Genomic DNA, 53,606 nt, shown 5'->3' with positions numbered 1-53,606 from the left:
GTGGTGATGTGGAACGGGCGCTTGGAGAGGTCGGCGCTCAGCACGATGTCGGCGACGAACTCCGTGCCCACATGCTCGGCCTGGGCCTTCATCTGGTCCATCAGCCACGGGCCCTGGATGACGTCGGCGAAGCCGGGATAGTTCTCGACATCGGTCGTGATGGTCAGTTGGCCGCCGGGCTGGATGCCGGCGATCAGCACGGGCTTCAGCAGCGCGCGAGCGGCATAGATGGCGGCGGTATAGCCGGCGGGGCCTGAGCCAATGATCAGGCAGCGGGTGTGGCGAGGTTCGAGCGTGGACATGGCGGCAGATATAGTATCGATTCCGTCCGCGCGCGATGGCGCGGCGAGCGGTTTGGGGCGTGCTTTTCGTCGCTGGGGTTTGGCGCTATATTGCGGGCATGGACCCGCTGTTGGAACGCATCACGATCGATCCGGGCAAGCTCGGCGGCCGACCCTGCCTGCGCGGGATGCGGATAGGCGTGCAGGACGTTCTGGAAATGCTGGCGGCGGGCATGACCGCGGCCGAGATCTTGACGGAATATCCGTATCTGGAAGCCGATGACATAACGGCCGCGCTGGCCTACATGACCGACCGCTAGCCTAGCGCGTAGTAACGCCTCATCGGCTTGGGTGGCTTTTGGCCTTTGCTCGCGGCGTGCGCGATCCAATCAATGATGGCTTCTTGCGCGTTGCTAAAAGCCTCCGCCTCGGTCTCGCCGTCAGACATGCAACCGGGCAGTTCAGGGACCACCGCCAAGAACCCGCCGCCATCTTCCAAGGAGAGCGGCTCAATGTTGATCCTGTAGTCGCTACTAGACATCATTCGCGGGCCCCTTGGGCCCCTCAATATAGGCCACAAAAGCCCGAATGTACACGGGCTTGATCGGGCGGCGCGCGGGAACGCATGGGCCTCCAAAGCCCGATGGATGCGATACAGTGTAGTGCGACCCTCCGCCCGACGGTGGCTTACAGATCAGGCCAAAGTGACGGCAGACCACCTCGATGTCGGCGATGCGCCAGTCTCCCTTTGGGTTACGCTTCATCTTCTCAAAGAGCTTTTGCGCTTGTGACAAAGGGCGCCCCAGGGGTTCGGTCAACCTGATCACATAGAGGTTCACTGAACAATTCCTCTTTGTTCCGGAAGCGGTATTGACGCCTCGTCCACGATTTCACGGTTAATCTACAGAAACCCGTACACAGAGCCTGCGCCCATGACCGCCCCCTTCATCGAGATCGCCGGCCGCAGGATCGGCGCCGACCACGCGCCCTATCTGATCTGTGAGCTGTCCGGCAACCACAACGGCTCCCTCGACCGCGCCTTGGCCATGGTCGACGCCGCCGCCGACACCGGCTGCGACGCCATCAAGCTGCAGACCTACACCGCAGACACCATCACGCTGGATGTCGACCGCCCCGAGTTCAAGATCCACGGCGGCCTGTGGGACGGGCGCAGCCTGCATGAGCTCTACCAGGAGGCCCAGACCCCCTATGAATGGCACGCGGCCCTGTTCGAGCGCGCCCGCCAGCGGGGCGTGACCCTGTTCTCCAGTCCGTTCGACGAGACCGCCGTCGATTTGCTAGCCGGGCTCGACGCCCCCGCCTACAAGATCGCCTCGTTCGAGGCCGTCGACCTGCCGCTGATCCGCTACGCCGCCAAGCAGGGCAAGCCGTTGATCATCTCGACCGGCATGGCCAATCTCGCGGAAATGCAGACCGCTCTCGACACCGCCCTGGACGCTGGCGCGGCGGGGGTGCTGCTGCTGCACTGCGTCTCCAGCTATCCGGCCCGCTTCGAAGACGCGAACTTGCGGACCATCATCGACATGGCCCAGCGCTTTGGTTGCCCGATAGGCCTGTCGGACCATACGCCGGGCACGGCGGCCTCGGTGGCGGCGGTTAGCCTCGGCGCCTGCGCCATCGAGAAGCACTTTACCCTGGCCCGGTCGGACGGCGGCCCCGACGCCGCCTTCAGCCTGGAGCCGGCCGAGTTTCGCGCCCTGGTCGATGACACCGCCAACGCCTGGAAGGCGCTGGGCGGGGTCAATTACGACCTGCTGGGCTCCGAACGGGGCAATCGTCAATTCCGCCGCTCGCTCTACGTGACCGCAGACGTCGCGGCCGGCGAGATGCTGACCAAGGCCAATGTCCGCTCGGTGCGGCCCGGCGAGGGCCTGCCCCCGGCCGACTATGAGGCGGTGCTAGGCAGGCCGGCGACGAGGACCCTCAAGCGGGGCGAGCCGTTGGCATGGGACATGGTTGGCTAGAGCATTTTTCGAGCGAAGTGGTTCCGGTTCGCGTGAAGAAAAATGCGTCAAAACAAAAGATCAGAGCTCACGGCCTGACGCAGTCAGGTCGGGAAATGCCCTAGAGCTTTCCCTGTCCGATCAAGGCCAGGAAACGCTCGGCCACCCTGGCCGCGCCGCGTCCGTCGCAGACCGCCGCGCTGGCCGCCGACAGCGCGTCGCGCAGGACGGGCTCGTCGATCAGCCGACCCAGCGCGGCGGAGAACGTCGCGTCGAAGTCCAGCGCGGCCGCTTCTAGGCCCATGATCGCGCCGGCCTCGGCCAGGGCCCGCGCCGCCGGCCGTTGGTTGTCGGCCAGGATCAGCGACAGGGTCGGCAGGGCCAGCACGCAGCGCTCCCAGGTGCTGGACCCACTGGCCCCGACGGCCAGGTCGGCCTCCAGGGTCAGGCGCGGCATGTCCTGGGTGTCGACGTGAAGGACCAGGCGCGGCTCGGCCTGGGCCCGTTCGCGCAGACGCGGCAGGCTGGGGGCGGCGGCGCCCACCACCACGTCCAGCGCAGCGGCGCCGGTCGCGGGCAGCATCAGCTCCACGACCCGGCCAGTGATCCCGCCGACATCGGTCAGGCCCAGCGACACCAGAATCCGGCGCACCGGCAGGGCCTTGGCCCGCCGCGCCAAGGCTTCCTTGCGTAGGGCGGCGAAGGCGGGGCGGACGGGGGCGTAGTGCGGCCCCAGCAGCAGCTCGGCGCGGCGCGGGACCAAGCCGTCATAGTCCTCGGCGCGGCGAGCGGGGCCTGAGTCCAGCACGAGGTCGGCGGCCAGCAAGCGGTCGGCCAGGTCATCGATGACGAGGGTGGGGCGGCCACCTCCATTCCCCTCGTCCCGACCTTCGCCGGGATGAGGGGAGTTCTGAGGGGCGTCGGAGATGCGACGATGGTCGTCGGCCGACAGGCCGTAGTGGTCGATGACGATCGCGTCGTAGTTTCGCGCGATGTCCGCCGCACACGTCACCAACGCGGGCTCGGTGATTTCATAGGTCTCGACATGCGAGACCTCGCCGCCGAAAGCGTCGAGCATCGCCTTGCCCGCCGGGTTCACGATGAAGAGACACCTCGCCCCCTCAGCCTCCAGCGCGCGCGCCAGGGTCAGGCTCCGCATCACGTGACCGCCGCCGACCGTCGGCCCGGCGTCGACCACGAAGAGGATGCTCGGCGCGCTCATAGCCGCCGGGCCCCACCGAACGTCGCCAGGTCTTCCCGACTGGCGAGGAAGGCCCGGACGTCGGCCGAGGTGAAGGCGCGATTGCTCGGATAAAGCGCGTCATAGACAGCCGCCACGAAGGCGTAGTCGGCCGGTCCCTCGACCGCCCAGCGCACCGCGCCCTGATCCGGCTCCGCCAGCAGGGCCATCGAGCTCCAGCGGTCGGGCGTGGGGGGCGCCTCGCTCGCGCGGGGCAGGGCCGTCGCGCCTTCGCCCGCCATCCGGCGCAGGCCGGCGGCGGTGATCACCTCCACGCCCTGGCCGACGGGGTAGGCCGCGCCGGGCGAGCGGTTACTGGTGTGGTCGGCATGCGAGGTCAGGTGAAGGTCGATGGCGGCGTCGATGATCTCGGGATCGATCAGGGGCGCGCCGTCCTCCAGCAGCACCACGTGATCGGCGGGGTAGGCGCTCAACGCCCCGGCCAGTCGGGCCAACTGGTCGTTGGCCGGGCCGCGATGCACGAGGGTCGCCTCGCGGCGCACGGCGGTCTCGATCGCGTCATCTTCGGCGGAAAGCGTGGTGACCACCACCAGAGTGTCGATCCGCCGGGCCCGCGCCGCCCGCTCGATCTGCCGGGCGATCATCGGCGCCCGGGCCAACGGCATCAGGACACCGCCCGGCAGGGTCGCTGAACCCATGCGGGCCTGGAGGATGGCGAGAATCAGCGGGGGCCGAACTTGCTCACGGCCCAGGCGGCGAACAAGGTGAGGGCGGCAGCGGCCGCAAAGATCAGAATGACTTGGATAGACGGATCCATTCAGTCCTCCACACGGGCCAAAACATAGTGCAGAAAGCCTTGCAAAACCAGAAAAAAGGCCAGGGCTCCAACCACCAGACCCATGTTCAAGCGACCCGAGGTGAGGGGCTGAACGACCGCAGAAATCACCAAAGCGACGGCCAAGGCGTTCAGCGTGGTCGCGATGGCCTTTCGCCGCTCGTTTCTGCCGGCCTTGCCGAAGCTCGGGACTGAATGCCGTTCGCTGCCCATGGCGGCGAACATAGCAAGAACAATCCTGCCGCGCAATAGGCCTGCCAACTCGCCCTATGCGTCGGACGCCGCTTTCACTCCGCGCCCATTCATTCGCGCCACGACCTCAGCCGCCGCCCGTCCCGTCTCATCGACGGGGTCGTAGGTCCAGCCGTGGAAGGCCCCGCCATAGGGCCGGGCCGCGCCCTGGCGCTCGAGTTCCTGGTGGAACAGCCGGAATTTCAGGCTGTGGCCGTCCATCTTCAGGATGAACACCGGCTTGCCCGTCGAGGCCGCCTCGGTGGCCATGTTGGTCGAGTCCTCGGTGACCAGGATATAGTCGGCCGCCGCCAGGAAGGCGAAATAGGGGTTCTCGCCCTGGCCGTTCCAGATCATTCCCGGCAGATGCCGCAGGCGGGCCTCCAGCAGGGCGCGGGCCGGCTCGGGCGTACGGCGCGAGAAGGTCATCAGCAGCGACCCGCCCTCCTGCTCCAGCGGCAGCTGGATCTGGTGAGCCATCTCGGCCGCGCGTTCGACGCTCAGGTCGAAGGCCCGCGACTTGCCGCCCAGCAGCACCGCGACGCGCGGATGGGGCAGGGCGTCGATCTGGTCCTTGAATCTTTCGTATTCGCTGTCCAGCCGCTGGCTGGTGACCCGATGCGGCGAGCCGGTGATGGCCAGCACATTGTCGCCCGCGAGGCGATCGTGCTTGGGCGGGATCACCAGGTCGAACATGTTGGCCGGCACGCGCGGATCCTGAATCTGCACGACATAGGTCTTGCCGGCCGACCAGCGCTTGGCGCGGATCGACAGCGGCAGGGTGGCGCGGCCGGCGGCGATCCACAGGTCGGGCCAGGGGGCGACGATCTCGCTCTCGGGGGTCAGCCAGCGACGCGGCAGCCAGTTGGCCCACCAGGGCAGGCGGCCGATCCGGCCATTCCAGCCGACGCGCTTGACCACGATGACAGCGGGCGTCTGGCGCGCCACGGCCTCGGCCAGCCCCACGGCCTGGGCCTCAATGCCGGCCCGGCCGTCCGAGATCGCCCAGATGACGATCGGCGGCTTGGCGGGGACTTCGGGCGCGACCGGCGCGGCGACCAGCTTGGGCGAGGCCTTGCGGCGTGGCTTGGCTTGGCTGTCCGCTGTCGAGGCGGCAACCTTCATGGGCTGGGCTTCAACCTCCACCGACCCCGGACGGGAGCGCGGTTGGGCCTTGGCGCGAGGCTTGAGGGGCGGGGGCGACAGGCCGGCGTCGGCCGGCGAGCCCGCCTTCGGCTTGCGCGCGGCCTTCGGCTTGGCCGTGAGGTCTGGCTTGTTGTTTTCAACCACGTCGGCGATCCCGGCCATAGCGAAGCGACACGCCAACGCAATCAAGCGTCAGCGTGTCGAAGGACATGACCCTGGAATGGGGCTTAAGCTAGACCCACTCGACCTTGAGGATCTCGTAGGCCTTCACGCCGCCGGGCGTATAGACCTCGACCACCTCGCCGACTTCCTTGCCGATCATGGCGCGCGACAGCGGCGAGCTCAGCGAGATGCGGCCTGACTTCACGTCGGCTTCATGCTCGCCGACGATCTGGTAGCGGGCCTCTTCCTCGGTGTCCTCGTCGACGACGCTGACCGTCGCGCCAAACTTGACCTGCTTGCCCGACAGTTTCGACACGTCGATGATCTGGGCCCGCGCGATCTTGTCCTCGATCTCGGCGATGCGGCCCTCGATCCAGCCCTGACGTTCCTTCGCCGCGTGATATTCCGCGTTTTCCGACAAGTCGCCATGTTCGCGCGCCTCGGAAATCGCGGCGATCACCGCCGGCCGTTCGATCGTCTTCAAACGCTTCAGTTCTTCGTCGAGGGTTTGGTAACCCCCGGCGGTCATCGGCACTTTTTCCATTGCGGATTTTAGCTCGGTTCGCCCTAGGGGAGGAAGTCCGTCCCGGACGCTGGCGCGCACGACCGGGGGCTGAGAGGATAAGAGGCACGTTTCCGTAACGCAAGAGGCGGTGGTCAAGCTCTACGAAGCGTAATCGTAGGGCCCGCCCCGTTCGAGCGCCGTGCGATAAGCCGGACGGGCATGGATTTGTTCCAGAAAAGCTTTGACCCTCGGGCGCGAGGCCGCGCCGGCCCGAGCCACGGCGGCTTCCAGGGGGAAGCTCATGGCCACGTCGGCGGCGGTGAAGGCCTGGCCGGCGAACCATTCGCTCTTGGACAGCTCGGCGTCCCAGTAGTCGATGTGGGTCTTCAGTTGCGGGTCGATGAAGCCGCTCTGGGCCTTGGCGGCAACGGCCTTGACCAAGCCTCTCAGCAGGCCGGGCGCGCGAGCGGGCAGGGCGGTGAACACCAGCTTCAGCAGCAGCGGCGTCATGGCCGAACCCTCGGCATAGTGCAGCCAGTAGGTATAGCGCAGGCGCTCGGGCGTGCCGGCCGGCGGGATCAACCGGCCCTGGCCGTAGGTGTCGATGATGTATTCGACGATCGCGCCGGTCTCGGCGATGGTCTTGTCGCCGTCGGTGATCACCGGCGACTTGCCTAGTGGATGGATGGCCAGCAACTCGGGGGGCGCCAGCATGGTCTGGGCGTTGCGCTCATACCGCTTCACCTCATAAGGCAGGCCCAATTCCTCCAGCAGCCACAAAACCCGTTGGCTACGGGAATTGTTCAGGTGGTGGACGGTGATCATGGGCTCTGCTTTCGCTGACGCTGCTGGCGTCAGCAAACCGCCGTACCTCCAGTCAGTCAAGCCAGGTCAAAGCGGCGGCGCCCAGTCTGAGCCGCGCACGACGCCGATCATGCCGAGATAGGCGGTGGCCGGGGCCTTGGGATCGTCGGGGACGAAGTTCTGGCCCACCGTGGTCTGGACGCGCGCGAAGTCCGGACCGGAGGCGTAGGGTGAGCCCGGTGCGGCGAGATTGAACACGGTCAGGCTATTGGGTGTGGTGGCCGCGCGCAGGTCGGCCGAGCCGTCCATCTTGATCATCGGGCCGTCGGTGTTGAACTGGGTCATCCGCATCATCTTCACGCCCTCCGGTGTTGGCGCGGGAATGAGCACGGTGCTGTCGAGCAGGACCAGGGCGATGCCGACCATCGACTGGGCGGCCGGCAGCTTGGACTGGCGCACCCGGGTGGCGAAGGGCGCATTGCCGTTCACCGAGGACTGCAGCACGTGGAACACGCCCCACAGTCCATAGGCCGGCCGGTCGCCCAGGGCGCCCGAGGTCACGAGATGTTCGTAGCCGGCGAAGATGATGCTCTCGCGGTTCCCGGCGGCCCGCTGGGTCAGGCCGACCCGCAGCGCGGCGCGGGTGATCGGGTCGCCGCCGTTGGACGCGGCCAGCCAGGTCAGGGCCAGGTCCGCCTTGGCCTTTTCGGTGGGAGCGGCCTCCAGCGCCTTGGCGTCGGGCGCCGCGCCGGCTGCGGTCAGCCAGTCGATCAGCAGCGGCCAGTACTGGATGGCGTCGATCCCCCAGAAGCGGATCCGCTTGCCGGCCGGCAGGGCCTGGTTCAGCGCGCGAACTTTCCGGACCTTGTCCTTGAACAGCGTGTTGCCCCACTGGGCGGCGTGGTCCCAATGGGCGAACACGCGGTCCAGGTCGGCCTCGTCGCCGGTGGTCAGGTAGCGGTTGAAGCGCTCGGCCTGGACCGGATCGATCTCGGCCAGATAGTCGCGCAGGCCGACCCTGCGATTGAGCTCGGTGAGGAGTTGCAGGTCCAGCGCCTGGGGCGCTGCCGAGCCGTGGCTCTCGCCCACCAGGAACAGGCGGGCACGATAGGCCGCGTTGGGCAGGCGAAGGGTGAAGGGGCCGGTGACCGGCCCCGAGACGACCACGTGGGCTTTCAGATAGTTGACCTTGGCCGGATCGACCACCTCGACGAGCGCCTCGGCCGGCAGGGCCGGCGGTATCTGGGCGCGGGCCGCGATGGGGACGAGAGAGAGGATCAGGGCGGTGATGAAATGCCGCATGGGCCTTACACGCATGGACGTGGCGGGTCGTTCAACGGTCGGCGCGCTTGATCGTCAGCAGGATGATCAGGGTGACCCCTTGCAGGAAGAGGATCAGCGCCAGCCAGGCGCCGAATGGCTGCTTTTTTGTCTTGTGGCGGAACACCGGCCGGGCCGGCAGGGCGCCGGGCCGCCGACCAGGGCCACCAGGGCCATCAGGGCGTGCTCCGGCATGCGCGATCGTCCGTCGATGCCGCCAGGTAGCGTCTTCCGCGCGGGTCTCACTCCCCGCGCTGCTCCCGCTTCGTCGCCCGGTAGGTCTGCTGCAGGGCCGCCAGGCGGCGGCGCTCGGTGTCCTTGATCACGCGGTCGGCCTTGTCCTCCACCGCTGCGAGTTCCAGGCCCAGCTTCTGGAAGTGGGCCCAGCGGGCGGGGTCGAGCGCGCCGCTGGCCAATGCGTCACGCACCGCGCAGCCCGGCTCCCGCACGTGGCCGCAGTTCCTGAAACGGCAATTTCCCGCCAGACTCTCGATGTCCTCGAAGACCATGCTGAGGCCCTCATCGGCGTCGATCAAGCCCACCTCGCGGATGCCGGGGGTGTCGAGGATCAAACCGCCGCCCGGCAGCACGACCAACTGGCGATGGCTGGTGGTGTGGCGACCCTGGTCGTCGGACTCGCGGATTTCCTGGGTCGCCATCCGGTCCTCGCCCAGAAAGGCGTTGACCAGGGTGGACTTGCCGACCCCGGACGAGCCGATGAGCACGCAGGTCTCGCCCGGCGCCACCTGGGCCAGGAGTGCGTCGAGGCCCAGGCCTTGCCGGGCCGACACCGTCAGCACCTGGCAGCCCGCCGCCAGGGCTGCGACCTGCGCGGCCTGGCCCTGCGGGTCGTCGGAGAGATCGGACTTGGTCAGCACCACCACGGGCCGCGCGCCGCTTTGCCAAGCGGCGGCGAGGTAGCGCTCGATCCGCCGGGGATTGAGGTCGGCGTTCAGCGAGGTGACGACGAAGGCGACGTCGATATTGGCGGCGATGACCTGCAGCGTCTGAACGCTATCGGCCGCTCGTCGGACGAAAACGGTGCGGCGCGGCAGGATGGCGTGGATCGTGGCGGTGCGCTCGGCCAGGTTCGGCGACAGCGCCACCCAGTCTCCGACGGCGGGATGCCCCAGCTCCCGCGCCTCGTGCAGCAGGCGGCCGGACGGCTTGGCGCGAAGCTCGCCCTCATCGGTCGCCACCCCATAGCCGTCACGTTGCTGGACGACGACACGTCCGGGGACATGCCCCTCGCTCGCGTGCGGTTCAAAGGCCCGCCGCAGGGGATCGGACCAGCCATAGTGCTCGATCAAGGCGAGGGGCCTTTCCAGTGATGAGGCAGTCTAGCACCGACGGGGACGTGTTGGGGACACACACTCATCCCACGACTTTGGCCGGGCCCGCAAAAGCCATGGCGTGAGCGTGCGTCCCCGTCCGTGGCGCAGTCGTTTCTGGCCTCACATTCGCGCCGGTCGCCCTTGAGCTTGTCAGCGTCCAGGGGAGCATCCGGTCGCGGACATGCCCATGGGCATATCCGCGCCTCCACCCAGGCGCTGTGGATAACTTCTACTGGTAGCTCTGCAGCGGGCGCACTTCCAGCGTCTCGGCGGGGGCCGACGAGATCGCCTGGGCCGCCGCCAGGGCGCCGGCCGAGGTGGTGTAATAGGGCACCTTCATCATCAGGGCCGTGCGGCGGATCTCGAAACTGTCTTCCAGGGCCTGCTTGCCCTCGGTGGTGTTGAACACCAGCTGCACGCCGCTGTTCTTCATCACGTCGACGATGTGCGGACGGCCTTCCAGCACCTTCTTGACCAGCTCGACCTCGATGCCCTGTTCGGCCAGATAGCCGCGTGTGCCGACCGTGGAGAGCACCTTGAAGCCCGCCGCCTGCAGCAGGCGCACCGGCTCGACGATCCACGGGCGGTCGCTTTCCTTGACCGAGACAAAGGCCGTGCCAGAGGTCGGCAGGCTGACGCCGCCGCCCAGCTGGCTCTTGGCGAAGGCGCGGGCGAAGGCCGGGGCCAGGCTGTCCTCGCCCTCGCGGATCCAGTCCAGCCCCATGACCTCGCCGGTCGAGCGCATTTCCGGGCCCAGGATGGTGTCGACCCCGGCGAAGCGGGCGAACGGGAAGACCGCTTCCTTGACGGCGATATGGTCGTACGGCTTGTCGACCAAACCAAAGCTGGCCAGCGTCTCGCCGGCCATGATCTTGGCGGCGATGGCGGCCACCGGCTGGCCGATGGTCTTGGCCACGAACGGCACGGTGCGCGAGGCGCGCGGGTTCACTTCCAGCACATAGATGCGGGGTTCGGCCGAGTGCGGCTCCTCGATGGCGAACTGCACGTTCATCAGGCCGCGCACATTGAGGGCCAGGGCCATCTTCACGGTCTGGCGCTTCAGCTCTTCCACCGTAGCGGCGCTCAGCGAGAAGGGCGGCATCGAGCAGGCGCTGTCGCCGGAATGGACGCCGGCTTCCTCGATATGCTCCAGCACGCCGGCCACGAACACGTCGGTCCCGTCGCACAGGGCGTCGACGTCCACCTCGGTGGCGCGGCTCAGATAGTGGTCCAGCAGGATTGGGTGCTCGAACGAGATCTCGCCGGTATTGGCGATGTAGCGTTCCAGGTGCTCGTGGTCGCGGATGATCTCCATGCCCCGGCCGCCCAGCACGTAGGAGGGGCGCATGACGAACGGGAAGCCGATCTGGTCGCCGGCGCTGCGGGCCTCGTCCCAGGTGCGGGCGATGGCGTTTTCGGGCTGGGCGATGTCCAGGCCGTTCAGCAGTTGCTGGAAGCGCTCGCGGTCCTCGGCCAGGTCAATGGCGTCGGGGCTGGTGCCCAGGATCGGAATGCCGGCGTCCTGCAGGGCCTGGGCCAGCTTCAGCGGTGTCTGGCCGCCAAACTGGACGATGACGCCGGCCAGCGTGCCGTTGGACTTCTCGACATCCAGCAGTTCCAGCACGTCCTCGGCCGTCAGCGGCTCGAAATACAGGCGGTCGGAGGTGTCGTAGTCGGTCGAGACGGTCTCGGGGTTGCAGTTGACCATGATCGACTCGACGCCAATCTGGTCCAAAGCAAACGCGGCGTGGCAGCAGCAATAGTCGAACTCGATGCCCTGGCCGATGCGGTTGGGACCGCCGCCCAGGATCACCGCCTTCTTGCGATCGGTGGGCGCGCTCTCGCACTCGGGAACCTGGCCCAAGGCGCCGGTCTCGTAGGTCGAATACATATAGGGCGTGGTGGCCGCGAACTCGCCGGCGCAGCTGTCGATGCGCTTATAGACCGGGCGGACGTTCAGGGCATGGCGGGCGGCGCGGACGGCGGTCTCGGTCGAGCCGGCCAGCTTGGCCAGGCGGGCGTCGGAAAAGCCTTGGGCCTTCAGGGCGCGGAAGGCGTGGGCTTCGGTCGGCAGGCCGCCGGCACGAATCCAGCCCTCCTGGCGGATCAGCTCGGCGATCTGGCGCAGGAACCACGGTTCGTAGGAACAGGCGGCGTTGACCTCTTCCACGCTCAAACCGTGGCGGAAGGCCTGGGCGATAACGCGCAGGCGATCGGGCGTGGGGGTGCCCAGGGCACGGATCACCGCAGCCCGCCCGGTGTCGGGATCGTCGGCGCCGGCGATGTCAATCTCGTCGAAGCCGTTGAGGCCCGTTTCGAGCCCGCGCAGGGCCTTCTGGACACTTTCCTTGAAGGTCCGGCCAATGGCCATCACCTCGCCGACCGACTTCATGGCGGTGGTCAGCAGGGGCTCCGAACCGGGATACTTCTCGAAGGCGAAGCGCGGGATCTTGGTGACAACATAGTCGATCGACGGCTCGAACGAGGCCGGGGTCGCGCCGCCGGTGATGTCGTTCATCAGCTCGTCGAGCGTGTAGCCCACGGCCAGGCGGGCGGCGACCTTGGCGATCGGGAAGCCAGTGGCCTTGGAGGCGAGCGCGGACGAGCGCGACACCCTTGGGTTCATCTCGATCACCAGCATCCGGCCATCGGCCGGATTGACCGCGAACTGCACGTTGGAGCCGCCGGTCTCGACGCCGATCTCGCGCAGCACGGCGATGCTGGCGGCCCGCATCCACTGATATTCCTTGTCGGTCAGGGTCAGGGCCGGGGCGACGGTGATCGAGTCGCCGGTGTGGACGCCCATCGGGTCGATGTTCTCGATCGAGCAGACGATGATGCAGTTGTCCGCCTTGTCGCGGACCACCTCCATCTCGTACTCCTTCCAGCCGAGCACGCTCTCTTCGATCAGCACCTCGGTGGTCGGCGACAGGTCCAGGCCTCGCAGCACGATCTCCTCGAATTCCTCGAGATTATAGGCGATGCCGCCGCCGGTGCCGGCCAGGGTGTAGCTGGGGCGGATGATGGCCGGCAGGCCCACGAACTCCAGGCCGATCCGGGCCTCGTCCATGTTGTGGGCGGCCTTGGACTTGGGGCTTTCCAGGCCCAGCTTGTCCATGGCGTCGCGGAACTTCTGGCGGTCCTCGGCCTTGTCGATGACCTCGGCCTTGGCGCCGATCATCTCGACGCCGTACTTGGCCAGGGCGCCACTGGCCTCGAGGGCCAGGGCGGTGTTCAGCGCCGTCTGGCCGCCCATGGTGGGCAGCAGGGCGTCTGGCCGCTCCTTGGCGATGATCTTCTCGACCATGTCCGGGGTGATCGGCTCGATATAGGTCGCGTCGGCCACGTCGGGATCGGTCATGATCGTGGCGGGGTTCGAGTTGACCAGGATGATCCGGTAGCCCTCGGCCCGCAGCGCCTTGCACGCCTGGACGCCCGAATAGTCGAACTCGCACGCCTGGCCGATGACGATCGGGCCCGCGCCGATGATCAGGATAGAGGAGATGTCTGTGCGTTTGGGCATGGGAAAAACTCGCGCGTAGACACGGTCGCGCACATCCGCGCGCCCGCTGCCGACCATCTTGCAGGTTAAGCCGCCCGTTTAGAGACGGAGTCGGGTCGGCGCAACCCCGAACCGGGATGACAGGTTTTGGATCGCGCCCCGTCCTTCTTCCCGCTAAACCCGCGCCATGTTGCGCCTTTCCGAACTAAAACTGCCGCTGGGCCATGATCCGCTGGCCCTGGGGCCGGCGATCGAAGCGCGGCTGGACCTGGCGCCCGGCGACTTGCTGGACTTCGCCATCGCCAAGCGGTCGCACGACGCGCGTCGCAAGGCGGCGATCCTGATGATCTATTCGGTCGACGTGACCTTGCGTGACGAGGCCGCCGTGCTGGCCCGGTTAGCCGGCGACTCCCACGTGCGGCCGACGCCCGACACCGAATACCGCTTCACGGCCCAGGCGCCGGAGGGCTTCAACGGCCCGCGTCCAGTGGTGATCGGGGCGGGGCCCTGCGGCCTGTTCGCAGGGCTGATCCTGGCCCAGATGGGCTTTCGGCCAATCATCCTTGATCGCGGCAAGGCGGTGCGCGAGCGGACCAAGGACACCTGGGCCCTGTGGCGGCGGGGCGAGCTGGACCCGGAGTCCAATGTCCAGTTCGGCGAGGGCGGGGCGGGCACCTTCTCGGACGGCAAGCTCTATAGCCAGATCAAGGATCGCCGCCACCTGGGTCGCAAGGTGCTGGAGGAATTCGTCAAGGCCGGCGCGCCCGAGGAAATCCTCACCGAGGCTCATCCCCACATCGGCACCTTTCGCTTGGTGACCATGGTGGAGTCCATGCGCCAGACCATCGAGGCCCTGGGCGGCGAATACCGCTGGGGCAGTCGGGTTGACGGCTTCGACGTCGAGACCGCCGCCGACGGCTCGCGCAGGCTGAAGGGCCTGCAGCTCTCCACAGGCGACTATCTGGCCGCCGAGCGGGTGGTGCTGGCCATCGGCCATAGCGCCCGCGACACCTTCCAGGTCCTGTACGACCAGGGCGTCCATATCGAGGCCAAGCCGTTCTCGATCGGCGTGCGGATCGAGCACCCGCAGTCGTGGATGGACCGGGCGCGGTTTGGAACCCATGCCGGGCACCCGGACCTCGGCGCGGCCGACTACAGCCTGGCCCACCATTGCGCCAACGGACGCACGGTCTACAGCTTTTGCATGTGTCCGGGCGGCACGGTGGTGGCGGCGACCTCGGAGCCCGGCCGGGTGGTGACCAACGGCATGAGCCAATATTCGCGCAACGAGCGCAACGCCAATTCCGGCTTCGTGGTCGGCATCGACCCGGAGCGCGACTATCCCGGCCACCCGCTGGCCGGGGTCGAATTCCAGCGGAAATGGGAGAGCCTGGCCTACACCGCCGGCGGCTCGACCTACGCCGCCCCGGCCCAGAAGGTCGGCGACTTTCTGGCGGGCCGGGCCTCGTCCGACCTGGGCGACGTAGCGGCGTCCTACAAGCCGGGCGTGACCATGACCGACCTGGCCGCCTGCCTGCCGCCCTTCGCGGTCGAGGCCATGCGCGAGGCCTTGCCGGTGTTCGGCCGCCAGATCGCCGGCTACGACCATCCCGACGTGCTGCTGACCGGGGTCGAGACCCGCACCTCCTCGCCGATCCGCATCACCCGGGGCGAGGATTTCCAGAGCCTCAACACCGCCGGACTCTATCCGGCCGGCGAGGGGGCGGGCTACGCCGGCGGCATCCTCTCGGCGGCGGTCGATGGCATCAAGGTCGCCGAGGCGGTGGCGGCGGCTTACGGGCCCCCAAATCCGCTCACCGCCCCCCGCTGATCACGGGCGCCGCGGGGACGGCGGCGGGGACGGCCGGCGTTTCCTCCGGGCTATCGGCAAGGGCCCAGGCCCAGCCGGCCTCGGCGCGCTCCACGCCCAGCTGAAAGAGGGCGTTGCGGTTGTTGGCGGCGAAATCCAGGCCCGAGGTGTCAACGTCGGCGGTATCGGGAATGGCGCTGTAGAACAGCTGGCCGCCGTTGCGACGGGCGAAGCTGCTGCCGGCCGCCAGGTGGGTGCGCATCAGGGCCTTGCTCATGGCGTCCCACGACCGTCCGACGATCGACAGGGCGCCGCCCTTGGTGAAGCCGAACGTGCCGCCGACCTTGCCATTGACGATCACCTACAACCGTCCCGGCCGCGCCATGCCCTTCTCGGCGGTCCATAACAGCAGGGATTCCGGGGCGACGAAGAACGGGATGGTCACCCCGCCATCGACATGCATCTCCGACAGGTGTCGGCCCCCCTTCCCGCTATTGGGGCCGTCGATCTGGATCAGGGCGGGCGGGAAGACGCCGGTGATGCTGGTCGAGGCCACCAGCACGTCCTCGAACAGTTTGCGTGAGGCCGCGTCGCCTCGACTGGCGATGGCCCCCATGTCCCAAATCACCGTCTGCTCGGTGTCGAGATTGGTGGTGGCGATCAGCAGGCGGCGGCCACGCCTGTGCTCGACGGCGATGGCCCGAAGCATGTCGTCGGTGACATAGGAGACCACCAGCCGGTGCAGTTCGTCGGCGCCGTAGAAGCTGGGATGGAACAGCAGGCCCAGGCCGCGCGACTTGAGAATCTGGCCCGCTGCCTGGCCGGTATAGGCTTGGGTGAGCCGGTCGTCCCAACTGGGGCCGAGGAAGGCGAAGGGGGCGGTGAGGGCGCCGGTGCTGACCCCGGTGACGATATCGAACTCCGGACGCTCGCCGCGCTTGGTCCAACCCACCAGCACACCGGCGCCTTAAGCCCCGTTCGAGCCGCCGCCTGACAGCGCCAGCACGTCGAAGGTGCGCTGCTTGAGGGCGCGGCCGCGAGCCGGGGCGGCGAAGCGGATGGCCGCGTCGCTGTCGGTGGCGTTGAAGCGAATATCGGCCAGGCCCTGAGGCGGCGGGCCGGCCAGGTCGCTGGCATCGAAGGTGTCGCGCGACAGAGACCCGAAGGCGGTAAGCGCCGAGGCCAGACACAGCAGGATGAGGAGCCGAGAGGAGCGCATGGGCCGTGACCGCTGCCTCGGACTTTCAGGGTGTTACGACGCTGGACGCGGGGCGTCCATACGGCAATCGCCCAAGAAAAATGGGCCGGCGCGTGAGCGCCGACCCATTCCAAATCTCGTGAGCGTGAGGCGATTAAGCCTGCAGTTGGCCCGCCGACATCTTGCCCGAGCGGTTGTCGCGCTCGAGTTCGTAGGTGATCTTCTGACCTTCGTCCAGACCACGCAGACCGGCGCGTTCAACGGCCGAGATGTGCACGAAGACGTCAGCGCCGCCGTCGTCAGGTTGGATAAAGCCGAAGCCCTTGGTGCCGTTGAACCATTTCACGGTGCCGGTAGCCATAGTTCGTAGTCCTTGTAGTCAATATTCGTCGCCGGAGTCGTTCCGTTCGACGATCAAATTTCGTTGGGGATCGGTAGGCGCGTCCGGCGCTCTCACAAGGAGAGCATGGAAAAGCAGGCCGAACGGCAGCGAATTCGATAAGCCACCATGAAGCCCTGAGACGCGGACGGCAAGTGAATTCGTGACTCCACAGGAGTCCGAAATGAATCTCGTTGAATCCAAAATAGTTTTGGACCCCAAGCGTCGCCTTGAACGTTGATCTAAGTCTCTCGCGTCCGTGCGAGAATTTTATGATTTCAAGGAGTGTCCCATGACCCTGATCGAGCGGATCCCTCTGCTGAACGACCAGGAATTGGTCTCGCTTCTGGCCAATGCACGTCGCCTCGACATCGTCGGTACGCCGGCCCAGCGCCGCGGCGCGGCCGAAGTGTTGCCCGTGCTGGAACTGGAAGCCTCGAAGCGTCGTCAGGTCACCCTTGAAGCGGCGACCAAGAAGCGCTCGGCCACCACCGCCGCCAAGCGCAAGGCCGTGGCCGTCGAGGCCGCCGAAGCAGCCTAGGCTCCCAACCGAAATGACGCCTTGCATCCACTGTTCTTGAGAGTCACTCTCAACAATGGTGGAGCGCTTCGGAGGCGATCATGGTGTTTCGAACGGCCGGGGTAACGTGGCTGGCCTTGATGATGCAGGCGGAGCGCACCCGCGCGGGCGCCGCCCCCGACACCGAATGGCTGCTGCACGGCCCGACCGATCCCGACTTGGTCGAGGATGACGGTGGGGCGCTGCTGCTGGCGGCGGAATAATTCCTCCCCCTGTGGGGGAGGTGTCGCCGAAGGCGACGGAGGGGGGATGGATCGGCAGCTAGCCAAGTCCCTCGACGGCCCTGAAACTCCCCCCACCGACCGCTGCGCGATCGCCTCCCCCACAGGTTGAGGTCCGCCCTAGACCAGCGCCTTCCTTGCCGCTTCCCAATATTGAGCCCCGGTGATCAGCGTCACCACGGCGGCGACCCAGAGCAGGCCGTGGACACCCATGGCCGTGTAGCCGAACAGCACCTTGTCGTCGGGCAGGTTGAAGGCGCTCCATGAGACGATGACGATCTCGCCGGCGATGGCCACCAGTTGCAGCGTGGTCTTCCACTTGGCCAGCAAGGTGACCGGCAGCTTGATTCCCTTGCCAGCGCTCACTTCGCGCAGGGCGCTGACGGCGAATTCGCGAAACAGGATCAAGCCGGCCGGCAAGATGACCAGCGGATTGGGGCCCAGGGCCATCAGGCCCAGCAAGCCGCCGCAGACCAGGATCTTGTCGCCGATCGGATCAAGGATCGCGCCCCAGATGCTGACCGCGTCCAGCTTGCGGGCCAGCCAGCCGTCGAAGAAGTCGGTGATGGCGGCGATCACGAACGCCCAAAACGCCCAGCGCTGCAGTGAATATTGCTGAGCGGTGGTGAGGCTGTCGCCTACCCAAGGCAGGCCGCCGGCCGCCGCGGCCAGGGCCACGAACATGAACAGGGCGATGACCAGGCGCGCGGAGGTCAGGATGTTGGGCAGGTTCTTCATGGTGGCGTTCTAACGCATGAGCGAGCGGAAGGGCTATGGGGAGCCGATTGCGCGTTATGATAGCAGATGATATCATTCGTCATGGCTCAGCTCTTGGTTCGCGAAGTGCCCCGTGACGTCGTCGAAGCGCTCAAGCGCCGGGCGGCCCTGAACGGTCGCAGCGCCGAAGCCGAGCATCGCTTGATCCTGGAGGCCGCGCTCAAGGCCGGCCGCGCCGCGTTTCGCGAACGCGCCGCCAGCCTTCGTGAAAAGACCGTCGGACGCATCGCGGGAGAATCCGCTGACCTGATCCGTGCCGACCGCGACGCTCGATGACCCTGGTCATCGACGCCTCCGTGGCGCTGAAATGGGTTCTGGATGAGCCAGGTCAGTCCGCCGCCGACGCCTTGCTGGAAGAAGACCTGATCGCGCCGTCGCTCTGGCTTTTGGAGGCGGCGAGCGCCTTGTGGCGGCGCGCGAGGCGGGGCGAGCTCCAAGCCGAGGAGGCCGCCGAGCATCTATCGGAATTGTTCAACGCGCCGGTGACCGCGATCCCGATCGAGGAAGATTTGCAAGCCGCTGCGGTGCTGGCTCAACGTCTGGGCCATGCCGTCTACGACTGTCTCTACCTGGCCTTGGCCGTGCGCGAGCGGACGCGGGTCGTCACGGCGGACCGCCGTTTCTGGACGGTGGTTCAGAAGGTCCCTGACCTGGCGTCCTATGTGCGCCTCCTCGAAAACTAAACTATTTCGGCATGGCCATGCCGCGTTGCGACGACAGCGAAGGACAGATCCCGCCAAGGCTGCTCGAAAAGGCGCGGTTTGGGGCGGTTTCTACCCAATCAGTTGACCTTGCGTTCTTATCGCGCTTAGCCCTCGCCGGCATCTAGGGAGACCCCATGGACGAGACCCAGCCACCCGGCGCCAATTCCTCTCGCCGCGTGCTGACCGCCAGTCTGGTCGGCACGGCGGTGGAGTTCTACGACTTCTACATCTACGCCACAGCCGCCTCGCTGGTGTTCGGCTCGCTGTTCTTCCCGTCCAAGTCGGCCAGCCTGCAGCAGATGGCGGCCTTCGCCAGCCTGGGCGTGGCGTTCCTGGCCCGGCCGATCGGCGCGGCGGTGTTCGGCCATTTCGGCGACCGGGTGGGACGCAAGTCGACCCTGGTGGCGTCGCTGATGTTGATGGGTGGCTCGACCCTGGCCATCGCCTTCTTGCCCACCTACGCCATGGCCGGCTGGCTGGCGCCCGTCCTGCTATGCCTGCTGCGGTTCGGACAGGGCTTTGGCCTGGGCGGCGAGTGGGGCGGGGCGGCCTTGCTCGCGGTCGAAAACGCGCCTCCGGGCTGGAGGGCGCGGTTCGGCATGTTCCCGCAGCTGGGCGCGCCGGTCGGCTTCATCGCGGCCAACGGATTGTTCCTGATCCTGGGCGTCATCCTGACGCCGCAGCAGTTCATGGCCTGGGGTTGGCGCCTGCCGTTCCTGGGCAGCGCCGCCCTGGTCGGGGTGGGGCTGTGGGTGCGGCTGAAATTGACCGAGACCCCCGCCTTCGCCGCCGCCATCGCCCACGAGGCGCCGCCGGCCGTGCCGCTGGGCGAACTGCTGCGCGACCACTGGCGGGTCACCCTGTGCGGAACCCTAGCGGCCATCTGCTGCTTCGCCGTCTATTATCTGATGACCGCCTTCGCGCTCGGCTACGGCGTCAACACCCTGGGCTACAGCCGCACCGCCATGCTGAGCGTGCAACTGGGGGCCATCCTGTTCATGGCCGCTGGCATCGTCGCGGCCGGCTACTGGGCCGACGCCAGCAGTCCGCGCCGGGTGCTGATGGCCGGCTGCGCCATGACCGTGGGGGTCGGGGCCCTGCTGCCGGCGATGCTGGGCTCCGGTTCGCTGCTGGTGATCTTCGCCTTCCTGGCCCTGGGCCTGCTGGTCATGGGCTTCGTCTATGGCCCGCTGGGGGCCTTCCTGCCCGACCTGTTCCCGGCCCGAGTGCGCTACACCGGCGCCTCGGCGGCGTTCAACATTGGCGGCATTCTTGGCGGCGGTCTGGCCCCAATGATCGCCCAGGCCCTGGCCGAGCGAGGCGGGCTAGCGCCGGTGGGGCTGTACCTGGCCGTCGCGGCGGCGTTGAGCTTCGGCGGGCTATGGGCGCTGAGGCCGAAGGCGGCGTAGAAGTCCTCCCCCTGCGGGAGAGATGTCGGCGAGGCCGACTGAGGGGGGAGTGATCGGATGTTCGCCAAGCCGGCGATCGGCTCCAAAACTCCCCCCATCGATCGCTGCGCGATCGCCTCCCCCATAGGGGGAGGACTTAAACCTATAGCCCGCCGAGATAGTCCAGCTTGCCGAGCGGCACGCCCTTGTGGCGCAGGATGCCGTAGGCAGTGGTGACGTGGAAGAAAACGTTGGGCAGCACGAAGCCCAAGGCGAAGTTCGTTGCCGTGAACGGAAACTCGCCATTGGGGAGCTTGAGCACCACTTGCGTCCCCTCCTTGCCGTCCATGGCCTCGCGCGGGGTGTTTTCCAGGAAGGCGATGGTGGCGGCGATCCGGGCCTGGAGCTCGTCGAAGGTGGTCTCGGTGTCGGCCATGGCCAGGTTCTCGACGCCGCCGATGCGGACGACGCAGCCCTTGGCGCTGTCGCTGGCCCGCTGGATCTGGCTGGCCAGGGCGCCCATGTCGGGGAACAGGCGCGCCTCGATCAGGTCCTTGGGGTCCATACCCGTCTCCTTGGCGAAGGCCTCGCCCTTTTTCAGTATGGCCGAAAGGTTGCGCAGGGCGCGGACCAGCACGGGGACAGTCAGGTCATAGAGCGACGTGGACATGAGCAAGGCCTAAGCTTGGGTATGAGGATGGCTCATATGTGGGGACGCGGGGCGGGGAACCAAGCGGCGGGTGAGCCGCTAGCTCTTCCGGAAAAATGCGTGGATCCGCTCGGCCAACGGCAGGCTGACCCCGTCCACCTTCACCAAATCCTCGACCCCGGCCCGACCCACGCCCTTGGCCGAGCCGAACGCATGCAGCAGGGCCTTTTTGCGCCCCGGACCGACGCCCTCGATCTCGTCGAGGGGGTTCTTCTTCAGGTCCATCGAGCGCCGCGTGCGGTGGGCGCCGATCGCGAAGCGGTGGGCCTCGTCGCGCAGGCGCTGCAGGTAGTAGAGCACCGGCGACTTGGGCTCGAGCATGAACGGCGTCTTGTCGGGCATGAAGAACCGCTCCAGCCCGGCGTCGCGGTCGGGCCCCTTGGCGACGCCGACCACGGCGATGTCATCGACGCCCAGGTCGGCCATCACCTCGATCGCCGCGTCCAGCTGGCCCTTGCCGCCGTCGACCAAGACGAGGTCGGGCCGGGCCGAGCTGTCGCCCTCGTCCTCTTCCTTGATCAGGCGGGCGAAGCGACGCTTTAGCACCTCCTTCATCATGCCGTAGTCGTCGCCGGGGGTCAGCTCGGTGCTCTTGATGTTGAACTTGCGGTACTGGCCCTTCATGAAGCCTTCGGGCCCGGCCACGATCATGCCGCCCACGGCGTTGGTGCCCTGGATGTGGCTGTTGTCATAGACCTCGATCCGCTCGGGCGGACCGTCCAGGCCGAAGGCCTCGCAGACCCCGGCCAGCAGCTTGGTCTGGGCGCTGCCCTCGGCCATCTTCCGCCCCAGCGCTTCGCGCGCGTTGGTCAGGGCGTGTCCGACCAGGTCGGCCTTCTCGCCGCGCCTGGGAGTGGCGATCTCCACCTTGCGCCCGCTCTTCAGGCAGAAGGCCTCACTCAGCAGTTCGCGGTCGGCGGGCTCGAGGTTGGTCAGGATCAGGCGCGGGATCGGCTTGTCGTCGTAGAACTGGCCCAGGAAGGCGGTGAGGATGCGCTGGTCCTCGGTGGCGCTCTTTTCACCGTCTTCGGCGTCTTCCTCTTCTGCATTGCCGGTCACCCGCGGGAAATAGGCTCGGTTGCCCCAGTTCTGGCCGGCGCGGAAGAAGAACACCTGCACGCAGGCCTGGCCGCCCTCGACGTGCAGGGCCACGACGTCGGCCTCGTCCACGGTCTCGGGATTGATCTGGCTTTCGGCGGCCACCGCGGCCAAGGCCCGGATCCGGTCGCGCAGCCGGGCGGCGCGCTCGAATTCCATGTCCTCGGAGGCCTCTTCCATGGCCTTGGCCATGGTCGCCATTACCGCGCGAGACTTGCCGCGCAAGAACGCCTCGGCCTGGTCGACCAGGGCCTGGTAGTCGTCCTTGCCGACCAGTCCCGTACATGGCGCGGCGCAGCGCTTGATCTGATGCAACATGCAGGGCCGCGAGCGGGTCTCGTAGACACTGTCGCTGCATGAGCGCAGCAGGAAGGCCTTCTGCAGGGTGTTCAGCGTCCGGTTCACCGCCCACGCGCTGGCGAACGGCCCGAAATAGTCGCCCTTGATGGTGTGAGCCCCGCGATGCTTGCGCAACTGCGGCGCGTCATGATCGCGGCGGATCATGATCTCGGGAAAGCTCTTGTCGTCGCGCAGCAGCACGTTGAAGCGCGGCTTCAGCGACTTGATCAGGTTGATCTCGAGCAGCAGGGCGTCGGCCTCGCTGCGCGTGGTGACGAACACCATCGACCGCGTGGCGTCGACCATGTGGGCGATGCGGTTGGTGTGAAAGCGGCCCTGGGCGTACTGGATCACCCGCTTCTTCAGGCTCTTGGCCTTGCCGACATAGAGAACCTCGTCGTCCTCGCCGATCATCCGATACACCCCCGGCGCGTCGGGCAGGCGCGAGACCTCGTCCTTGATCAGGGCGGCGCCCTTCAGGGCGTTGGCGGGGGGAGGGGCGAAGGTGTCTTGGTCCACGGGGGACATATAGGTGAGTCTGGGGCAGTCAGCGACGTTCCAGGCTGTGGAAGACGCGGGCGATGGTGACGCGGTCCGCCAAGATGCCATACCGCAAGACAGAGCCGGCCAAGCCGAAGGGCACGATAAGCTCGCGCAAGTCTCCTCGCACGCTAAGGCCACGTTCCGGAAATTGATTCAGGCTCGCAATCGCAGCGACTATTGGTTTGGCTCGCGCGCTTCGCTGTATCGGGCGAACGTCCAGCCAACCAGCGCCGCAGATACTGGATATCTCGGCGAGCAGCCGCCGAAATCTCGACCTTCATCGACCGGCGGTTCTAGGACGAGGCTCAGGCGGCGGCAGTTCGTTGTCGGTGTCCCATGAAGCCACCCAACGCTCAACGTCTTCCAGAGGAATGCCGCCATCTCGCTCGGTTTCGTCAACAATGCGCTGAATTTCGTCCCAATGCGCCGCGCTGTCGTTAAATCCTCGATCCTGGCTACACATCAAATCAAGGCTTTCTACGGCCACGGCCTCAATACTTTGACCCGTCGCAGCGGCCCGAGCCTTCAGGCTCGCGGCAAGCGCCTCGTCAATCTTCAGGGTGATTTCGCCGTCGGCCATGGCGCGATCATCCGCCGATCGCGATTTGTCGTCAACGCGGCGGGGCGGTATGACGCCCCATGACCCTGCGCCCGCTCTTCGTCACCCACCTTTATGAGGGCAGCCTTGCCGCCGACAAGGGGTTCGACGCCTTCAACGCCGAGCTGGAAGACGCCTGCCGGGCGATTGCTTCCGAGGACCGGGCCGGCAAGGCCTGGGCCAAGGAAAAGGGCTATCCCGGCTACACCTCCTACGCCTCGCTGAATGACCTGCCGCAACGCGACAGCCTGTTCGCCGATCTCAAGAAGAAGCTCGACAAGCACGCCGTGGCGTTCGCCCGCGATCTGAACCTGGAGCTGGCCGGGGGGCGGCTGGTGATGGACAGCCTGTGGATCAATATCCTCAAGCCCGGCGGCGCCCATAGCAGCCACATCCATCCCCACAGCGTGCTGTCGGGCACGGTCTATGTGGCGACCCCGCCCGGCGCCTCGGCCCTGAAGCTGGAAGATCCGCGCCTGCCGCTGATGATGGCCGCGCCGACCCGCCAGGCCGACGCGCCGGAGGATCGCCAGACCTTCGTCTACGTCCAGCCCCAGCCGGGCGCGGTGCTGATGTGGGAAAGCTGGTTGCGCCACGAGGTGCCAGCCAACGCCGCCAAGCAAGAGCGGATCAGCATCAGCTTCAACTACGCTTGGAAGTAGTCGCGCGCTACGAGGCGGCGGAAGCGTAGTCCGGTTCCCCGGACGCTTCAGGCGGCTCGCCCATGTCGGTCGGCCGCGAGCGCCAGTGGCGGTCGAGGTTCCAGGACGCGATGGCCAGCCACAGCAGGCCCAGGAACGCGTGGGCGCGCTGCCAAAGGCCGACGTCCGAGCCGGTGCGCACGTTCCACACGCCGGTCAGCAGGGCCAGCACCAGCAGCAGGCCGAAGAACCAGCCCAGCGAGAAGTGGGCCAACCGGCGGTGCTGGGGCTTGCCCCACAGGGCCCAGGCGGTGAACAGCGGCGCGAACTGGATGGCCAGGCCCACGCCGCAGGCGCGGTGCATGGGATCGGGCCAGTGGAACAGGCCAGCAAACAGGGCGCCCAGGCCGGTCATCGCCACCCATAGCCCGGCGAAGGCCGAGACCTGGCGACGGCCGCCGGCGTCCTGCAGGGCGTGGGCGAAGCCGCCCCCCGCCGCCATGCCCGCCAGCCCAGCCACGACCATGCCCACATTGAAGATCGCCGGATTGGGCGCGGCCGGTCCGCCAAGCTCGCTGATGAACTGGGCCCCGGAATTGAAGCCCGGAAACAGCCGCTGGGCCAGCCAGACGTCGGCCACCATGACCGCCGGCGCGATCAGGCCGATCCTCAGCAGGCTTCCCACACTCAGCACGCGTCCCGTCTCCGGCTCATCCGCGGGTACAGATCGCGCCGCGGGCAGGCGGGGTCAAGGCGGCTGATGGGGTCAAGGCGAATGGGGACAGGCGCATGCGCCTGTCCCCAGCTGCGAGCGCGGCGCTACTTCTTGCCGAACAGGTTCCCGAAGAAGTCGCCCTTGTTCCAGGTCGGCCGGGCGGGCGCGTCGGCCAGTTCGCGGGCGATCTCGTAATTGACCAGGGCGAAGCGGGCGCCGGCCACATAGTCGATCGGCTGGCTCAGGTCGTCATTGGGCTTGTGATAGTGAGTGGCCAGGAAGTCCTTGAAGCCCTTCTCGCCGCCGTTCTTGAAACCGGTCATCAGGAACACCGACGGCACGCCCTGCTCGACGAAGCGGTAGTGATCGCTGCGGGTAAACAGGCCTTCCTCCGGCAGCGGATCGGCCGACAGGCCGATGCCGACGCGGCCGGCGGCGCGGGCCACGGCCGGGCCGATCGACGAGCGGTTGGCGCCAAAGGCGATGACGTCCTGGAAGTCGTACAGCAGAACCGGCATGTCCAGATTGACGTCGGCGGCGATGCCGGCCTTGGGCACGGTCGGGTTGTTGGCGAAATATTCCGAGCCGATCAGGCCCTTCTCCTCGGCGGTCACCACCAGCAACACGATCGAGCGCTTGGGCTTGGTCCTGGCCTCCTTGAAGCCGCGCGCCACCTCCAGCAGGGTGGCCACGCCCGAGGCGTTGTCGAGCGCGCCATTATTGATCTTGTCGGCCCCCTCGCCATGGATGCCCAGGTGGTCGAGGTGAGCGCTGAGGATGATGGTCTGGGCCTTCAGCGTCGGGTCCGTACCCTCGATCATGCCGACGACATTGCTGCTCTGACGCTTCTCGATCTCGGTTTTTAGAGCGACCGTCGCCTGGATTGGCAGGGCGAAACCCTTGACCAGGCCTTCGGGGGTCTCGGCGGTCGCCAGCACGGCGTCCAAGGCGACAGGCGCGCCGGCGAACAGCTTGGCCGCGCCCGCCAGGCTCAGATTGGCCAGGCTGGGGGCAGAGGCGCCGCGCACATAGGGAACATCCTGGGCGTCGCGCCAGGTCATCCGCCATTCCTGAAAGTTGGCCACGCCGCGCTGGAAGGGACGGCGCTTCTCACCGCCGGTGGTCGGCATGATCAGCACGCCGATCGCGCCGCGCTTGGCCGCCCCGGCCCGCTTGACGTTGGCGTTGCCGTAGTGGGCGCGTTCCTCGGTCTGGAAACCGCTGGGGGCGCCGCCCATCAGCACGACGATCTTGCCCTTGATGTCCAGCCCCGCATAGTCGTCGCGGCCGCGCTCGGGCGCGCTGATCCCATAGCCCACGAAGACCAGCGGCGCGGTCACCGACAGCTCGGCCTGGCGAGCCTGGGCCGACGGCAGATAATCCTCGGCGAACACCAGGGCGCCCGACTTGCCGTCGGCGCCGGTGAATGACACCCCGCCCTGCGAAGCGTTCCGATAGGCCGTCAGCGGCACGGGCTGCAGGTAGGAGCCATTCCCGCCCGCCGGCTTCACATGCATCAGGGCATATTGCGAGGCCACGTAGTTGGCGGCGATGTCGTAGCCCCGGGTGCCGGCCTCGCGGCCTTCCAGCAGGTCATCGGCCAGGAAGGTCATGTGCGCCCGGATGGCGTCGGCCGAAGGCGTGAAGCCGGGCTTGGCGGCGGCCTTCGCGGCGGTCGCCCTGCTAACGGGAGCAGCGAAAACGGGTTGGACGGTCAGCAGCAGGGCGACGCCGGCTAGGGCGGCGCGACGGGAGAACGGCATCAAGCAGGCTCCAAGGGCGGGGACGACCCGCGAAGGCGCGAACCTTGGCTACCGGCGCGCGGATTGTCGAGTTTTCCCAACCTGAACGGTTAAAATCTCTGAGAAACCGGCGTTGGGCAGGCCTCCTCATCGGGCCGCGCCCCTTAACCGTGTAATTTCACCCTCTTTGGTGAAGAGCGCTTAACCGGGCGGAGAGACACTGCGCGAGCAACTTGAGGGAAACGGTCCGTGCAGGTACTCGCCACCGCCGCCGCAGGCATGTTCGCCGCCGCCGATCGTCTCAGCGCCAGCGCCCAGCGCACGGCCGCCTCGAGCCTGGAAGGCAGCAAGGTCGATCTGGCGCACGAAGTCGTTGAACAGGTCTCGGCCAAGATCGACTTCAAGGCCAACGCCGCCGTCGCTAGAACCGCCAACGAGATGGCGGGCGCCCTCCTGGACATGAAGGTCTAGAGCATTTTTCGAGCGAAGTGGTTTCGGTTCGCGTGAAGAAAAATGCGTCAAAACAGAAGATTAGAGCTCACGGCCTGACGCAGTCAGGTCGGGAAATGCTCTAGGCTCGGGCGCGATCGACCGGCCACGAGCCGGTCCGAACCCACCCCGCATTCCCCCCTGCGCGGGTTCGGACCTGCCGCCCCCTGGCTTCGCCGGGGGGCGGCGCCTTATCTGGCTTTCCAGCCCCCCGCCTTGGCCCGGGCCTCGTCGGCGGCGTCCAGAGGTTGGCCGGCGATCAGCGCATCGACCGTTGGCCGCACGGCCCCCGGGCCGGCGAAGCTGACCACCCGCAACCGCCAGGTCGAGGCCTCGCGGCACGCCACCCCCGCTACCGGTGTCTGGCCCGAGGCCTGGAAGGTGCGGCAATAGAGCCCCGCCTTGTTCTTGAACGACAGGCCAATTTTGACGAGGGCTACCTGGCCCGAGGCTTGGCTATTCAGCGCCTTGACCAAGGGTCCGGCGGCGGTCGGTGGAATGTCCTGCGCGCCGCTCAGGGTCGGGGGCGAAGGCGCCGCCAGCCGGCCGATCGCCAGCCCCGCCACCAGGCAGCCGATCATCATCCAGTGCGACCCGCGCCCACCGGCCTCGGCCTTGGGCCTGGCGACCCTGGGCGAAGCCGACTTGGGGGTCGGCTTGGTCTTGGCCTTGGCTTGAGCGCCGGGGAAAGCGATGACTTCGGCCACCTTGGGCGCGGGGCCAGGACGGGGCGTCGTGGCGGCGGCCCGCTTTTGAGGTGACGTCGCGGCCGCGCCCATGGGGGATCCCGAGAGCAACCGACGCAAGGCGCGCTGCGTCTCGACCCGCAGCGCCAGTTGGGGATCGCCCTCCAGAGCCGCCTCGATACGCGCCATGGCCTCGGGCGGCAGTTCGCCATCGACAAAGGCGAATAGCTCCTCGTCCGGGACGGTCATGGCGGGCTCCTTGGTCGATCCTCTAGTTTGCAGCGCGGCGGACCTTAGCGCCAGACGGCATGTCGATCCGATGCGCAGGAAGGGGGAGAACCAGCCTGCTGGCGAGGCGTTCGATTTGGACAGCCAGGAGATTACCATGTCCCAGTCCGACCCGTCCGCCACCGGCCTTCCAAACGACGAGACCGAAACCCCGCCCTCGATGACCCCGACCGACGCCAAGACCGATCCCGCCGAACGCGATGAAGAGGCCCGAAAAATCGACTCCGACGCCGGCCTGTCGTCGGTGGTCGAGCAGGGCGGCGCGGCGATCGCCGGCATCGGCTCGCGCAGCGACGACAAGCTGTTCAAGGACTAAGCGCGCGTCCGCCCATAGACACGAAAGGCCCCTCGGTCGATCCGAGGGGCCTTTGCTTTGTCTAGAGCATTTCCCGACCTGACTGCGTCAAGCCGTGAGCTCTAATCTTTTGTTTTGACGCATTTTTCTTCACGCGAACCGGAACCACTTCGCTCGAAAAATGCTCTAGAGATGCGCGCGCCGCGATGTGCGCCTAGCTGTCCAGGAACGACCGCAGCTTGCGCGACCGGCTCGGGTGCTTGAGCTTGCGCAGCGCCTTGGCCTCGATCTGCCGGATGCGTTCGCGGGTGACCGAGAACTGCTGGCCGACCTCTTCCAGGGTGTGGTCGGTGTTCATGCCGATACCAAAACGCATCCGCAGCACGCGTTCCTCCCGCGGGGTCAGCGACGCGAGCACGCGCGTCGTTGTCTCGCGAAGATTGCTCTGGATGGCCGCGTCGATGGGCAGGATGGCGTTCTTGTCCTCGATGAAGTCGCCCAGGTGGCTGTCTTCCTCGTCGCCGATCGGCGTTTCGAGGCTGATCGGCTCCTTGGCGATCTTCAGGACCTTGCGGACCTTTTCCAGCGGCATGGCCAGCTTTTCGGCCAGCTCTTCGGGGGTCGGCTCGCGGCCGATCTCGTGCAGCATCTGGCGGCTGGTGCGGACGATCTTGTTGATCGTCTCGATCATGTGCACCGGGATGCGGATGGTCCGCGCCTGGTCGGCGATCGAGCGGGTGATCGCCTGACGGATCCACCAGGTGGCGTAGGTCGAGAACTTGTAGCCGCGGCGATATTCGAACTTATCGACGGCCTTCATCAGGCCGATATTGCCTTCCTGGATCAGGTCCAGGAACTGCAGGCCGCGGTTGGTGTACTTCTTGGCGATCGAGATCACGAGACGGAGGTTGGCTTCCACCATCTCCTTCTTGGCCTGACGAGCTTCGCGCTCGCCTTTCTGAACGGTCTGGACGATGCGGCGATAGTCGTCGATCGGCACGCCGGTCTCGGTGGCCAGGGCGGCGATTTCCTGACGGATGTCGCCGACCGAGTTGTTGTCGTTCTCGACGAACTTGGTCCAGCGCACGCCCATGGCCTTGACCTGCTCAACCCAGTTCGGGTTCAGCTCGGAGCCGAAATAGGCCTTCAGGAACTCGCTGCGGCTGATGCCATAGCTGTCGGCCAGGCGCAGCAGGCGACCTTCGAGACCGATCAGGCGCTTGTTGATCGCATAGAGCTGCTCGACCAGCGCCTCGATGCGGTTGTTGTTCAGCTTCAGCGTCTTCAGATGCTGGATGATCGTGGTCGACAGGCCTTCATAGGCCTTGCGGTCTGCGTCGCTGAGATCGGCGCCCTTCAGGCGGCTGCCGACCAGCTTGTCCTGCAGCTTGCGGAAGGTCTCGAACTCGCTGGCGATCGCATCCAGGATGGCCATCACGCCTTCGCGCAACTCGCCTTCCATGGCGCTGACCGTCGGGCCGGCGCCGTCGTCGAAATCGTCCTCGTCATCGTCACCCTCGGCCTTGGGAGCGTCGGGGTCGGACTCGGCCGGTTCGGCGGGCTCGGCGTCCTCGGCGGCAGGCGCGGCGGCCACGCCGTTGATCGCGGCATAGGTGCCTTCCAGGTCGATCACTTCGCGCAGCAGGATGCGGCCGGTGCCGAGCTCCTCGCGCCAGACCATGATCGCCTCGAAGGTCAGGGCGCTTTCGCACAGACCGCGAATCATCGTGTCGCGGCCGGCCTCGATGCGCTTGGCGATGGCGATTTCGCCTTCGCGCGACAGCAGCTCGACGCTGCCCATCTCGCGCAGATACATCCGCACGGGATCGTCCGTACGGTCATAGGCCGCCGGCTTGTCGCTGGTGATGACCTGCTGGTTGTCCTCGCGGGCGACGACTTCGCCGCCTTCCGAGGTCTCGGCGTCCTCTTCGGCCTCGACCACGTTGACGCCCATCTCGCTCAACATGGCGAGGGTGTCTTCAATGGCCTCGGACGTCACTTCTTCCGACGGCAGAACCTTGTTCAGCTCGTCCATGGTGACGTAGCCGCGGGCCTTGGCCTGCTTGATGAACTTCTTTACGCCGGCATCGGTGAGGTCGAGCAGGGGACCATCGCCGCCACCGGATTCGGGGGGTTCGGCTCCATCAGTCGTCGTCGTGCTCATTCAAGTCTCCGAAACGGCGCGGCGCCTGGTTCGTGGCGCGCGCCGTGAAATGTCTAAATGGTGGGTCGCCTGCGCATCGCGCCCTGCCGTCCGTTCACGCTTCCAGCGCATCGCTGAAAAATTCTCAAGGAAAACACCTGACACGCGCCGAAGAGCCATGGCTGAACGCTCCGCGAGCTAGGCTCATTGCGGAGGCGCTGACTTCGGGCGTGATCAGCATCGACCTTCGAGAGGTTTCAGCAGCCACTGGGACCTGGCGGCGACGAGGGTGACATCCTGTTTCAAGGAGGGCGCGCACATGCAAATGGCGGCCCGAGCGATGTCAATCAGCAGCGTGGCAAATCCGTGAGTCGCCAGATGGCGTCGCATGACGCCGGAGTCAAGACGGGATAGGCGCACGCTCTTTGATGCCAGTCTTGATAATCCGCTCATCCCGGCGAGTGCCGGGACCCAGATCCATCCATGGCGCCTAAATCGAAACCCCCGTTTTTCTGCTTTCGCCAGTCATGAACGTGCGCGGATATACGAGCATGGCTTTCTATACCTACATCGTCGCCAGCCAGCGAAACGGCACGCTCTATATCGGTTCGACTGACGATTTGCTGCGCCGCATCGAGGAGCATCGGGATGAAAGCCGAGGGGGCTTCACGGCCAAATACGGCTGCGTCATGCTTGTTTGGTATGAGGTTTATGAGTCCCGCGACGAAGCATTTAAGCGTGAGCGCCGGATCAAGGAATGGCGCCGTTCCTGGAAGCTGATGCTGATCGAAGAAGCCAATCCAGATTGGCGGGACCTGTTTGTCGGATTGAATTTGAACGCCTAATTGCGCGACGCTCAGGATGTATCTGGGTCCCGGCATTCGCCGGGATGAGCGGATTATCAATCTACGTGATCGGTAGCACCGTCACCGGCGCTTCCCAGAACTCCAGCCCGCTGATCCGCCGTTCCAGCACCCCGATCCGCACCCGCAGGTCGCGGGTCGCTGTCAGGGTCTCGGCGGTGACGGCTTCGCGGCGGAGGGACCCCAGCGCGCGCTCGCTGTCGCCGATCTCGACCAGGGCTTCGTAGCAGGCCGACCACAGGGCCCTCGCGCGGTGGGGCTCCATCTTGGGATCGAGGAAGGGCGCGCTGATGGCGGCGGCCACGCGCTCGACCTCGGCGACCTGCTCGCCCAGGCCCTTGCGCGTCAAGATGTCGCGGAAGGCGACGTCGTCGCTGATATCGTCGGACAGGGCGTCGAACAGTTCGGCCGCCAGGGGCGCGAGGCGGGGATCGCCAAAGCCGATGCGCTCGATGGCCTCGTCATAGGAGCGCGCCCAGGCGGGATGGTCGAGGGCGGCGATGGCCACGGCGGCGTGGAAGGGCTTGAGCCGCGTGCCGATCTCGGCCCGAGCAACGCCCCGGATGCCCGGATCGGGCGGCGCGCGATCCCTGCCGCCCTTCCACTGGGCGCGCGGGACCCAAGGACGGCCCTCGCCGCCGCCACTCTGGCCGCTGCCATAGCCCGGCTTGGGGAACAGGGCGTCCAGCCGGGCATAGAGGTCGTCGCGATAGGCCGCCGCCAGGTCCTTGTCAGCGATCGTGCCGGCCGCGGCCCGCAGCCGCTGCTTGAAGCCCGCCTTGCGCTCGGGGGTGTCCAGAGGCTCCAGGTCACGTTCGCGGTCGAACAAGGCCTGGACGAAGGGGGTGGTCGCCGTCATCTGGCTCTTCAGCGCCGCCGCGCCCTGTTCGCGCAACACGTCGTCGGGATCCTTGCCGCCGGTCACCATAGAGAACTTGAACGACCGGCCGGGCTTGAGCAGCGGCAGGGCGCGGTCGATGGCCCGGCTGGCGGCGCGCTGGCCGGCCTTGTCGCCATCGAAGCTGAGGATGGGTTCGGGATGCAGGCGCCACAGCACCTCCATCTGCTCCTCGGTCATGGCCGTGCCCATGGGCGCCACGGCCGGCAGGCCCGCCCGCTGGCAGGCGATGACGTCCATATAGCCCTCGACCACCATCAGCGGCGTCTGCTCGACGCCCTTCTCGGGACCGGCGGCGGCCTGGGCGGCGTGCAGCAGCTTGCGGGCCTCGTACAGGCCATACAGCAGCCGGCCCTTGTGGAAGAGCGTGGTCTCGGGGCCATTCAGATATTTGGCGCGGGCGGCGGGATCCATGGCCCGGCCGCCGAACGACACCACCCGGCCCCGGGTGTCGGTGATCGGAAAGATGATCCGGTCGCGGAACCGGTCATAGGGCGCGCCGCCGTCCTCGGGCGCGATCAGCAGGCCGGCCTCGACCAGTTCGCCCGGCGAAGCGCCCTTGGCGATCAGATAGTCCTTCAGCGCGGTTCGCCCGGAGGGTGAAAAGCCCAAACGAAAAGGGCTCCACTGGTCCTGCGGCAAGGCGCGGCGGACCAGGTAGTCGCGGGCCGCCTGGCCGACGGGACGGCGTAGCTCGCTCTCGAACCAGGCGGCGGCCAGGTCCATCCAGTCGGTCAGGGTGGCGCGTTTCTTGTCTTCTTGCGCGGCGCGAGCGTCCGGCTCGGGCAGGGCCATGCCGGCCTCGGCCGCCAACCGCTCGACCGCCTCGGTGAAGGTCAGCCGCTCGGTTTCCTGCAGGAAACTGATGATGTCGCCATGCTTGCCGCTGGAGAAGCAGTGGTAGAAGCCCTTGTCGTCATTGACGAAGAACGACGGGCTCTTTTCCTTGGTGAACGGCGACAGCCCCGCATATTCGCGCCCCTGCCGCCGCAGCTTCACCGATTTTCCGATCACGTCGGAAGGGCGAAGGCGGTTCTTCAGTTCGTCCAGGAAGTGGTCGTCGAAACGCATGGCGGGTAGCGGTCAACATAGGCGGAACCGATGATTTTCGCACGCGGCATGATCGGTTCGTCCAGAGTTCGATTGGGACGCTGTGGATATCTCCGATCCGCTCATCCCGGCGAATGCCCGGACCCAGATGGAATGGCGATGGGGCTGACGACAATGGCGCCGCGCCTCTCCAATCATCCTCAGCGACCTTGGATCTGGGTCTCGGCATTCGCCGGGCTGAGCGGTATTTACGAGGCCTTGGCCAAGAGTTCTCGTCGCGGCGCATGGCACCACTCCGCCACGGCCCGCATCAGCAGAGCCGGTTGGATCGGCTTGTGCTGCACGTCGTCGAAGCCCAGGCCCATCAGGCGCTCGGCCTCGCCCGACATGCCGTCGGCGGTCAGAGCGATGACCGGGATGTCGTCGCGACCGCCTTCGCCGGCCCGGATGCGGGCCAGGGCCTCGACGCCGTCCATCGTCGGCATGTGGAGGTCCATCAAGACCAGGTCGAAGTCCTCGGCGGCCAGGCGGTCCAGGCCGTGGCGGCCGTCATCGGCCAGGCTGACCACGGCGCCGACCGCTTCCAGCAGGGCCTTGGCGACGATCTGGTTCACCTGGTTGTCGTCGACCACCAGGATGCGCCGGCCTTCCAGCCCGGCGCCGCGGGCGACCGGCAGAACGGCGACGGGAGCTGCCGCCTGGGCCAGCGGCAAGGTCACCCGGAAAGTCGAGCCGAGGTCGGACCGGCTGGTCGCCGAAATCCGTCCGCCCATCAAGGTCACCAGGTGGTGGCAGATCGACAGGCCCAGGCCCGAACCACCGAACCGGCGCGTGGTCGAGGCCTCGCCCTGGGCGAAGGGTTGGAACAGCCGGGCCAGTTGCTCGGGCGACATGCCGATGCCGGTGTCGGCGACCACGATCTCGACGCCGCCGCCTTCAGCGCAAGCGATGGCGATGCGGACGCCGCCCTCCAGGGTGAACTTCAGGGCGTTGGAGATCAGGTTCAGCAGCACCTGGCGCACGCGGGCCGCGTCGCCGGCCAGCCAGGCCGGCGTGTCGGGCGCGATGTCGAGCACCAGGTCGACGCCCTTGGCGCGGGCCGTCTCGACCCACAGGCGGTGAAGTTGACGGCCCAGTTCGGCGACGTCAAAGCTGGCGGTTTCCAGCTCCAGCTTGCCGGCCTCGATTTTCGACAGGTCGAGAATGTCGTTGAGGATGGTCATCAGTCCGTCTCCGGACTGGACGATGGTGTCGAGATAGTCGGTCTGGCGGTGGTCCAGCCGGGTCGCGGCCAGGGCGTGGGCCATGCCTATCACCCCGTTCATCGGCGTGCGCAGCTCGTGGCTCATCATCGCCAGGAAGGCTGACTTGGCCAGGTTGGCGGCCTGCGCCTGCGCCTTGGCCTCCTCAAGGGCGTGAGCGTTGGCGCGCATCAGCCGCGCGGCGTTGCTCAGATAGGCGCCCAGGCCGAGCAGGACGGTGATCGCGAAGCCCATCTCCCAGCCGCGAAAGCCGCCGAACACGATCGGCGCGATGATCAGGGCGGCCACCGGGAAGGGCGCCAGGGCGACGAAGGCGGCGCGGCTGAGCACGGCGTATTTCAGGGCTTCGAGCAGCAGGCCAAACAGGATCAGCAGGCCGGCGAACTTCATGGCCGGCGAACCGTTGATCCAGGTCAGGGCGGCCATCATCGACCAGGCCCCGCTGAACGCCGCCACCGTGCCCAGCCGCACCAGGGGCGAGGGGTAGCGGTTCTTGCCGGCCCGGACCTGATGGAACAGCAGCCAGGCCTCGAGCGCCACATTGACCGCGAACCAGCCGCCAGCCGCCTTCCAGCCGAAATTGGCCAGCAGCAAGCCGTCGATCATCAGGCTGACGCAGATGCGGACCACCCGGCTTCGCCGGCCCATGACCAACAGCGCGCCTTCCAGCCCATCGTCGAGAAACTCGCTCAACTTCACTCTACTGCCCCATCGCAACGTGTGGTGGTGCGACATTATGCGCAGGCAGAGTTCAAGAAAGCGTTGCCTTTGGGGAACGTGGTCCTTCTCCCCCTTGCGGGAGAAGGTGGCCCGCGCAGCGGGTCAGATGAGGGGTCTACCAGACGGCGCCATCGCGTTCAGTCATGCCACCATTGCGGCCGACAGGGCTTTCGACCCCTCATCCGTCGGCCTTTGGACGCCACCTTACTCCCGCAAGGGGAGAAGGAATATCAGTCGAACACGATCACCGAGCGCGCCAGTTCGCCGCGCTTAAGCTCGTCGAAGGCCGAGTTGACGTCCTCCAGCTCGATGCGGCGCGAGATCAGTTCGTCCAGCTTCAGCTTGCCGGCCATATAGGCGTCGACCAAGCGAGGCATGTCGACCGGGAAGCGGTTGCTGCCCATGAAGCTGCCCTGGATCTTGCGCTCGCCCAAGAAGTCGGCGCCGTGCAGCTCGATCATCGTGCCGACCGGGATCATGCCGATGATGTTGGCCGTGCCGCCCCGGCGCAGCATCTTGAACGACTGCTCGGCGGTGGCCTTCAGGCCGATGGCCTCGAAGCTGTGGTGCACGCCGCCGCCGGTCAGCTCCTGAACCTGTTTCACCGCGTCGCCGTCATTGGCGTTGATCAGGTCGGTGGCGCCGAACGTCTTGGCCAGCGCCAGCTTGGCCGGCACGCGGTCGATGGCGATGATCCGCCCCGCGCCGGCGATCGCCGCGCCGTTGATGGTGGCCAGGCCCACGCCGCCGCAGCCGATCACCGCCACCGTCTCGCCGGGCCGGACGCTTGAGGTGTGGATCACTGCGCCCACCCCGGTCATCACCGAACAGCCGATCAGGGCGGCGCGGTCGAAGGGCATGTCCTTGCGGATGGCGACGCAGGCGTGCTCGTGCACCAGCATCATCTCGGCGAAGGACGACAGGTTCAGGAACTGGGCCATCTTGCTGGGACCGGCCAGGTCTTCCTTGAACAGTCGGGGCTCGTCGCCCTTGGCGCGCTTGGTCTCGGGGCTGATGCACAGGTTCATGTGGCCGGTCAGGCAAACCTCGCAGTGGCCGCAATAGGGATTGAGGCAGGTGATCACATGGTCGCCCACCTTGACGGTGCGAACCTCGGAGCCCACCGCCTCGACGATCCCGGCGCTCTCATGACCCAGCACGGCGGGCAGGGGATGGGGATAGGAGCCTTCGATGAAGTGCAGGTCGGAATGGCAGACCCCGGCGGCCTTGGTGCGGATCAGCACCTCATGCGGGCCCGGCTTGCCGATCGAGACGTCCTCGATCTGGAGCGGCTGACCCACTTCGCGCAGAACGGCGGCCTTCATCGGCGATCTCCCTTGTTGTTGCGGGAGACCCTAGCGGTGGGGCGGGGGGCGAAGGAAGGGGTTATTCGAACAAATGTTTGGAGGCCGGGGCAGGGCTGGGGACAGGCGCATGCGCCTGTCCCCAATCGTGGTCCCTAAGCCGCCAGCGCCACCTTGCGCTCGGGCAGGATGGCGTCGACGGCCAGCAGCACGACCATCGTGGTCTCCGTCGTGATGACGGCGGCGACCAGGGGCGAGGCCTCCTCGCCCAGCGGCGGGGGCGGGCTGATGGCGCTGGCCGCGACGATGAAGCTGTCGCAGACGGCGTCGACCAGCAGGCCGGCGACGTCGTCATGGTGCTCGACCACGATGATCACCTGGCGGGCGCTGTCTTGCGCGACGCCCTTGCCCAGGCGTTCGGACAGGTCGATGACCGGCATGACCTGGCCGCGCAGATTGATGACGCCGCGCACATAGGGCGGCGCGTCGGGCAGGGGGGTGGCCGGCGTGACGCCGCGGATCTCGCGGACCGCGCCCACGGGCACGCAATAGGTCTGGGTCCCGACTTCGAACGACAGGATCTGCAGATCCTCGCCGGCCGTGTAAGCCACGTTCCTGGACATCGCCTGGTCGCCTTCGAGCCATCGGCGCCCGTTCTGGGCGCCGTCGTAACCCGCACCTTCGCGCGCAAAGGTGAACAAATCGGACGCTTTTCGAAGCTGACGCCCCCGTTCAGCCTGCGTTCAGCCATCGGGCCTGAAGATCGATCTCAAGATGGAGACGGCCGTTCGGACCGCCTTTCCAGAAAGGACACAGCGTCATGAACCGCAATCTCAAGACCACGATTGGCCGTGTCGCAGCGGGCGTCGCGGCCTTGGCCATGGTCGCCGGCGCGACCGCCGCCTCGGCTCAGTCCTACCGCTATGGCGGCAATGGCGGCTATGGCGGCGGCTACGCCGGCCGGAGTCATCACGGCAACGACGCCGGCGTCGCGATCGCCGGTGGCATCATCGGCCTGGCGCTTGGCGCAGCCATCGCTGGCAGCAGTAGCAACAACCACTACAGCCGGGGTTACGCCTACGCCCAGCCGCGCCAGTCGCCGCGCTATTATAACGGCTATGGCTACGCCCAGCCCTACGGCTACGCCCAACCCAACGGCTACGCCCAACCCAACGGCTACGCCCAGTCCTACGGCTACGCCCAGCCCAACGGCTATGCCCAATCCTACGGCTATGCCCAACCCTATGGCTACACCGAGAGCCAGGACCGCGACTGCTGGACGACCCGCGACTACGACCGCTATCGCGGCACGATGTACGAGCGGACCGTCTGCCGCTAAGACGCGACAGGCGTAATACAGAAGCGCCCCGGGTGAGAGCCCGGGGCGTTTTTGTGTCTAAACCGTCTCCCCGGCGAAGGCCGGGGAGACGGTGAGGGAGCAGCTTAAGCCGCCTGCAGCTTTTCCAGCACCAGTCCGTGCAGTTCCTGGTTGGTGGCCAGGATCGAGACACCGTCCACCGGGTTGCCGCCGTCGTCGATGGTCGAGACCTTGCCGCCGCTCTCGGTGACCATCAGCACGCCGGCCGCCACGTCCCAGGGCTTGAGATTGCGTTCCCAGAAGCCGTCGAAGCGCCCGGCCGCGACCCAGGCCAGATCCAGCGAGGCCGCGCCGAAACGACGCACCCCGGCCACCTTCTGGCTGATCTGGTGCAACTCCTTGAGGAACTGGGCGTGGCCGGGCTTGCCCAGGAACGGCACGCCGGTGGCCAGCACGCTCTCGTCCAGGTGACGCCGGGCGGCGACGCGCAGGCGCTTCTCGGCGCCCAGATAGGCGCCCTTGCCCTTTTCGACCCAGAACAGGTCGTGGGTGATGGGGTTGTAGGTGACGCCGGCCACCACCTCGCCCTCGCGCTGCAGGGCGATATTGACCGCGAAATGGGGGATGCCATGCAGGAAGTTGGTGGTGCCGTCCAGCGGGTCGACAACCCAGGTGTGGGTCTTGTCGGTGCCCTCGACCATGCCGCGCTCCTCGCCCAGGAAGCTGTAGCCGGGGCGAGCCTTTTCGAGAATCTCGAAGATCACCTGCTCGGCCTTCTGGTCGGCGGCGGTCACGAAGTCGGCGGGACCCTTCTTGGAAACCTGCAATTCGGTGACCTCGCCGAAGTCGCGGGCCAAGCCGCGGGCCGCCTTGCGAGCGGCGTCGATCATCACGTTCAGGAGGGCGGAAGCGGTGGCCAAGACGGAAATCCTCAAGGGTCCCCCTGCGCAGCGTCATGGAAGTGACGGCGGGGGATAGGCATGCGGGCGGATAGAAAGATCGAGAAACTGGGCGCGATACCTAGTCGTGGAGGCGCGTGAAAGCAAGGCGACCTCGGAAACCCTCTCCCGGAGGGGAGAGTGAGGGACCCGCCACGAGGTGGTGGGAGAGTGAGGGGTTACGCCGCCGAAAGTGAAACCCCGGTTACTTTGCTTGCCACGGTCATGAGCCAAGCCAAGCTCGCGCCATGGATCCAATCGCCAACGCTCTCCGCCTGCGCCGAAACCAAACCATGGCCGAGGAAAAGCTGTGGCCCATCGTTCGCGGTCGCCGCCTCGAGGGTTACAAGTTTCGCCGCCAGGTTCCAATTGATCGCTACTTCGCCGACTTCGTGTGTGTGGACGCGCATCTGATCGTCGAACTCGACGGCCCAACCCACGAGGGTCGTGAAGATTATGACGCCCAACGAACCGAAGTGCTGCAGCGCTGCGGGTATCGCGTCCTGCGGTTTGGCAACGAAACTGTGCTGGCCGACCCTGGTGGCGTGGCCGAGGCCATTGGCGCGGCGCTCCGGCTGACGGTGTGACCCCTCACCCTCCCACGCTTCGCGCGGGCCCCTCCTTCTCCCCTCCGGGAGAGGGCTTTTAACCGCGCGCCGCCAGCCCTTCCGCGATCGCCGCGTTCAGCGCCGCGACGCCGGCAGCCGGGCCGCCGACATGCTTCCACACCCCGGCGGAGACGGCCAGGAAGTCTGCCCCCGCCGTGGCCAGCGGGGCGGCGTTTTCCGCCGTGACGCCGCCGATCGCCACCGAGGGGACCTCCATGGTCTCCTGCCAGATCGACAGGATCTCGAGATCGGCCGTGGTGAGCGCGTCCTTGGTGGTGGTCGGGAAGAAGGCCCCGAAGGCGACGTAGTCGGCGCCAGCCTCGGCGGCCTCCATGGCCAGGTGACGGCTGTCATGGCAGGTGACGCCGATCATCGCGCCCTGGCCCATCAGCTTGCGGGCCTGGGCGAGGGGCATGTCGTCCTGGCCGATGTGGACGCCGTCGCAGCGGGTCTGGGCGGCGAGGTCGGGGCGGTCGTTGAGGATCACCGCTGCGTCGTGGGCGCGGGCGATCGGCGACAGAGCCTCGACGGCCGCCGCGATCGCCTCGTCCGACGCGTCCTTCAGCCGGATCTGCAAGGCGGCCACGTCGCCGCCGTCCAGGGCCTCGGCGAGGGTCCGCGCGAAGGCGGCCAGGTCGTCGAGGGTCGGCGGGGTGATTAAATAGAGGCGGCAGTCGGTCATGGGGCTGGATTACGCCGATTTGACGCGTCGGGCGAGGGCTGGATCAAGTCCTGTCCCCTGTGGGGGAGGCGGCCGAAGGCCGGTGGTGGGAGTGTTGGTATCGTCGATCCTGGTGCGGCTGGCTGCCGACCACTCCCCCCTCCGTTGGCTTCGCCCACACCTGTCCCACAGGGGGAGGGGATTTGCCGCACTGCGAGTCAGTTGCAAAATCTCCATGCCTCCGCTACATGAGAATGACAATCATTCGGCGGGAACGACTTCCTTGTACGTCTGCAACTGTAACGGCATCCGCGAGCGCGACGTGCGCGCCGCCATCGACGCTGGCGCCACCCGCCCGGCGGAGGTTTTTCGTCACAAGGGCTGCCAGGCCCAGTGCGCCAAGTGCGTGTGCGAAATGCGCCAGATGATCCAGGACAACCAACAAGCCCTGGCCTACGCCGCCGAATAGGCGACCGTGAAACCGTCTCACGCTTTTCCGTGAGGCTGAGATACACTTGCAGACATAGCGGTTGAAGCCGTCCGAGCGATGGATCACGGTCGCCTCGACTTTCGAATCTGAGGAGACCCGCCATGCAAGGCGATCCCGGCATCATCCGGCTCTTGAACGCGGTGCTCACCAATGAGCTGACGGCGGTGAACCAGTACTTCCTGCACGCGCGGATGTACGACAACTGGGGATTCAAGCGCCTGGGCAAGATCACCTATGACGAGTCCATCGGCGAGATGAAGCACGCCGACAAGCTGATCAGCCGCATCCTGTTCCTCGAGGGCCTGCCCAATCTGCAGGATCTGCACAAGCTGAAGATCGGCGAGACGATCCCCGAGTGCCTGGCCTCGGACCTGTCGGTCGAGATCGGTGGCCGCGAGACCCTGATCCCCGGCATCATCCAGTGCGAACAGGCCCGCGACTATGTCAGCCGTGAACTGCTGCGCGAGATCCTGACCGACACCGAGGAGCACATCGACTTCCTCGAAATGCAGCTGGGTCTGGTCAGGGCGCTGGGCGAACAGAACTACCTGCAGAGCGCCGTGGGCGAACTGCCGGCGTAGGCCCTCCGCGCGGAGAGCCCTATCGCCGGCCATCTGGAACCAAGGTGCAGCTGAAAGGGTTACAGCCATGTTTCGCGAGGAGTCCCGGCATGCACATCCCGAACGGTAGATCCCACGGGAGGCGGGCCCACGCCGGCCGCGAGTCGTTCGAGATCGACATGAAAGACGATACCCCGACCTCGGCCGGCGCCCAACTGGCCCTCGGCCTGGCCCTGGCTGGCGGGGCGATCCTGGTGTCCACCCTGCTGGGGCGCCGTCACGAGCGGATGATCGACGACGAGGAATACGCCGTCGGCTACGCCGAAATGCACGAGCCGGTGGCGCACCAGCCCAAGAAGCTGACCAGCCTGATCCTCCCGCCGCTTTTCATCGCCATGACCCTGTCGGGCCTGCGGATCTGGAACGCGCCGTCCAGTCCTACCCGCACTCGGGCGCTGACCCTGTGGAGCCTGGTCCAGGGCTTCAACGCTCTGTGGCTGGCCCTGGGGGCCAAGCGTCTCGGCGGGCAACTGGGCGCCGCGGCGGCGTCGCTGGCGGCCTCGGGGGCCTATGCGATCCAGGCGCGCAAGCTGGTCGTCCCGGCCTCGGGCTTTTCCAGCCCCTATCTCGGCTGGCTAGGCTTCGCCAACGCTCTGACCGAAGAGCTCTGGAAGCGCCCACGCGTTACGGTGCATTAAAATAACACGGTTCATCGACCGTTCATGCGGTCAAGCTTTAGCTTCCTCCAACATCGTCTGGGGGAGGGTTTCCATGCGTCCTTTGTTGCTGATCCCGATCCTGGCCGGCACGCTGCTGCTGGCCAGTTGTGAAACCATGAGCAAGGACGCCTGCCTGCAGGGCGACTGGGCTGGCGTCGGTTTCAAGGATGGCGAGGCGGGGCGTCCGCAGAGCCGGCTGGACGACCACGCCAAGGCCTGCGCCAAGGCGGGCGTCGCCCCCGATCCCGCCCCCTATTTCGCGGCTCGCGACCAGGGCCTGAAACTTTATTGCACGCCGCCGCGCGGCTTTCAGCAAGGTCGCCAGGGCAACGGTTATGCCGGGGTCTGTCCGGAACGGATCGAAGGCGACTTCCTGGCGGCCTATGCCGACGGCAAGCTGGTCCACGCGGCCGCCTCGCGGCTCAACCAGGCGATGTCCGACCGCGACAGCGCCGATCGCCGGGCAGAGAAGCGCGACCGTGACGCGAGGGGCGTCGAGGACGAACTGCGCAATCCCAAGCTCAACGACGAGCAGAAGCACGAACTGCGCGACCGCCTAAACCGCCTGCGCAGCGAACAGCGCTCCGCCGTCGAGGACGGCCGCCGCGCCGAGTGGGCGCGCCGCGACGCCGAACGCGAGGTCGATGCCCTGGAGCACCGGTTCGCGCCGGTTTACGGCGGCTGGTGAAGTCCAGAAGCGGCCTTGCCGTTCCGCCCCGGTCAAGGACGATCAAAAATATCCGAAGCCGACCTGGAGGCGCTGATGCTGCTGGGCCTGGACGGCGACGCGCCGGCATATCGGTTGTTGCTGTCGCAGCTTGGTGGTCGTCTGCGCGCCTATTTCGAGCGCCGCATGCGCGACGCGCCCGGCGATGTGGAGGACCTGGTGCAAGAGACCCTGATGGCGGTGCATACCCGGCGCGCGACCTATGATCGCGCCCAGCCGTTCACCCCCTGGGCCTTCGCCCTGGCGCGCTAAAAGCTGATCGATTACTGGCGCCGCCGCCGCATTCGCCTGACCGTGCCGCTCGACGACGATGTTGAGATCCTGGCCGCCTATGCTCCCGACCCCGGCTCGACGCTGGACCTGGGTCGGGCGTTGGACACCCTGCCCGAACGCCAGCGCGACCTGGTGCGCGGCGTCAAGATCGACGGCCTCAGCCTTGCGGAAGCTGGCGCACGCGCCGGGGTTTCGGAAGGCGCGGCCAAGGTCGCCCTGCACCGGGCGCTCAAGTCTCTTCGCGAAAGGATGCGTGGTCGTGCGGACGGATGATCTGATCGATCAGCTGGCCACCGCCCCGCGCGCCATTCCGGGCCGCGCGGTGCAGCGCCGCCTCGTGGGGGTCGCGGGGGCTGGCGCCCTGGCGGCCTTGGTGCTGGTGCTGGCCTGGCTGCACACCCGCGCCGACCTGGCGCAGGCGATGACCGGCCGGATGTTCTGGATGAAGGCCAGCTACACGGCGCTGTTGGCGATCGCTGGCTTCTGGGCGCTGGAGCGCCTGGCCCGGCCGGACGGCGCGCCTCGCCGGGCCCTGACCTTCGGGGCGGCGGTGCTGACGCTGTTCCTGGTCGCCGGCTTGACACAGGGTGTGCTCAGCGAGCCCGACCAGAGAATGGCCATGTTGCGCGGCGACTCTTGGACGGTCTGCGCCCGCAATATCCTGATTCTGGCCTTGCCCGGCCTGGCGGCGACCCTGCTGGTCTTGCGCGGCATGGCCCCGACCCGGCCCACCTTGACCGGCTTCGCGGCGGGAGCCTTCGCCGGCGGCGTGGCGGCCACGGTCTACGGCCTGCACTGCGGCGAGAGCACCATGGTGTTCGTGGGGGTCTGGTACACGCTCGGCGTGCTGGGAACCGGGGCGCTGGGGGCGTTGCTCGGGCGGTGGGTGCTGAAGTGGTAGCAGCTCACGCACTTGCCCCCACCTGAGCGCTTCGCGGTCTGTCCGCCCCCATAGGGGGCGGAGCTCGCCCGGTTGGGCTCCGCTCCCTATGGGGGCGGACAGGAGACGAAGTCGCCAGGTGGGGGCAAGTATTCGCCGCCCTCCGGTCTGACGATTAGTCCTTCGCCCGTTCCTGATACGAGCCGTCTTCCGTCAGGATGACCACTCGCGTGCCGGCGGCGATATAGGGCGGCACCATGGTGCGCACGCCGTTGCTGAGGATCGCCGGCTTGTACGACGACGACGCCGTCTGGCCCTTCACCGAGGGTTCGGTCTCGACGATTTCCAGGGTCACGGTGCGCGGCAGTTCCAGCGAGATCGGCAGGTCGTTGTGGGTCGACAGCTGAACGACCATGCCTTCCTGCAGATAGGCGCCCAGGTCGCCGATCACTTCCGGCGTGGCGGTCAACTGGTCGAAGCTTTCCGGGTTCATGAAGTGATAGCCCTCGCCGTCCTGGTACAGGAAGGTGTGGTCGCGCTGGTCGACGAAGGCGCGCTCGACGGTCTCGGTCGTGCGGTAACGTTCCGACACCTTCACGCCGTCGGAGATGCGGCGCATGTTCAGCTGGGTCACCGGGGTGCCCTTGCCTGGGTGAATGTTTTCGACGTTGAGAACGACGTAGAGCTTGCCGTTCATATCGACGACGAAACCCTTCCTGAGCGAGCTGGCGGCGACTTTCACTTAATCTTGTCCTTAGGTCTCGCGCCGGCCCGAGAGCGCGCGAATTGCGTTAGATATCGCCCTCCTATAGCGATCCCCGCCAAGTTCGCCACCCCGCCCGAGGGACTTTCCAGTGCCGCTTGCCTCCGCCTCGCCCTGGTGGCGCCCAGAAAGCCACGCCGACCGGCGGCCGTTCCTGTTGGTCCGCAACCGGATCAAGGCCGCGTTCCGCGCCTGGTTCGAGGGTCAGGACTTCATCGAGGTCGAGACCGCGGCCCTGCAGGTGTCGCCCGGCAACGAGGCCCATCTTCACGCCTTCGAGACCGCCGCCGTGACCCTTTCGGGGGAGGCCGCGCCGCTTTACCTGCACACCTCGCCGGAGTTTTCCTGCAAGAAGCTGCTGGCGGCGGGCGAGCGGCGGATCTTCGACTTCGGCAAGGTCTGGCGCAATCGCGAGCGCGGGGCGCTGCACCATCCCGAGTTCACCATGCTGGAATGGTACCGGGTGGACGCGCCGTACCAGACGCTGATGGACGACTGCGCCGCGCTGGTGGCCTTGGCGGCCGAAACCGCCGGAACGCGGGAATTTCGCTTCCGGAGCAAGATCTGCGATCCTTTCGCCGCGCCCGAGCAGGTGACGGTGGCGGAGGCCTTCGCGCGCCACGCGGGGGTCGATCTGCTGGCCTCGATCGGCGCGGACGGTTCTACGGACCGCGACGCTCTGGCCGCTTCGGCGACCGCCGTCGGGATCCGCGTTGCAGGAGATGATAGTTGGGCCGATGTGTTCAGCCGGGTGATCGTCGAGAAGGTCGAGCCTAATCTCGGCGTCGGCCGCGCGACGATCCTCTGCGAATACCCCGTCGCCGAGGCCGCCCTCGCTAGGCCCAAGCCCGGCGACCCCCGCGTGGCCGAACGGTTCGAGCTCTATGCCTGCGGCGTCGAGCTGGCCAATGCGTTCGGCGAACTGACCGACGCCGCCGAACAGCGCCGCAGGTTCGAGGCCGAGATGAACGAGAAGGCCCGGGTCTATGGCGAGCGTTACCCGCTGGACGAGGACTTCCTGGCGGCCCTGGCGATCATGCCCAACGCCTCCGGCTCGGCCCTAGGCTTCGACCGGCTGGTGATGCTGGCGGCCGGGGCGAGCCGGGTGGATCAGGTGATGTGGACGCCGGTGGCGGGCGGCTAGGCGCTACACCTCCAACCGACGGGGACACGCCCAAGGGCATGTCCCCGTCAGTGGGCCGCATTGCGTCAGTCGCTTCAATCCGCCATACCGCCGGCCTCATGACCCCCGCCCGCACCCTCCGCAGCGCCCAGGCGCTGGCCGACGCCAGCCTGATCGCTCCGGAGCGACTGCCCGCGCTCGAGCAGGTGGCGGCCCGGTACGCGGTGGCGATCACGCCGGCCATGGTCGAGCTGATCGACCCGGCCAACGAGAGCGATCCCATCGCCCGCCAGTTCCTGCCGCACGAGGCCGAACTGATCCAGACACCGGCCGAGACCGCCGACCCCATCGGCGACCTGACCCACAGCCCGGTCGAGGGGATCGTCCACCGCTATCGCGATCGGGTGCTGCTGAAGCCCACCCACACCTGCGCGGTCTATTGCCGGTTCTGCTTTCGCCGCGAAATGGTCGGGCCGGAAGGCTTGCGAAGCCTGACGCCCGCCCAGCTGGACGACGCCTTCGCCTATATCGCCGACCGCCCGGACATATGGGAGGTCATCGTCACCGGCGGCGACCCGCTGGTGCTGTCGCCGCGCCGGCTGCGCGACATCGGCGAGCGGCTGGCCGCCATCGACCATGTCAAGGTCGTGCGTTTTCACACCCGCGTGCCGGCGGTCGATCCGGCGGCGATCACCGCTGAGATGGTCGCAGCCCTCAAGGTCCCCGGCAAGGCGGTCTATGTCGCCCTGCACGCCAACCATGCGCGGGAGCTGACGCCGGCGGCGCGAGCGGCCTGCGCGAGGATCATCGACGCCGGAATCCCCATGCTGAGCCAGACCGTGCTGCTGCGCGGCGTCAATGACGACCCCGAGACGCTGGGCCTGCTGATGCGTGCGTTCGTGGAGGCGCGCATCCGACCCTACTATCTTCACCATGGCGACCACGCGCCGGGCACCGGCCATCTGCGAACCACCGTGGACGAGGGCCGCGCCCTGATGCGCCAGATCCGGGGCCGGTTCTCGGGCCTGTGTCAGCCGACCTATGTGCTCGACATCCCCGACGGTCACGGCAAGGTCCCGATCGGGCCCGACTACCTGGCCGCCCCGGGCGCGGTCGAAGACCCCAACGGCGGGACGCATGCCTATCCTCCGCTTTAAATCCGTCTTCCCGGCGAAGGCCGGGGTCCAGATGGAATGGCGGCGGGGCTGACGCCAGAAGCTCTGAGCTCTTGCAACCCACCACACCGCTCCGGGATCTGGGCCCCGGCCTTCGCCGGGCAAGCGGATTTTAGTCAGGCCAACGCCTCTCCATCCTTGTGCGGATCGCCTCCAGCACGGTGGCCTCGGCGCCCATCAGCGACAGGTCGGCTGGGATGGCGAAGGCGGTGACGCCATGGGCGGCGGAAAGCTCGGCGGCCAGGGCCTCCAGCCGGTCGGCCCGGCGGGCGACCAGCGCCAGGTCGTGGCCTCGCGCGGCCAGGGCCCGGGCGAAGGCCTGGCCGATCCCCGACGAGGCCCCTGTGACCAGGGCCAGGGAGGCCTTGGCCGGCGCGCCGGGAAAAGTGGTTTGAACCTCGGCCATGACCCGTCCCAATCCCTGCGGCGTCGCCGACTAGAGCATTTCCCGACCTGACTGCGTCAGGCCGTGAGCTCTAATCTTCTGTTTTGACGCATTTTTCTTCACGCGAACCGGAACCACTTCGCTCGAAAAATGCTCTAGAACGCGGCCGCCCAGCCCGGATAGCACCTCAAATCCAGGCGAGAAAAAGGCCTCCCAGATTGCTCTGGGAGGCCTTTTTGCCGCGCGCAGGCGCCGGTCAGGCGTGGGCGATGGCCGTGGCGATCGCGTCGGCGGATTGGCCGGTCAGGTCCTTGGCGAGTTCGCCGACCAGCTTGGCTTCCAGCGCCTTGTGCCAATGCTTGCGCAACTCGCCGAGCGTCTTGGGGGCGGCGACGACGAACAGGTGCTCGAACTGGTTGGTCAGGGCCTGCTTGTTCAGCGCGGCGGCGACGCCGGCGGCGTAGCCATCCTCCGACTTGGTGCTTTCGTCGGGATTGGCCGAGCTGGAGGCGTGGCCGCCCGTACCGCCGCCGTCGCCGTCGATGTCGGGGGTGGGCAGGGCCGTCAGTTCGGGCGTCTGGTCGCCGGTGTTCTTGAACATCACCAGTTTCTCGCCATCGACGACGGCCACGAGGGCGCCCTTGGGAAGTATCATCGTGCGTATCCTTGAAACCAATGGGGCAAGGTAACGGCCGGCGAGGGTGGGGGTTGCCTTGAGGCGCACGGAAAAGGCCTCCCCGGTCGCCCGAGGAGGCCTGATTGTTCACCCCGATCTCCGCTCGGGGTTTTTGGGCGGGTTTGAACCCTAAGCCCTACTCTGCCGCCGCCTTCTTGGCCGCCTCGCCGAACTTGGCGTGCAGTTCGCCGGACGCATAGCGCTTGGCCATGGTGGCGGTGGACAGGGCCTTGACCTTGTCGGCGTGGCCGGCCGAGCCGAACTCGACGAAGCGGGCCTGGCAGACCTTGCGCATGGCTTCCTTGGCGGGCTTCAGATAGGCGCGCGGGTCGAACTCGTGCGGGTGCTCGGCCAGGATCTTGCGGATCGCGCCGGTGATCGCCAGACGGTTGTCGGTGTCGACATTGACCTTGCGAACCCCGTGGCGGATGCCGCGCTGGATCTCTTCCACGGGCACGCCCCAGGTCTGGGGAATGGCGCCGCCGTACTGGTTGATGATGTCCTGCAGGTCCTGCGGAACGCTGGAGCTGCCGTGCATCACCAGGTGGGTGTTGGGCAGGCGGTGGTGGATGTCCTCGATCACGTTCATGGCCAGGACGTCGCCGTCGGGCTTGCGCGTGAACTTGTAGGCCCCGTGGCTGGTGCCCATGGCGATGGCCAGGGCGTCGACGCCGGTCTGCTGCACGAAGTCGACCGCCTGGTCGGGGTCGGTCAGCAGTTCGTCGTGGCTGAGTTTGCCCTCGAAGCCGTGGCCGTCCTCGGCCTCGCCCATGCCGCTTTCCAGCGAGCCCAGGACCCCCAGCTCGCCCTCGACCGACACGCCGCAGCTGTGGGCCATCTGGACCACCTTGCGGGTGACCTCGACATTGTACTCGTAGGTGGCGGGGGTCTTGGCGTCTTCCAGCAGCGAGCCGTCCATCATCACCGAGGTGAAGCCGTACTGGATCGCCGTGGCGCAGGTGGCCGGGCCGTTGCCATGGTCCTGGTGCATGCACACCGGGATGTTGGGGTAGATCTCGGCCAAAGCGTCGATCATCCGGGCCAGCATGATGTCGTTGGCGTAGTTCCGCGCGCCGCGCGAGGCCTGGATGATGACCGGGGAATTGACAGCTTCCGCCGCCTCCATGATCGCCAGGCCCTGTTCCATGTTGTTGATGTTGAAGGCGGGCAGCGCGTAGCTGTGCTCCGCCGCATGGTCCAATAGCTGTCTTAGCGTGATCCTCGCCACGTGGTGTCTCCTGCAAGCGTGAAGTGGTTGGGCCGTTTCTTGTTTTTGGGGCTTTTGACGCTTTGCGTTCTTCGCCCATCTATCATCCGCTCATCCCGGCGCATGCCGGGACCCAGGTGAAGCCCGCGAGCCGCTCCAGATGAATCTGGGTCCCGGCATTCGCCGGGATGAGCGGTCCGTGGGGGGACCCGGTAAGTCTTTTTCCTGCCTATGCCTCCAAGACCGAGACACCCGGAAGCGTCTTGCCTTCCATCCATTCAAGAAACGCGCCGCCGGCCGTCGAGACGAAAGTGAAATCGCTCGACACGCCCGCGTGGTTCAAGGCCGCCACGGTATCACCGCCACCGGCCACGGCGACGATCTTACCCGATTTCGCGAGTTTGGCGGCGTGTTTTGCTGCCGAAACAGTCGCTTCGTCGAAAGGTGGCACTTCAAACACGCCCAGCGGGCCGTTCCAGATCAGGGTGTTGGAGGCGTCCATAGCCTCGATCAGGCGCTGGGCGCTCTTGGGACCGGCGTCCAGGATCAGGTCGTCGGGCTGGACATCGGCCAAGTCGCGGGTCTCGGCGTCGACGCCGGGGGCGACCTTCTTGGCCACCACCACGTCGACCGGCAGCAGCAGTTCGCAGCCCGACTTTTCAGCGGTGGCGATGATCTGGCGGGCGGTGTCGGCCAGGTCCTTCTCGCAGAGCGACTTGCCGACATCGTGGCCCTGGGCGAACAGGAAGGTGTTGGCCATGCCGCCGCCGATCGCCAGGCGATCCAGCTTGGCGACCAGGTTGTTGAGCAGATCCAGCTTGGTCGAGACCTTGGAGCCACCGACGATGCCCAGCACCGGCTTCTTGGGATTGCCCAGGGCGGCGTCCAGGGCGTCCAGCTCGCGCTGCATCGCCAGGCCCGGATAGGATGGCAGGAGGCGGGCCAGGGCCACGGTGGAAGCATGCGCGCGGTGGGCGGCGCTGAAGGCGTCATTGACATAGAGGTCGCCGTTTTCCGCCAGCAGGGCGGCGAAGTCGGCGTCGTTCTTCTCCTCGCCGGCGTGGAAGCGGACGTTTTCGAACAAAGCCACGCCGCCGTTTTCCATGGCGTCGACCACGGCCTTGGCCTTGGGACCCACGCAGTCGGCGGCGAAGGCCACCTCCTGCTCCAGCAGCTTGCCCAGCGGCTCGGCCACGAAGGCCAGGCTCATCTCCGGCACGACCTTGCCCTTGGGGCGGTCGAAATGGGCCAGCAGGATGACCTTGGCGCCCTTTGTCGACAGGTAGTGGATGGTCGGCAGGGCCGCGCGCAGCCGGGTGTCGTCGGTGATCTTGCCTCCGTCCACCGGCACGTTGAAGTCCACCCGGACCAGGGCGCGCTTGCCGGCGAGATCGGCGGTGTCGAGGGTGCGGAAGGGCATGTCAGGAACCTGTGGCGATAGCGTTCATGATGAGCGCGCCAGGCATGGCCGTCAGCAGGCAAAGCAGGCTGACGGCGCCGGCGGCGGCGATCTTGAGTTTGCGAGAGGTGTGTGGCGTCAGAAGGCTGACGGTTTCGGCGATGGCGCGAAGGTAGAGGGCCGTAACGGCGGCGCAGACTGCTGCGGCGGTCCACCAATTCAGACCGGGCGGATGCCCAGACGCGGATACGCTTTCGACGACGACCATAGCTGCTAGATAGCAGGCGGCGCCCGCCAGGGGCGCGAAAAGTCCGATCCCGACGAGGGCCAGCCAGCGCATCAGAGGAACTTCACCGCTTCTAGAGGGGGGGGGGGCGAGGGGCGAGTGGGCATGGGTTCAGACCTGGCTTCGGGATAATCTTCGGATGAAACTGTGACGCCCGCCTCACAACTTGCTCCACAGGACGGCGACAATCACCACGAAGGCGATCAGCGCGATACCCACCGACAGGATAAGGACGAAAAGCGCAGTAAGCGCTGGATGGGCCTTGCCAGGCATGGCCTTCGATCGAAACAGGCGAACGGTCCAGGCCAAAGCCGCGACCCATCCTGGCAGAAAGAAGAGCGGGACCGAGTTCATCGGGATGTTGGGCGAAAAATATTCTTCGGTCGACTGGCCGCTTGTGAGCGCGCCAAAGACATCGGCCATGGTCATGACGCCCAGGAGGGCGACGGGCGCTGTCAGAACCAGAAGAACTGTCAGCGCCCATTTGGTCATTTTGCTAAAGGAACTTCGCCATCACCAGGGCGGTATCCGCCATCCGGGTCGCGAAGCCCCATTCGTTGTCGTACCAGCTGAGCACGCGGACCAGCTTGCCTTCGATGACCTGGGTCTGGGGCAGGGCGGCCGTCGAGCTGGCGGCGATGTGGTTAAGGTCGTGCGACACCAGCGGCTCGGTGGTGGTGAACAGCACGCCGTTCATCTCGCCGTCGGCGGCGGCCTGCAGGGCGGCGTTCACCTCTTCGACCGTGGTGTCGCGCGACGGCACGACCTTCAGGTCGATGACCGAGACATTGGGGGTCGGCACGCGGATCGACGAGCCGTCCAGCTTGCCCTTCAGGGCTGGCAGCACCAGGCCCAGGGCCTTGGCGGCGCCGGTCGAGGTGGGGATCATGGACAGGCCGGCGGCGCGGGCCCGGTAGAGGTCCTTGTGCATGGTGTCCAGCGTCGGCTGGTCGCCGGTGTAGCTGTGGATCGTGGTCATGTAGCCACGCTCGATGCCCAGCAGGTCGTTGAGCACCTTGGCCACCGGGGCCAGGGCGTTGGTGGTGCAGGAGCCGTTCGACACGACGATGTCGTCGGCGGTCAGGACCTCGTGATTGACCTTGTAGACGATGGTCTTGTCGGCGCCGTCGGCGGGGGCCGAGACCAGCACGCGCTTGGCGCCGGCTTCCAGGTGCAGGGCGGCCTTGTCGCGGGCGGTGAAGATGCCGGTGCACTCGAAGGCGATGTCGACGTTCAGCTCTTTGTGCGGCAGGTCCTTGGGGTCGCGGATCGCCGTGACCTTGATCTTGCCCATGCCCACGTCGATCCAGTCCTCGCCCGAGGTGACGACGCCGGGAAAGCGGCCGTGAACGCTGTCATAGCGCAGCAGGTGGGCGTTGGTCTCGACCGGGCCCAGGTCGTTGATCGCGACGACCTCGATGTCGCGGCGCGCGTGCTCGGCGATGGAGCGCAGGACGAGACGTCCGATCCGGCCGAAACCGTTGATGGCGACGCGAAGAGCCATGAGGTCTTTCTCCTAACGAGCGTTCGGCCGGGTCGACCGACGTTACCTTGATTTTACGGGGCGTTTTGCGACGCGGGGCGGGGAAGTCAACCCCAGGAACGCAGCCTCGTCGTTTGGTAATGTGATGAACACCGTTTCGTCGCCCAATTGTCGCCATGGCGGGTGGCGAAGCGGGCGCTGATCTATATGTTGCGCCGGATGATTGGACCCTCTCGATGACCCCTGGCGAAGGCAACGCCCTGGAGCTCGCCGCGCGCCGCCTCGAGCGCGCCGTGGCCCAGCTGGAACAGAAGCTGGCCGCCGACCGCGCTGCGCGTCCGACCGCGCCAGTCGAGGCGTCCGCCGGCCTGTTCGACGCCAACGCCGAGTTGAAGGCCGAGGCGCTGGCCGCCGAGCTGGAAACCGCCCGCGCTCGCGAAAGGGCTCTGGAAGAAGCCGGCGAACAGGCGTCCGAAGCCCTCGGCCGCGCCATCGCCGAGATCCGCGCCGCCCTGGGCGACGAGAGCCTGATCACCGAGGGCGTCCATGACGACGACGAGGAGGCGCTCGAAGACCAGAGCGACGACCTGTTCGGCGGCCATCTGGACCGGCCGGAAAAGGAGGCCTGAGCATGGCGCAACTGACCGTCCAGGTGAACGGCCGCCCCTATAACGTCGGCTGCGAAGACGGGCAGGAAGCCCACCTCCTGGAGATCGCCCGCCTGTTTGACCGCCAGGTCCGCCAGGTCAGCCAGGATGTCGGCCAGCTGGGCGAGACCCGGCTGTTCCTGATGGGCGCCCTGCTGCTGGCCGACGAGCTGTCGGATTTGAAGCTGCGCCTGGCCCACGCCCAGTCCGAACTGGCCCGCCTGCAGACCGAACAGACGCGGGTGGAGATCCGGGCGGTCAAGGCGCTGGACGCGGCGTCCGAGCGCATCGAGGCGCTGGCGCAGGGGTAGGGAGCAGTCCTCCCCCCGTGGGGGAGGCGGCGCGAAGCGCCGGTGGGGGGAGGCTTAGGATCGTCGATCCTGACTTTGGCCATCTCCTAAACACTCCCCTCTCCGTCGGCTGCGCCGACACCTCCCCCACAGGGCTAGCAGGTTCACACATCTCGATTGAGCGAGTGGACGAGCTCTGATTCATTGGGTTCATCTGACGGGAGATGGCGATGGATCTGCTGCTGGGGCGGTTTGGCGACCGCCGCCTGGAAA

The 53,606-nt window shown here is 67.0% G+C and carries 62 protein-coding genes (1 of these 62 running past the window's edge); 25 read left to right on the top strand and 37 right to left on the bottom strand.

Going from position 1 to position 53,606, the window contains the following annotated elements:
* A protein-coding gene (trxB, locus tag ACP7AG_RS15280) for a thioredoxin-disulfide reductase (RefSeq protein ID WP_426031838.1) crosses the window boundary here: on the bottom strand, positions 1-302 show its 5' end (the start). The gene continues 706 nt to the left of window position 1, outside the view; the window shows 302 of its 1,008 coding nt (coding positions 1-302); it begins with the start codon at positions 300-302; the stop codon falls past the left edge of the window.
* Positions 303-361: 59 nt separating this feature from the next.
* On the opposite strand from trxB, the gene ACP7AG_RS15275 reads away from it, so the two are divergent.
* On the top strand, positions 362-601 hold the full coding sequence (locus ACP7AG_RS15275) for a DUF433 domain-containing protein (protein WP_426014467.1): 240 nt from the start codon (positions 362-364) through the stop codon (positions 599-601).
* Here the strand turns inward: ACP7AG_RS15275 and ACP7AG_RS15270 are convergent.
* Positions 598-825: a type II toxin-antitoxin system HicB family antitoxin gene (locus ACP7AG_RS15270; RefSeq protein WP_426031836.1), complete on the bottom strand. Its 228-nt coding sequence runs from the start codon at positions 823-825 to the stop codon at positions 598-600. The genes ACP7AG_RS15275 and ACP7AG_RS15270 overlap by 4 nt on opposite strands.
* 388 nt (positions 826-1,213) lie before the next feature.
* On the opposite strand from ACP7AG_RS15270, the gene pseI reads away from it, so the two are divergent.
* Positions 1,214-2,266: a pseudaminic acid synthase gene (gene pseI / locus ACP7AG_RS15265; protein ID WP_426031834.1), complete on the top strand. Its 1,053-nt coding sequence runs from the start codon at positions 1,214-1,216 to the stop codon at positions 2,264-2,266.
* Positions 2,267-2,366: 100 nt separating this feature from the next.
* Here the strand turns inward: pseI and pseG are convergent, their stop codons facing one another.
* From pseG to carB, 9 genes are all read right to left on the bottom strand, one after another.
* The gene (pseG, locus tag ACP7AG_RS15260) at positions 2,367-3,467 is read right to left on the bottom strand and encodes a UDP-2,4-diacetamido-2,4,6-trideoxy-beta-L-altropyranose hydrolase (protein ID WP_426031832.1); all 1,101 of its coding nucleotides are present in this window, start codon (positions 3,465-3,467) and stop codon (positions 2,367-2,369) included.
* Positions 3,464-4,159, bottom strand: coding sequence for a cytidylyltransferase domain-containing protein (locus ACP7AG_RS15255; RefSeq protein WP_426031852.1), 696 nt, complete (start codon positions 4,157-4,159; stop codon positions 3,464-3,466). The genes pseG and ACP7AG_RS15255 overlap by 4 nt, the downstream gene beginning before the upstream one ends.
* Positions 4,160-4,263: 104 nt before the next feature.
* Positions 4,264-4,506, bottom strand: a complete 243-nt coding sequence (locus ACP7AG_RS15250; RefSeq protein WP_426014474.1) for a hypothetical protein — start codon at positions 4,504-4,506, stop codon at positions 4,264-4,266.
* 42 nt (positions 4,507-4,548) lie between these two features.
* Positions 4,549-5,820 (bottom strand): ELM1/GtrOC1 family putative glycosyltransferase, encoded by a 1,272-nt coding sequence (locus ACP7AG_RS15245; RefSeq protein ID WP_426014476.1) that lies wholly within the window; start codon positions 5,818-5,820, stop codon positions 4,549-4,551.
* A 70-nt stretch (positions 5,821-5,890) separates the two neighbouring features.
* Positions 5,891-6,364: a transcription elongation factor GreA gene (gene greA, locus ACP7AG_RS15240; protein WP_426014478.1), complete on the bottom strand. Its 474-nt coding sequence runs from the start codon at positions 6,362-6,364 to the stop codon at positions 5,891-5,893.
* A gap of 120 nt (positions 6,365-6,484) precedes the next feature.
* Complete coding sequence (locus tag ACP7AG_RS15235; RefSeq protein WP_426014480.1) at positions 6,485-7,150, bottom strand: glutathione S-transferase family protein; 666 nt, start codon at positions 7,148-7,150, stop codon at positions 6,485-6,487.
* A 66-nt stretch (positions 7,151-7,216) separates the two neighbouring features.
* A complete protein-coding gene (locus ACP7AG_RS15230) occupies positions 7,217-8,431 on the bottom strand; it encodes a hypothetical protein (protein WP_426031830.1) in 1,215 nt (404 codons plus the stop codon).
* Between the two features lie 260 nt (positions 8,432-8,691).
* On the bottom strand, positions 8,692-9,759 hold the full coding sequence (gene rsgA / locus ACP7AG_RS15225) for a ribosome small subunit-dependent GTPase A (protein ID WP_426014484.1): 1,068 nt from the start codon (positions 9,757-9,759) through the stop codon (positions 8,692-8,694).
* Positions 9,760-10,012: 253 nt separating this feature from the next.
* Positions 10,013-13,306: a carbamoyl-phosphate synthase large subunit gene (gene carB / locus ACP7AG_RS15220; protein ID WP_426031828.1), complete on the bottom strand. Its 3,294-nt coding sequence runs from the start codon at positions 13,304-13,306 to the stop codon at positions 10,013-10,015.
* A 166-nt stretch (positions 13,307-13,472) separates the two neighbouring features.
* Between carB and ACP7AG_RS15215 the strand changes: the two genes are divergently transcribed.
* Positions 13,473-15,116, top strand: a complete 1,644-nt coding sequence (locus ACP7AG_RS15215) for an NAD(P)/FAD-dependent oxidoreductase (RefSeq protein WP_426031826.1) — start codon at positions 13,473-13,475, stop codon at positions 15,114-15,116.
* Here ACP7AG_RS15215 and ACP7AG_RS15210 read toward each other — a convergent pair.
* The 4 genes from ACP7AG_RS15210 to ACP7AG_RS15195 all read right to left on the bottom strand — a co-directional run bounded on the left by ACP7AG_RS15210 (position 15,100) and on the right by ACP7AG_RS15195 (position 16,654).
* Entirely contained in the window at positions 15,100-15,456 is a 357-nt protein-coding gene (locus ACP7AG_RS15210; protein ID WP_426031824.1) for a hypothetical protein, read from the bottom strand. The two genes, ACP7AG_RS15215 and ACP7AG_RS15210, sit on opposite strands and share 17 nt — an antisense overlap.
* A complete protein-coding gene (locus tag ACP7AG_RS15205; RefSeq protein ID WP_426031822.1) occupies positions 15,457-16,053 on the bottom strand; it encodes a patatin-like phospholipase family protein in 597 nt (198 codons plus the stop codon).
* Positions 16,054-16,062: 9 nt separating this feature from the next.
* Positions 16,063-16,314: a hypothetical protein gene (locus ACP7AG_RS15200; RefSeq protein WP_426031820.1), complete on the bottom strand. Its 252-nt coding sequence runs from the start codon at positions 16,312-16,314 to the stop codon at positions 16,063-16,065.
* Between the two features lie 133 nt (positions 16,315-16,447).
* A complete protein-coding gene (locus ACP7AG_RS15195; RefSeq protein ID WP_007666377.1) occupies positions 16,448-16,654 on the bottom strand; it encodes a cold-shock protein in 207 nt (68 codons plus the stop codon).
* Positions 16,655-16,964: 310 nt separating this feature from the next.
* Between ACP7AG_RS15195 and ACP7AG_RS15190 the strand changes: the two genes are divergently transcribed.
* Positions 16,965-17,213 (top strand): hypothetical protein, encoded by a 249-nt coding sequence (locus ACP7AG_RS15190; protein ID WP_426014496.1) that lies wholly within the window; start codon positions 16,965-16,967, stop codon positions 17,211-17,213.
* Positions 17,214-17,293: 80 nt separating this feature from the next.
* On the top strand, positions 17,294-17,455 hold the full coding sequence (locus ACP7AG_RS15185) for a hypothetical protein (protein WP_426014498.1): 162 nt from the start codon (positions 17,294-17,296) through the stop codon (positions 17,453-17,455).
* A 138-nt stretch (positions 17,456-17,593) separates the two neighbouring features.
* Here the strand turns inward: ACP7AG_RS15185 and pgsA are convergent, their stop codons facing one another.
* Positions 17,594-18,211 carry a CDP-diacylglycerol--glycerol-3-phosphate 3-phosphatidyltransferase gene (gene pgsA / locus ACP7AG_RS15180; protein WP_426031818.1) on the bottom strand — a complete coding sequence of 206 codons (618 nt, stop codon included), beginning with the start codon at positions 18,209-18,211 and terminating at the stop codon, positions 17,594-17,596.
* A gap of 81 nt (positions 18,212-18,292) precedes the next feature.
* On the opposite strand from pgsA, the gene ACP7AG_RS15175 reads away from it, so the two are divergent.
* The 3 genes from ACP7AG_RS15175 (at position 18,293) to ACP7AG_RS15165 (ending at position 20,363) form a co-directional block, all read left to right on the top strand.
* Positions 18,293-18,526: a FitA-like ribbon-helix-helix domain-containing protein gene (locus tag ACP7AG_RS15175; RefSeq protein WP_426014501.1), complete on the top strand. Its 234-nt coding sequence runs from the start codon at positions 18,293-18,295 to the stop codon at positions 18,524-18,526.
* The gene (locus ACP7AG_RS15170) at positions 18,523-18,933 is read left to right on the top strand and encodes a type II toxin-antitoxin system VapC family toxin (protein ID WP_426014504.1); all 411 of its coding nucleotides are present in this window, start codon (positions 18,523-18,525) and stop codon (positions 18,931-18,933) included. Before ACP7AG_RS15175 ends, ACP7AG_RS15170 begins: the two co-directional genes overlap by 4 nt.
* A gap of 155 nt (positions 18,934-19,088) precedes the next feature.
* Positions 19,089-20,363 (top strand): MFS transporter, encoded by a 1,275-nt coding sequence (locus ACP7AG_RS15165; RefSeq protein ID WP_426031816.1) that lies wholly within the window; start codon positions 19,089-19,091, stop codon positions 20,361-20,363.
* 142 nt (positions 20,364-20,505) lie between these two features.
* On the opposite strand, the gene ACP7AG_RS15160 is transcribed toward ACP7AG_RS15165, so the two are convergent.
* The 3 genes from ACP7AG_RS15160 to ACP7AG_RS15150 form a co-directional block, all read right to left on the bottom strand.
* Positions 20,506-21,012 (bottom strand): DUF1993 domain-containing protein, encoded by a 507-nt coding sequence (locus ACP7AG_RS15160; protein ID WP_426031814.1) that lies wholly within the window; start codon positions 21,010-21,012, stop codon positions 20,506-20,508.
* 78 nt (positions 21,013-21,090) lie between these two features.
* The gene (gene uvrC, locus ACP7AG_RS15155; protein ID WP_426031812.1) at positions 21,091-23,016 is read right to left on the bottom strand and encodes an excinuclease ABC subunit UvrC; all 1,926 of its coding nucleotides are present in this window, start codon (positions 23,014-23,016) and stop codon (positions 21,091-21,093) included.
* A 292-nt stretch (positions 23,017-23,308) separates the two neighbouring features.
* Positions 23,309-23,611, bottom strand: coding sequence for an antitoxin (locus tag ACP7AG_RS15150; protein ID WP_426031810.1), 303 nt, complete (start codon positions 23,609-23,611; stop codon positions 23,309-23,311).
* A 59-nt stretch (positions 23,612-23,670) separates the two neighbouring features.
* Between ACP7AG_RS15150 and ACP7AG_RS15145 the strand changes: the two genes are divergently transcribed.
* Complete coding sequence (locus ACP7AG_RS15145) at positions 23,671-24,291, top strand: TIGR02466 family protein (RefSeq protein ID WP_426031808.1); 621 nt, start codon at positions 23,671-23,673, stop codon at positions 24,289-24,291.
* A gap of 7 nt (positions 24,292-24,298) precedes the next feature.
* On the opposite strand, the gene ACP7AG_RS15140 is transcribed toward ACP7AG_RS15145, so the two are convergent.
* A complete protein-coding gene (locus tag ACP7AG_RS15140; protein ID WP_426031850.1) occupies positions 24,299-25,012 on the bottom strand; it encodes a DUF998 domain-containing protein in 714 nt (237 codons plus the stop codon).
* Between the two features lie 77 nt (positions 25,013-25,089).
* Positions 25,090-26,748, bottom strand: a complete 1,659-nt coding sequence (locus ACP7AG_RS15135; protein WP_426031806.1) for a M20/M25/M40 family metallo-hydrolase — start codon at positions 26,746-26,748, stop codon at positions 25,090-25,092.
* A gap of 228 nt (positions 26,749-26,976) precedes the next feature.
* Here ACP7AG_RS15135 and ACP7AG_RS15130 point away from each other — a divergent pair, with 228 nt between their 5' ends.
* Positions 26,977-27,198 (top strand): flagellar basal body rod C-terminal domain-containing protein, encoded by a 222-nt coding sequence (locus ACP7AG_RS15130; RefSeq protein ID WP_426014519.1) that lies wholly within the window; start codon positions 26,977-26,979, stop codon positions 27,196-27,198.
* 209 nt (positions 27,199-27,407) lie between these two features.
* On the opposite strand, the gene ACP7AG_RS15125 is transcribed toward ACP7AG_RS15130, so the two are convergent.
* Entirely contained in the window at positions 27,408-28,151 is a 744-nt protein-coding gene (locus ACP7AG_RS15125) for an anti-sigma factor (RefSeq protein WP_426031804.1), read from the bottom strand.
* A gap of 136 nt (positions 28,152-28,287) precedes the next feature.
* Here ACP7AG_RS15125 and ACP7AG_RS15120 point away from each other — a divergent pair, with 136 nt between their 5' ends.
* A complete protein-coding gene (locus ACP7AG_RS15120) occupies positions 28,288-28,506 on the top strand; it encodes a hypothetical protein (RefSeq protein WP_426014523.1) in 219 nt (72 codons plus the stop codon).
* A 193-nt stretch (positions 28,507-28,699) separates the two neighbouring features.
* Here the strand turns inward: ACP7AG_RS15120 and rpoD are convergent, their stop codons facing one another.
* The gene (gene rpoD, locus ACP7AG_RS15115; protein WP_426014524.1) at positions 28,700-30,649 is read right to left on the bottom strand and encodes an RNA polymerase sigma factor RpoD; all 1,950 of its coding nucleotides are present in this window, start codon (positions 30,647-30,649) and stop codon (positions 28,700-28,702) included.
* A 530-nt stretch (positions 30,650-31,179) separates the two neighbouring features.
* On the opposite strand from rpoD, the gene ACP7AG_RS15110 reads away from it, so the two are divergent.
* Positions 31,180-31,473 carry a GIY-YIG nuclease family protein gene (locus tag ACP7AG_RS15110; protein ID WP_426014527.1) on the top strand — a complete coding sequence of 98 codons (294 nt, stop codon included), beginning with the start codon at positions 31,180-31,182 and terminating at the stop codon, positions 31,471-31,473.
* Positions 31,474-31,534: 61 nt separating this feature from the next.
* On the opposite strand, the gene dnaG is transcribed toward ACP7AG_RS15110, so the two are convergent.
* The 4 genes from dnaG to ACP7AG_RS15090 all read right to left on the bottom strand — a co-directional run bounded on the left by dnaG (position 31,535) and on the right by ACP7AG_RS15090 (position 37,348).
* Complete coding sequence (gene dnaG / locus ACP7AG_RS15105; protein ID WP_426031803.1) at positions 31,535-33,460, bottom strand: DNA primase; 1,926 nt, start codon at positions 33,458-33,460, stop codon at positions 31,535-31,537.
* Positions 33,461-33,687: 227 nt separating this feature from the next.
* Complete coding sequence (locus ACP7AG_RS15100; protein ID WP_426031801.1) at positions 33,688-35,400, bottom strand: ATP-binding protein; 1,713 nt, start codon at positions 35,398-35,400, stop codon at positions 33,688-33,690.
* A gap of 251 nt (positions 35,401-35,651) precedes the next feature.
* The gene (locus tag ACP7AG_RS15095; RefSeq protein WP_426031799.1) at positions 35,652-36,746 is read right to left on the bottom strand and encodes a Zn-dependent alcohol dehydrogenase; all 1,095 of its coding nucleotides are present in this window, start codon (positions 36,744-36,746) and stop codon (positions 35,652-35,654) included.
* Positions 36,747-36,880: 134 nt separating this feature from the next.
* Positions 36,881-37,348 carry a chemotaxis protein CheW gene (locus tag ACP7AG_RS15090; protein ID WP_426031797.1) on the bottom strand — a complete coding sequence of 156 codons (468 nt, stop codon included), beginning with the start codon at positions 37,346-37,348 and terminating at the stop codon, positions 36,881-36,883.
* 197 nt (positions 37,349-37,545) lie between these two features.
* Between ACP7AG_RS15090 and ACP7AG_RS15085 the strand changes: the two genes are divergently transcribed.
* A complete protein-coding gene (locus ACP7AG_RS15085; RefSeq protein ID WP_426031795.1) occupies positions 37,546-38,064 on the top strand; it encodes a hypothetical protein in 519 nt (172 codons plus the stop codon).
* A 104-nt stretch (positions 38,065-38,168) separates the two neighbouring features.
* Here the strand turns inward: ACP7AG_RS15085 and ACP7AG_RS15080 are convergent, their stop codons facing one another.
* On the bottom strand, positions 38,169-38,963 hold the full coding sequence (locus tag ACP7AG_RS15080) for an inositol monophosphatase family protein (RefSeq protein WP_426014538.1): 795 nt from the start codon (positions 38,961-38,963) through the stop codon (positions 38,169-38,171).
* A 266-nt stretch (positions 38,964-39,229) separates the two neighbouring features.
* Here ACP7AG_RS15080 and ACP7AG_RS15075 point away from each other — a divergent pair, with 266 nt between their 5' ends.
* The gene (locus ACP7AG_RS15075) at positions 39,230-39,568 is read left to right on the top strand and encodes an endonuclease domain-containing protein (RefSeq protein ID WP_426014540.1); all 339 of its coding nucleotides are present in this window, start codon (positions 39,230-39,232) and stop codon (positions 39,566-39,568) included.
* 58 nt (positions 39,569-39,626) lie between these two features.
* Here the strand turns inward: ACP7AG_RS15075 and thiE are convergent, their stop codons facing one another.
* Positions 39,627-40,271 (bottom strand): thiamine phosphate synthase, encoded by a 645-nt coding sequence (thiE, locus tag ACP7AG_RS15070; protein WP_426031793.1) that lies wholly within the window; start codon positions 40,269-40,271, stop codon positions 39,627-39,629.
* A gap of 262 nt (positions 40,272-40,533) precedes the next feature.
* Between thiE and ACP7AG_RS15065 the strand changes: the two genes are divergently transcribed.
* The 7 genes from ACP7AG_RS15065 to ACP7AG_RS15035 all read left to right on the top strand — a co-directional run bounded on the left by ACP7AG_RS15065 (position 40,534) and on the right by ACP7AG_RS15035 (position 43,920).
* A complete protein-coding gene (locus ACP7AG_RS15065) occupies positions 40,534-40,719 on the top strand; it encodes a (2Fe-2S)-binding protein (protein ID WP_426014544.1) in 186 nt (61 codons plus the stop codon).
* Positions 40,720-40,841: 122 nt separating this feature from the next.
* Positions 40,842-41,321 (top strand): bacterioferritin, encoded by a 480-nt coding sequence (gene bfr, locus ACP7AG_RS15060; RefSeq protein WP_426014546.1) that lies wholly within the window; start codon positions 40,842-40,844, stop codon positions 41,319-41,321.
* Between the two features lie 158 nt (positions 41,322-41,479).
* A complete protein-coding gene (locus tag ACP7AG_RS15055; RefSeq protein WP_426014548.1) occupies positions 41,480-41,998 on the top strand; it encodes a tryptophan-rich sensory protein in 519 nt (172 codons plus the stop codon).
* Between the two features lie 73 nt (positions 41,999-42,071).
* Positions 42,072-42,707: a DUF2799 domain-containing protein gene (locus ACP7AG_RS15050; RefSeq protein WP_426031791.1), complete on the top strand. Its 636-nt coding sequence runs from the start codon at positions 42,072-42,074 to the stop codon at positions 42,705-42,707.
* Between the two features lie 15 nt (positions 42,708-42,722).
* The gene (locus tag ACP7AG_RS15045; RefSeq protein ID WP_426031789.1) at positions 42,723-42,998 is read left to right on the top strand and encodes a sigma factor; all 276 of its coding nucleotides are present in this window, start codon (positions 42,723-42,725) and stop codon (positions 42,996-42,998) included.
* Between the two features lie 42 nt (positions 42,999-43,040).
* Positions 43,041-43,292, top strand: a complete 252-nt coding sequence (locus ACP7AG_RS15040; RefSeq protein WP_426031787.1) for a sigma factor-like helix-turn-helix DNA-binding protein — start codon at positions 43,041-43,043, stop codon at positions 43,290-43,292.
* Complete coding sequence (locus tag ACP7AG_RS15035) at positions 43,279-43,920, top strand: NrsF family protein (protein WP_426031785.1); 642 nt, start codon at positions 43,279-43,281, stop codon at positions 43,918-43,920. Before ACP7AG_RS15040 ends, ACP7AG_RS15035 begins: the two co-directional genes overlap by 14 nt.
* A 154-nt stretch (positions 43,921-44,074) precedes the next feature.
* Here ACP7AG_RS15035 and efp read toward each other — a convergent pair whose 3' ends face one another.
* Positions 44,075-44,641, bottom strand: a complete 567-nt coding sequence (gene efp / locus ACP7AG_RS15030; protein ID WP_426014554.1) for an elongation factor P — start codon at positions 44,639-44,641, stop codon at positions 44,075-44,077.
* A 112-nt stretch (positions 44,642-44,753) separates the two neighbouring features.
* Between efp and epmA the strand changes: the two genes are divergently transcribed.
* Together epmA and ACP7AG_RS15020 are read left to right on the top strand one after the other, a co-directional pair.
* Entirely contained in the window at positions 44,754-45,806 is a 1,053-nt protein-coding gene (gene epmA, locus ACP7AG_RS15025; RefSeq protein ID WP_426031783.1) for an EF-P lysine aminoacylase EpmA, read from the top strand.
* Positions 45,807-45,904: 98 nt separating this feature from the next.
* Positions 45,905-46,942, top strand: coding sequence for a lysine-2,3-aminomutase-like protein (locus tag ACP7AG_RS15020; RefSeq protein WP_426031781.1), 1,038 nt, complete (start codon positions 45,905-45,907; stop codon positions 46,940-46,942).
* A gap of 130 nt (positions 46,943-47,072) precedes the next feature.
* On the opposite strand, the gene ACP7AG_RS15015 is transcribed toward ACP7AG_RS15020, so the two are convergent.
* From ACP7AG_RS15015 to gap, 7 genes are all read right to left on the bottom strand, one after another.
* Complete coding sequence (locus ACP7AG_RS15015; protein WP_426031779.1) at positions 47,073-47,366, bottom strand: SDR family NAD(P)-dependent oxidoreductase; 294 nt, start codon at positions 47,364-47,366, stop codon at positions 47,073-47,075.
* 235 nt (positions 47,367-47,601) lie between these two features.
* Positions 47,602-48,000, bottom strand: coding sequence for a host attachment family protein (locus ACP7AG_RS15010; protein ID WP_426014563.1), 399 nt, complete (start codon positions 47,998-48,000; stop codon positions 47,602-47,604).
* Between the two features lie 157 nt (positions 48,001-48,157).
* Positions 48,158-49,249, bottom strand: coding sequence for a class II fructose-bisphosphate aldolase (gene fba / locus ACP7AG_RS15005; protein ID WP_426014565.1), 1,092 nt, complete (start codon positions 49,247-49,249; stop codon positions 48,158-48,160).
* 208 nt (positions 49,250-49,457) lie between these two features.
* Complete coding sequence (locus ACP7AG_RS15000; protein WP_426031777.1) at positions 49,458-50,648, bottom strand: phosphoglycerate kinase; 1,191 nt, start codon at positions 50,646-50,648, stop codon at positions 49,458-49,460.
* A gap of 1 nt (position 50,649) precedes the next feature.
* Positions 50,650-50,967 carry a hypothetical protein gene (locus ACP7AG_RS14995; protein ID WP_426031775.1) on the bottom strand — a complete coding sequence of 106 codons (318 nt, stop codon included), beginning with the start codon at positions 50,965-50,967 and terminating at the stop codon, positions 50,650-50,652.
* 105 nt (positions 50,968-51,072) lie between these two features.
* On the bottom strand, positions 51,073-51,405 hold the full coding sequence (locus ACP7AG_RS14990; RefSeq protein ID WP_426031773.1) for a hypothetical protein: 333 nt from the start codon (positions 51,403-51,405) through the stop codon (positions 51,073-51,075).
* A 4-nt stretch (positions 51,406-51,409) separates the two neighbouring features.
* The gene (gene gap, locus ACP7AG_RS14985) at positions 51,410-52,417 is read right to left on the bottom strand and encodes a type I glyceraldehyde-3-phosphate dehydrogenase (protein WP_426031771.1); all 1,008 of its coding nucleotides are present in this window, start codon (positions 52,415-52,417) and stop codon (positions 51,410-51,412) included.
* A 215-nt stretch (positions 52,418-52,632) separates the two neighbouring features.
* Between gap and ACP7AG_RS14980 the strand changes: the two genes are divergently transcribed.
* Both ACP7AG_RS14980 and ACP7AG_RS14975 read left to right on the top strand, forming a co-directional pair.
* Positions 52,633-53,025: a hypothetical protein gene (locus ACP7AG_RS14980; RefSeq protein ID WP_426014570.1), complete on the top strand. Its 393-nt coding sequence runs from the start codon at positions 52,633-52,635 to the stop codon at positions 53,023-53,025.
* Positions 53,026-53,027: 2 nt separating this feature from the next.
* The gene (locus ACP7AG_RS14975; RefSeq protein WP_426014572.1) at positions 53,028-53,354 is read left to right on the top strand and encodes a cell division protein ZapA; all 327 of its coding nucleotides are present in this window, start codon (positions 53,028-53,030) and stop codon (positions 53,352-53,354) included.
* Positions 53,355-53,606 lie beyond the last annotated feature (252 nt).

Origin of the sequence: Caulobacter sp. DWP3-1-3b2 (genome assembly GCF_049896325.1) — a bacterium.
Taxonomy (GTDB): Bacteria; Pseudomonadota; Alphaproteobacteria; order Caulobacterales; family Caulobacteraceae; genus Caulobacter.
The sequence above is the reverse complement of the archived record's forward strand: the minus strand, read 5'-3'. Positions and strand labels throughout refer to the sequence as shown.

What these genes read in the sequence shown, in the direction of transcription:
- ACP7AG_RS14975 (WP_426014572.1), top strand. Translation starts at nt 53,028, where the DNA reads ATGGCGCAACTGACCGTCCAGGTGAACGGCCGCCCCTATAACGTCGGC.
- ACP7AG_RS15235 (WP_426014480.1), bottom strand. Translation starts at nt 7,150, where the DNA reads ATGATCACCGTCCACCACCTGAACAATTCCCGTAGCCAACGGGTTTTG.
- bfr (WP_426014546.1), top strand. Translation starts at nt 40,842, where the DNA reads ATGCAAGGCGATCCCGGCATCATCCGGCTCTTGAACGCGGTGCTCACC.
- ACP7AG_RS15165 (WP_426031816.1), top strand. Translation starts at nt 19,089, where the DNA reads ATGGACGAGACCCAGCCACCCGGCGCCAATTCCTCTCGCCGCGTGCTG.
- ACP7AG_RS15230 (WP_426031830.1), bottom strand. Translation starts at nt 8,431, where the DNA reads ATGCGGCATTTCATCACCGCCCTGATCCTCTCTCTCGTCCCCATCGCG.
- ACP7AG_RS15270 (WP_426031836.1), bottom strand. Translation starts at nt 825, where the DNA reads ATGATGTCTAGTAGCGACTACAGGATCAACATTGAGCCGCTCTCCTTG.
- ACP7AG_RS15200 (WP_426031820.1), bottom strand. Translation starts at nt 16,314, where the DNA reads ATGCGCTCCTCTCGGCTCCTCATCCTGCTGTGTCTGGCCTCGGCGCTT.
- gap (WP_426031771.1), bottom strand. Translation starts at nt 52,417, where the DNA reads ATGGCTCTTCGCGTCGCCATCAACGGTTTCGGCCGGATCGGACGTCTC.
- pseI (WP_426031834.1), top strand. Translation starts at nt 1,214, where the DNA reads ATGACCGCCCCCTTCATCGAGATCGCCGGCCGCAGGATCGGCGCCGAC.
- ACP7AG_RS15075 (WP_426014540.1), top strand. Translation starts at nt 39,230, where the DNA reads ATGGATCCAATCGCCAACGCTCTCCGCCTGCGCCGAAACCAAACCATG.
- ACP7AG_RS15195 (WP_007666377.1), bottom strand. Translation starts at nt 16,654, where the DNA reads ATGGCTACCGGCACCGTGAAATGGTTCAACGGCACCAAGGGCTTCGGC.
- greA (WP_426014478.1), bottom strand. Translation starts at nt 6,364, where the DNA reads ATGGAAAAAGTGCCGATGACCGCCGGGGGTTACCAAACCCTCGACGAA.
- ACP7AG_RS15050 (WP_426031791.1), top strand. Translation starts at nt 42,072, where the DNA reads ATGCGTCCTTTGTTGCTGATCCCGATCCTGGCCGGCACGCTGCTGCTG.
- ACP7AG_RS15010 (WP_426014563.1), bottom strand. Translation starts at nt 48,000, where the DNA reads ATGATACTTCCCAAGGGCGCCCTCGTGGCCGTCGTCGATGGCGAGAAA.
- pgsA (WP_426031818.1), bottom strand. Translation starts at nt 18,211, where the DNA reads ATGAAGAACCTGCCCAACATCCTGACCTCCGCGCGCCTGGTCATCGCC.
- carB (WP_426031828.1), bottom strand. Translation starts at nt 13,306, where the DNA reads ATGCCCAAACGCACAGACATCTCCTCTATCCTGATCATCGGCGCGGGC.
- ACP7AG_RS15095 (WP_426031799.1), bottom strand. Translation starts at nt 36,746, where the DNA reads ATGAAGGCCGCCGTTCTGCGCGAAGTGGGTCAGCCGCTCCAGATCGAG.
- ACP7AG_RS15215 (WP_426031826.1), top strand. Translation starts at nt 13,473, where the DNA reads ATGTTGCGCCTTTCCGAACTAAAACTGCCGCTGGGCCATGATCCGCTG.
- dnaG (WP_426031803.1), bottom strand. Translation starts at nt 33,460, where the DNA reads ATGCGTTTCGACGACCACTTCCTGGACGAACTGAAGAACCGCCTTCGC.
- ACP7AG_RS15185 (WP_426014498.1), top strand. Translation starts at nt 17,294, where the DNA reads ATGGTGTTTCGAACGGCCGGGGTAACGTGGCTGGCCTTGATGATGCAG.
- thiE (WP_426031793.1), bottom strand. Translation starts at nt 40,271, where the DNA reads ATGACCGACTGCCGCCTCTATTTAATCACCCCGCCGACCCTCGACGAC.
- ACP7AG_RS15000 (WP_426031777.1), bottom strand. Translation starts at nt 50,648, where the DNA reads ATGCCCTTCCGCACCCTCGACACCGCCGATCTCGCCGGCAAGCGCGCC.
- ACP7AG_RS15170 (WP_426014504.1), top strand. Translation starts at nt 18,523, where the DNA reads ATGACCCTGGTCATCGACGCCTCCGTGGCGCTGAAATGGGTTCTGGAT.
- pseG (WP_426031832.1), bottom strand. Translation starts at nt 3,467, where the DNA reads ATGAGCGCGCCGAGCATCCTCTTCGTGGTCGACGCCGGGCCGACGGTC.
- ACP7AG_RS15250 (WP_426014474.1), bottom strand. Translation starts at nt 4,506, where the DNA reads ATGTTCGCCGCCATGGGCAGCGAACGGCATTCAGTCCCGAGCTTCGGC.
- ACP7AG_RS15020 (WP_426031781.1), top strand. Translation starts at nt 45,905, where the DNA reads ATGACCCCCGCCCGCACCCTCCGCAGCGCCCAGGCGCTGGCCGACGCC.
- ACP7AG_RS14995 (WP_426031775.1), bottom strand. Translation starts at nt 50,967, where the DNA reads ATGCGCTGGCTGGCCCTCGTCGGGATCGGACTTTTCGCGCCCCTGGCG.
- ACP7AG_RS15160 (WP_426031814.1), bottom strand. Translation starts at nt 21,012, where the DNA reads ATGTCCACGTCGCTCTATGACCTGACTGTCCCCGTGCTGGTCCGCGCC.
- ACP7AG_RS15110 (WP_426014527.1), top strand. Translation starts at nt 31,180, where the DNA reads ATGGCTTTCTATACCTACATCGTCGCCAGCCAGCGAAACGGCACGCTC.
- ACP7AG_RS15245 (WP_426014476.1), bottom strand. Translation starts at nt 5,820, where the DNA reads ATGGCCGGGATCGCCGACGTGGTTGAAAACAACAAGCCAGACCTCACG.
- ACP7AG_RS15175 (WP_426014501.1), top strand. Translation starts at nt 18,293, where the DNA reads ATGGCTCAGCTCTTGGTTCGCGAAGTGCCCCGTGACGTCGTCGAAGCG.
- ACP7AG_RS14980 (WP_426014570.1), top strand. Translation starts at nt 52,633, where the DNA reads ATGACCCCTGGCGAAGGCAACGCCCTGGAGCTCGCCGCGCGCCGCCTC.
- ACP7AG_RS15015 (WP_426031779.1), bottom strand. Translation starts at nt 47,366, where the DNA reads ATGGCCGAGGTTCAAACCACTTTTCCCGGCGCGCCGGCCAAGGCCTCC.
- uvrC (WP_426031812.1), bottom strand. Translation starts at nt 23,016, where the DNA reads ATGTCCCCCGTGGACCAAGACACCTTCGCCCCTCCCCCCGCCAACGCC.
- ACP7AG_RS15085 (WP_426031795.1), top strand. Translation starts at nt 37,546, where the DNA reads ATGAACCGCAATCTCAAGACCACGATTGGCCGTGTCGCAGCGGGCGTC.
- ACP7AG_RS15090 (WP_426031797.1), bottom strand. Translation starts at nt 37,348, where the DNA reads ATGTCCAGGAACGTGGCTTACACGGCCGGCGAGGATCTGCAGATCCTG.
- ACP7AG_RS15120 (WP_426014523.1), top strand. Translation starts at nt 28,288, where the DNA reads ATGTCCCAGTCCGACCCGTCCGCCACCGGCCTTCCAAACGACGAGACC.
- ACP7AG_RS15190 (WP_426014496.1), top strand. Translation starts at nt 16,965, where the DNA reads ATGACCCTGATCGAGCGGATCCCTCTGCTGAACGACCAGGAATTGGTC.
- ACP7AG_RS15125 (WP_426031804.1), bottom strand. Translation starts at nt 28,151, where the DNA reads ATGACCGTCCCGGACGAGGAGCTATTCGCCTTTGTCGATGGCGAACTG.
- ACP7AG_RS15135 (WP_426031806.1), bottom strand. Translation starts at nt 26,748, where the DNA reads ATGCCGTTCTCCCGTCGCGCCGCCCTAGCCGGCGTCGCCCTGCTGCTG.
- rpoD (WP_426014524.1), bottom strand. Translation starts at nt 30,649, where the DNA reads ATGAGCACGACGACGACTGATGGAGCCGAACCCCCCGAATCCGGTGGC.
- ACP7AG_RS15055 (WP_426014548.1), top strand. Translation starts at nt 41,480, where the DNA reads ATGAAAGACGATACCCCGACCTCGGCCGGCGCCCAACTGGCCCTCGGC.
- ACP7AG_RS15145 (WP_426031808.1), top strand. Translation starts at nt 23,671, where the DNA reads ATGACCCTGCGCCCGCTCTTCGTCACCCACCTTTATGAGGGCAGCCTT.
- ACP7AG_RS14990 (WP_426031773.1), bottom strand. Translation starts at nt 51,405, where the DNA reads ATGACCAAATGGGCGCTGACAGTTCTTCTGGTTCTGACAGCGCCCGTC.
- ACP7AG_RS15150 (WP_426031810.1), bottom strand. Translation starts at nt 23,611, where the DNA reads ATGGCCGACGGCGAAATCACCCTGAAGATTGACGAGGCGCTTGCCGCG.